This window comes from Lactobacillus taiwanensis DSM 21401, from assembly GCF_001436695.1.
Classification (GTDB): Bacteria; Bacillota; Bacilli; order Lactobacillales; family Lactobacillaceae; genus Lactobacillus; species Lactobacillus taiwanensis.
This window is the reverse complement of record NZ_AYZG01000051.1, coordinates 312,387-370,057: the sequence shown is the minus strand read 5'-3', so window position 1 is coordinate 370,057 and position 57,671 is coordinate 312,387. Positions and strand designations below refer to the sequence as shown.

At 32.6% G+C, this 57,671-nt stretch carries 56 protein-coding genes and 2 pseudogenes (1 of these 58 only partly in view); 54 read left to right on the top strand and 4 right to left on the bottom strand.

The features are described from left to right. The 5 genes in view from coaD to holA are tightly spaced (at most 56 nt apart) and all read left to right on the top strand, a layout consistent with a single transcriptional unit that may run on beyond the window. On the top strand, positions 1-109 hold the final stretch of the coding sequence (gene coaD, locus FD18_RS08015; protein WP_057719395.1) for a pantetheine-phosphate adenylyltransferase. It extends 389 nt beyond the left edge of the window; only the last 109 of its 498 coding nucleotides appear in the window; its start codon lies beyond the left edge, outside the window; its stop codon occupies positions 107-109. Next, positions 96-1,109: a SepM family pheromone-processing serine protease gene (locus FD18_RS08010; protein WP_057719394.1), complete on the top strand. Its 1,014-nt coding sequence runs from the start codon at positions 96-98 to the stop codon at positions 1,107-1,109. Before coaD ends, FD18_RS08010 begins: the two co-directional genes overlap by 14 nt. A gap of 56 nt (positions 1,110-1,165) precedes the next feature. Then, positions 1,166-1,858 carry a helix-hairpin-helix domain-containing protein gene (locus tag FD18_RS08005; RefSeq protein ID WP_057719393.1) on the top strand — a complete coding sequence of 231 codons (693 nt, stop codon included), beginning with the start codon at positions 1,166-1,168 and terminating at the stop codon, positions 1,856-1,858. Next, positions 1,812-4,097 (top strand): DNA internalization-related competence protein ComEC/Rec2, encoded by a 2,286-nt coding sequence (locus FD18_RS08000; RefSeq protein WP_057719392.1) that lies wholly within the window; start codon positions 1,812-1,814, stop codon positions 4,095-4,097. Before FD18_RS08005 ends, FD18_RS08000 begins: the two co-directional genes overlap by 47 nt. After that, the gene (holA, locus tag FD18_RS07995; protein ID WP_057719391.1) at positions 4,094-5,083 is read left to right on the top strand and encodes a DNA polymerase III subunit delta; all 990 of its coding nucleotides are present in this window, start codon (positions 4,094-4,096) and stop codon (positions 5,081-5,083) included. The genes FD18_RS08000 and holA overlap by 4 nt, the downstream gene beginning before the upstream one ends. 68 nt (positions 5,084-5,151) lie before the next feature. On the opposite strand, the gene rpsT is transcribed toward holA, so the two are convergent. Further along, on the bottom strand, positions 5,152-5,409 hold the full coding sequence (gene rpsT / locus FD18_RS07990) for a 30S ribosomal protein S20 (protein ID WP_011161866.1): 258 nt from the start codon (positions 5,407-5,409) through the stop codon (positions 5,152-5,154). Between the two features lie 194 nt (positions 5,410-5,603). Here rpsT and rpsO point away from each other — a divergent pair, with 194 nt between their 5' ends. From rpsO to FD18_RS10485, 35 genes are all read left to right on the top strand, one after another. Continuing rightward, on the top strand, positions 5,604-5,873 hold the full coding sequence (gene rpsO / locus FD18_RS07985; protein ID WP_004894315.1) for a 30S ribosomal protein S15: 270 nt from the start codon (positions 5,604-5,606) through the stop codon (positions 5,871-5,873). A gap of 164 nt (positions 5,874-6,037) precedes the next feature. Next, the gene (locus tag FD18_RS07980) at positions 6,038-7,822 is read left to right on the top strand and encodes a ribonuclease J (RefSeq protein WP_057719390.1); all 1,785 of its coding nucleotides are present in this window, start codon (positions 6,038-6,040) and stop codon (positions 7,820-7,822) included. Beyond that, positions 7,822-8,679: a hypothetical protein gene (locus tag FD18_RS07975; RefSeq protein ID WP_057719389.1), complete on the top strand. Its 858-nt coding sequence runs from the start codon at positions 7,822-7,824 to the stop codon at positions 8,677-8,679. Before FD18_RS07980 ends, FD18_RS07975 begins: the two co-directional genes overlap by 1 nt. Before the next feature lie 177 nt (positions 8,680-8,856). Continuing rightward, positions 8,857-10,047: an elongation factor Tu gene (gene tuf / locus FD18_RS07970; RefSeq protein ID WP_057719388.1), complete on the top strand. Its 1,191-nt coding sequence runs from the start codon at positions 8,857-8,859 to the stop codon at positions 10,045-10,047. Between the two features lie 157 nt (positions 10,048-10,204). Beyond that, positions 10,205-11,554, top strand: a complete 1,350-nt coding sequence (gene tig, locus FD18_RS07965; protein WP_057719387.1) for a trigger factor — start codon at positions 10,205-10,207, stop codon at positions 11,552-11,554. Positions 11,555-11,700: 146 nt separating this feature from the next. Then, positions 11,701-12,966, top strand: coding sequence for an ATP-dependent Clp protease ATP-binding subunit ClpX (clpX, locus tag FD18_RS07960; RefSeq protein WP_057719386.1), 1,266 nt, complete (start codon positions 11,701-11,703; stop codon positions 12,964-12,966). Beyond that, complete coding sequence (gene yihA, locus FD18_RS07955) at positions 12,966-13,550, top strand: ribosome biogenesis GTP-binding protein YihA/YsxC (protein ID WP_057719385.1); 585 nt, start codon at positions 12,966-12,968, stop codon at positions 13,548-13,550. Before clpX ends, yihA begins: the two co-directional genes overlap by 1 nt. A 211-nt stretch (positions 13,551-13,761) precedes the next feature. Then, complete coding sequence (locus tag FD18_RS07950; RefSeq protein ID WP_057719384.1) at positions 13,762-14,238, top strand: low molecular weight protein-tyrosine-phosphatase; 477 nt, start codon at positions 13,762-13,764, stop codon at positions 14,236-14,238. Continuing rightward, positions 14,238-14,753: an SA1002 family membrane protein gene (locus FD18_RS07945; protein ID WP_057719383.1), complete on the top strand. Its 516-nt coding sequence runs from the start codon at positions 14,238-14,240 to the stop codon at positions 14,751-14,753. The genes FD18_RS07950 and FD18_RS07945 overlap by 1 nt, the downstream gene beginning before the upstream one ends. Positions 14,754-14,875: 122 nt before the next feature. Further along, positions 14,876-15,046 (top strand): hypothetical protein, encoded by a 171-nt coding sequence (locus FD18_RS09875; RefSeq protein ID WP_164477441.1) that lies wholly within the window; start codon positions 14,876-14,878, stop codon positions 15,044-15,046. A gap of 18 nt (positions 15,047-15,064) precedes the next feature. Further along, entirely contained in the window at positions 15,065-15,703 is a 639-nt protein-coding gene (locus FD18_RS07940; RefSeq protein ID WP_057719382.1) for a DsbA family oxidoreductase, read from the top strand. Positions 15,704-15,844: 141 nt separating this feature from the next. Then, on the top strand, positions 15,845-16,378 hold the full coding sequence (locus tag FD18_RS07935) for a DUF4767 domain-containing protein (RefSeq protein ID WP_057719381.1): 534 nt from the start codon (positions 15,845-15,847) through the stop codon (positions 16,376-16,378). Between the two features lie 95 nt (positions 16,379-16,473). After that, positions 16,474-17,742, top strand: coding sequence for a hypothetical protein (locus tag FD18_RS07930; RefSeq protein WP_057719380.1), 1,269 nt, complete (start codon positions 16,474-16,476; stop codon positions 17,740-17,742). A gap of 66 nt (positions 17,743-17,808) precedes the next feature. Continuing rightward, on the top strand, positions 17,809-18,474 hold the full coding sequence (locus FD18_RS07925) for a DsbA family oxidoreductase (RefSeq protein ID WP_057719379.1): 666 nt from the start codon (positions 17,809-17,811) through the stop codon (positions 18,472-18,474). Positions 18,475-18,592: 118 nt separating this feature from the next. After that, entirely contained in the window at positions 18,593-19,447 is an 855-nt protein-coding gene (locus FD18_RS07920; protein WP_057719378.1) for a hypothetical protein, read from the top strand. A 210-nt stretch (positions 19,448-19,657) separates the two neighbouring features. Next, complete coding sequence (locus FD18_RS07915) at positions 19,658-20,140, top strand: hypothetical protein (RefSeq protein ID WP_057719377.1); 483 nt, start codon at positions 19,658-19,660, stop codon at positions 20,138-20,140. 230 nt (positions 20,141-20,370) lie between these two features. Then, entirely contained in the window at positions 20,371-21,375 is a 1,005-nt protein-coding gene (locus FD18_RS07910; protein ID WP_057719376.1) for an LCP family protein, read from the top strand. A 6-nt stretch (positions 21,376-21,381) separates the two neighbouring features. Next, entirely contained in the window at positions 21,382-22,242 is an 861-nt protein-coding gene (locus FD18_RS07905) for a YveK family protein (RefSeq protein WP_057719375.1), read from the top strand. Positions 22,243-22,252: 10 nt separating this feature from the next. Continuing rightward, positions 22,253-23,020: a CpsD/CapB family tyrosine-protein kinase gene (locus FD18_RS07900; RefSeq protein ID WP_057719374.1), complete on the top strand. Its 768-nt coding sequence runs from the start codon at positions 22,253-22,255 to the stop codon at positions 23,018-23,020. Positions 23,021-23,026: 6 nt separating this feature from the next. Further along, positions 23,027-23,797 carry a tyrosine-protein phosphatase gene (locus FD18_RS07895; protein WP_057719373.1) on the top strand — a complete coding sequence of 257 codons (771 nt, stop codon included), beginning with the start codon at positions 23,027-23,029 and terminating at the stop codon, positions 23,795-23,797. 24 nt (positions 23,798-23,821) lie between these two features. Beyond that, entirely contained in the window at positions 23,822-24,481 is a 660-nt protein-coding gene (locus FD18_RS07890; RefSeq protein ID WP_057719372.1) for a sugar transferase, read from the top strand. Between the two features lie 10 nt (positions 24,482-24,491). Further along, the gene (locus tag FD18_RS07885; RefSeq protein ID WP_057719371.1) at positions 24,492-25,268 is read left to right on the top strand and encodes a DUF4422 domain-containing protein; all 777 of its coding nucleotides are present in this window, start codon (positions 24,492-24,494) and stop codon (positions 25,266-25,268) included. 26 nt (positions 25,269-25,294) lie between these two features. After that, on the top strand, positions 25,295-26,395 hold the full coding sequence (locus tag FD18_RS07880) for a glycosyltransferase family 1 protein (RefSeq protein WP_057719370.1): 1,101 nt from the start codon (positions 25,295-25,297) through the stop codon (positions 26,393-26,395). Further along, a complete protein-coding gene (locus FD18_RS07875) occupies positions 26,392-27,513 on the top strand; it encodes a glycosyltransferase (RefSeq protein ID WP_057719369.1) in 1,122 nt (373 codons plus the stop codon). The genes FD18_RS07880 and FD18_RS07875 overlap by 4 nt, the downstream gene beginning before the upstream one ends. Before the next feature lie 6 nt (positions 27,514-27,519). Next, positions 27,520-28,614 carry a glycosyltransferase gene (locus FD18_RS07870; RefSeq protein ID WP_057719368.1) on the top strand — a complete coding sequence of 365 codons (1,095 nt, stop codon included), beginning with the start codon at positions 27,520-27,522 and terminating at the stop codon, positions 28,612-28,614. A 17-nt stretch (positions 28,615-28,631) separates the two neighbouring features. Beyond that, positions 28,632-29,540 (top strand): glycosyltransferase family 2 protein, encoded by a 909-nt coding sequence (locus FD18_RS07865; protein WP_057719367.1) that lies wholly within the window; start codon positions 28,632-28,634, stop codon positions 29,538-29,540. After that, a complete protein-coding gene (locus FD18_RS07860) occupies positions 29,540-30,832 on the top strand; it encodes an O-antigen polymerase (RefSeq protein ID WP_057719366.1) in 1,293 nt (430 codons plus the stop codon). The genes FD18_RS07865 and FD18_RS07860 overlap by 1 nt, the downstream gene beginning before the upstream one ends. Then, positions 30,829-31,941 (top strand): UDP-galactopyranose mutase, encoded by a 1,113-nt coding sequence (gene glf, locus FD18_RS07855; protein WP_057719365.1) that lies wholly within the window; start codon positions 30,829-30,831, stop codon positions 31,939-31,941. Before FD18_RS07860 ends, glf begins: the two co-directional genes overlap by 4 nt. Beyond that, positions 31,931-32,833, top strand: coding sequence for a beta-1,6-N-acetylglucosaminyltransferase (locus tag FD18_RS07850; protein WP_083486777.1), 903 nt, complete (start codon positions 31,931-31,933; stop codon positions 32,831-32,833). Before glf ends, FD18_RS07850 begins: the two co-directional genes overlap by 11 nt. A 1-nt stretch (position 32,834) precedes the next feature. Continuing rightward, complete coding sequence (locus FD18_RS07845) at positions 32,835-34,262, top strand: flippase (RefSeq protein WP_057719364.1); 1,428 nt, start codon at positions 32,835-32,837, stop codon at positions 34,260-34,262. 1 nt (position 34,263) lies between these two features. Beyond that, a complete protein-coding gene (locus FD18_RS07840) occupies positions 34,264-35,283 on the top strand; it encodes an acyltransferase (RefSeq protein ID WP_057719363.1) in 1,020 nt (339 codons plus the stop codon). Between the two features lie 276 nt (positions 35,284-35,559). Beyond that, the gene (locus FD18_RS07835) at positions 35,560-36,321 is read left to right on the top strand and encodes a hypothetical protein (RefSeq protein WP_057719362.1); all 762 of its coding nucleotides are present in this window, start codon (positions 35,560-35,562) and stop codon (positions 36,319-36,321) included. Positions 36,322-36,878: 557 nt separating this feature from the next. Next, positions 36,879-37,841, top strand: a complete 963-nt coding sequence (locus FD18_RS07830; protein WP_057719361.1) for a hypothetical protein — start codon at positions 36,879-36,881, stop codon at positions 37,839-37,841. A 193-nt stretch (positions 37,842-38,034) separates the two neighbouring features. Then, entirely contained in the window at positions 38,035-39,201 is a 1,167-nt protein-coding gene (locus FD18_RS07825; protein ID WP_057719360.1) for an ImmA/IrrE family metallo-endopeptidase, read from the top strand. Further along, positions 39,198-39,509, top strand: coding sequence for a PIN domain-containing protein (locus FD18_RS10485; protein ID WP_479680692.1), 312 nt, complete (start codon positions 39,198-39,200; stop codon positions 39,507-39,509). The genes FD18_RS07825 and FD18_RS10485 overlap by 4 nt, the downstream gene beginning before the upstream one ends. 306 nt (positions 39,510-39,815) lie before the next feature. Here FD18_RS10485 and FD18_RS07815 read toward each other — a convergent pair. The 3 genes and pseudogenes from FD18_RS07815 to FD18_RS10285 form a co-directional block, all read right to left on the bottom strand. Continuing rightward, positions 39,816-41,111: pseudogene (locus FD18_RS07815) on the bottom strand (ISL3 family transposase). A 540-nt stretch (positions 41,112-41,651) separates the two neighbouring features. Further along, the gene (locus tag FD18_RS10290) at positions 41,652-42,128 is read right to left on the bottom strand and encodes a hypothetical protein (RefSeq protein WP_235499913.1); all 477 of its coding nucleotides are present in this window, start codon (positions 42,126-42,128) and stop codon (positions 41,652-41,654) included. Positions 42,129-42,298: 170 nt separating this feature from the next. Further along, positions 42,299-42,496, bottom strand: coding sequence for a hypothetical protein (locus FD18_RS10285; RefSeq protein ID WP_235499921.1), 198 nt, complete (start codon positions 42,494-42,496; stop codon positions 42,299-42,301). A 375-nt stretch (positions 42,497-42,871) separates the two neighbouring features. Between FD18_RS10285 and FD18_RS07805 the strand changes: the two genes are divergently transcribed. The 14 genes and pseudogenes from FD18_RS07805 to FD18_RS10280 all read left to right on the top strand — a co-directional run. Then, a complete protein-coding gene (locus tag FD18_RS07805; protein ID WP_057719359.1) occupies positions 42,872-43,825 on the top strand; it encodes a hypothetical protein in 954 nt (317 codons plus the stop codon). Between the two features lie 416 nt (positions 43,826-44,241). Further along, positions 44,242-45,567, top strand: a complete 1,326-nt coding sequence (locus FD18_RS07800; RefSeq protein WP_057719358.1) for a reverse transcriptase domain-containing protein — start codon at positions 44,242-44,244, stop codon at positions 45,565-45,567. Positions 45,568-45,820: 253 nt separating this feature from the next. Beyond that, positions 45,821-47,515 (top strand): hypothetical protein, encoded by a 1,695-nt coding sequence (locus FD18_RS07795; RefSeq protein WP_057719357.1) that lies wholly within the window; start codon positions 45,821-45,823, stop codon positions 47,513-47,515. Positions 47,516-47,517: 2 nt separating this feature from the next. Then, the gene (locus FD18_RS07790) at positions 47,518-47,709 is read left to right on the top strand and encodes a hypothetical protein (RefSeq protein ID WP_057719356.1); all 192 of its coding nucleotides are present in this window, start codon (positions 47,518-47,520) and stop codon (positions 47,707-47,709) included. Further along, the gene (locus FD18_RS07785; RefSeq protein ID WP_057719355.1) at positions 47,699-48,175 is read left to right on the top strand and encodes a hypothetical protein; all 477 of its coding nucleotides are present in this window, start codon (positions 47,699-47,701) and stop codon (positions 48,173-48,175) included. Before FD18_RS07790 ends, FD18_RS07785 begins: the two co-directional genes overlap by 11 nt. Next, on the top strand, positions 48,168-49,739 hold the full coding sequence (locus FD18_RS07780; protein ID WP_057719354.1) for an AAA family ATPase: 1,572 nt from the start codon (positions 48,168-48,170) through the stop codon (positions 49,737-49,739). Before FD18_RS07785 ends, FD18_RS07780 begins: the two co-directional genes overlap by 8 nt. Beyond that, positions 49,739-50,221: a hypothetical protein gene (locus tag FD18_RS07775; RefSeq protein ID WP_057719353.1), complete on the top strand. Its 483-nt coding sequence runs from the start codon at positions 49,739-49,741 to the stop codon at positions 50,219-50,221. Before FD18_RS07780 ends, FD18_RS07775 begins: the two co-directional genes overlap by 1 nt. Before the next feature lie 951 nt (positions 50,222-51,172). Continuing rightward, on the top strand, positions 51,173-51,994 hold the full coding sequence (locus FD18_RS07770) for a hypothetical protein (RefSeq protein WP_057719352.1): 822 nt from the start codon (positions 51,173-51,175) through the stop codon (positions 51,992-51,994). 107 nt (positions 51,995-52,101) lie between these two features. Beyond that, on the top strand, positions 52,102-53,277 hold the full coding sequence (locus FD18_RS07765) for a MerR family transcriptional regulator (protein WP_057719351.1): 1,176 nt from the start codon (positions 52,102-52,104) through the stop codon (positions 53,275-53,277). A 78-nt stretch (positions 53,278-53,355) separates the two neighbouring features. Continuing rightward, a complete protein-coding gene (gene rfbB, locus FD18_RS07760) occupies positions 53,356-54,393 on the top strand; it encodes a dTDP-glucose 4,6-dehydratase (RefSeq protein ID WP_057719350.1) in 1,038 nt (345 codons plus the stop codon). A 6-nt stretch (positions 54,394-54,399) separates the two neighbouring features. After that, entirely contained in the window at positions 54,400-55,284 is an 885-nt protein-coding gene (rfbA, locus tag FD18_RS07755) for a glucose-1-phosphate thymidylyltransferase RfbA (RefSeq protein WP_057719349.1), read from the top strand. A gap of 29 nt (positions 55,285-55,313) precedes the next feature. Next, positions 55,314-55,922, top strand: coding sequence for a dTDP-4-dehydrorhamnose 3,5-epimerase (rfbC, locus tag FD18_RS07750; protein ID WP_057719348.1), 609 nt, complete (start codon positions 55,314-55,316; stop codon positions 55,920-55,922). A gap of 16 nt (positions 55,923-55,938) precedes the next feature. Next, positions 55,939-56,925: a dTDP-4-dehydrorhamnose reductase gene (gene rfbD / locus FD18_RS07745; protein WP_057719347.1), complete on the top strand. Its 987-nt coding sequence runs from the start codon at positions 55,939-55,941 to the stop codon at positions 56,923-56,925. Positions 56,926-57,148: 223 nt separating this feature from the next. Further along, positions 57,149-57,671 (top strand): annotated as a pseudogene (locus tag FD18_RS10280) (transposase); the annotation flags it as partial.

Genomic DNA, 57,671 nt, shown 5'->3' with positions numbered 1-57,671 from the left:
TATGATTAAAGAAACAGTATTTTTCGGTGGAGATGTTTCTAAGCTGGTGCCAAAGCCAGTGGCAGCTGCTTTAGAAGAAAAATTGAGGAATAGAAATGAAGAAAAATAAAAAGATAAAGTTTTGGCTGCTAGGAATAGCAGCATTTTTAATAGCTATTGTTTTTTGTTTATGGCCAACGCAGTACTATATTGAGTCTCCTGGAGAGGCTTTTCAAATAAGTAAATATGTCAAAAGTGATAGAAAGGCTAATCCTAATTTCTATTTAGTAACGGTTAGTGAACGACCAGCAGCGATGATTGATTATTTGACTAGTTTTTTCAGGCCAGCAGATACCCGTTACTCAAGAAATGAATTAATGGGGACTTCAACTAGCGATGAATATAACAAAATGCAGCAATACTATATGGAAACTAGTCAAAATAATGCTATTTACTACGCTGCTAAAAAGGCTAATGTACCACACCGACAAGAATTTTTAGGCGTTTATGTGATGGAAATAATGAAGAATTCAACTTTTAAGAATAAATTGAAAGTTGGAGATATTTTAATTAGTGTAAACGATAAAAAATTCGCTTCTAGTCAAGAGTTAATTAAATACGTTTCAACGCTAAAAAAGAAAAACGTCAAAATAGAAGTTATCCGAGGAAATAAGCATTTGAGTTTTTCTGGAAAAACAGTTAAATTGGCCGGAACAAATCGCTATGGCATTGGTATTCAATTAGTGGATCATACGCGCGTAGTTACAAAACCAGAAGTTAAGATTAATTCTGGAGATATTGGCGGACCGTCTGCCGGGCTAATGTTTACTCTTGAATGCTATCAATTATTTACAAGAAAAAATCTTAGTCCTAATCAAAAGATTGCTGGGACTGGAACAATTGATAGTAATGGTAAAGTAGGTATGATTGGTGGAATTGATAAAAAAGTAATTGCTGCTAGTCGGCAGGGAATGAAAGTGTTTTTTGCGCCAACTGATCGTCCATCAGGAGTTAAAAAGGGTGAGACAAATTATGCAGAAGCAGTCAGGACTGCCAAAAAAATTCATACTAGAATGAAGATTGTTCCTGTAGCTCGATTTGAAGATGCACTAAATTATTTAGAAAAATAAATTAAAAGCAGCAAAAAATGCTGCTTTTTTTCGTAATAAATAATGAGGTGATAAAAGTGGATTTTGAAAAACTTAAAGAATTCATAATTGAAAAGAAATTTTATGTAGTTGGAATTATTATTTTACTTTTTGTTGGAGGATATATCATGCAGAAAAATAATCAGCCTGTAGTGAATAACCAACAAGTTTTAAGTGAAAATAAAACGCAATCTACCTCTTTTCCTAAAAGTGATAGTAAGAGCATGCAGTCGACTACAGGTTTCAAGGGCTCATCTAAGCAGGATACAGTGACGGTTGATATTACAGGGGCAGTTAAGCATAGTGGTGTGTATACCTTAAAAAATGGTGCACGCCTGAATGATTTGTTAAAATTATGTGGTGGATTGACTGATAAAGCAGAAACGCGTGCAATTAATCGAGCAGCACTGTTGAAAGATCAAGATCAAATTTATGTTCCTCATATTGGAGAAAAGATAGAAGATATTCCTGCTACCAAGTCTGCAACTAGTAGTTCTTCTGATTCATCTAGTTCAAATTCGACTTCAAGCACAAATACAGAACAGGTTCATCTGAATTCGGCAACCGTTCAAGACTTACAAAAGTTAAATGGCGTTGGTCAGAAAAAGGCAGAACAAATTATTGAGTATCGTGATCAAAATGGTGGTTTCAAACAAATTGAAGATCTGACTAAAGTAACAGGAATTGGTGAAAAGACTTTTGAAAAACTCAAAGATCAATTGGCGCTCTAGCTTTTATGCATCTGGTTTTTATTTGTTACTTAGTTTGGGATGCATTTCAGTTACATTTATAATTTTACAAACGACCACATTTTCTCAAGTAATCGTTGGAATAATATTTTTAAGCTTTTTCTTTCTATTGTTAGTCTATAAGTTTTCTGAATATCGACCATTAATATTTTTATTTTTGGGACTAGTGGGAATTGTAAGTTTTGTTCATCAAAAACCTAAAGAATTAAATTTAGAAGGTCCAATTCAGATTTATAGTGATCAAATTCAAATTAAAGATAATTTCTTTTATGGTGAAGGTAAGTTAGGTAAAAATAAGGTTTTAATTAGTGGAAGCATAGATAATTCTTTTGAAAAGAAACTGAACAAGTACCATACTTGCTACTTGGTGGACTATCGGGCAAAGATAGAGCAAATTATGCCTGCAACTAATTCAGGTGAATTTGACTATCAAAAATATTATCGGAGCAAAAAAATAAGAGAAAGAGTAAAACTTGAAAACTATCAAATTTATCCTAAAAAAATAACTATTTTTGATTACATTCATGTTTTGCGAAAAAATTTAATGAATTATTTTGAAAAGATGCCATCTTTAACGAAATTTTTTGCTAGTGAAATGGTTTTAGCGCAAAATCCTAGTCCTGATAATAAGGTTTTACTAAACAGTTATCGAGACTTAGGAATTATTCATTTGCTAAGTATTTCTGGGTTACATGTAAGTCTTTATATTTTAGGGATTATGTGGCTTGGAACGATCTTAAAGCGAACTGAAGAAGAGGTAACAATCTTTTGTATTGCATTTTTAACTATTGAAATTTTATTGGCCAACTTTCAAGCGGGCTTTGTACGTGCTAGCTTAAGTTATTTTTGGAGTATTTTCTTTAAAAGAAAAAAGATGAGGGTTAGTAGCGGAGATAAGTTAGGAATTGTTGTATTAACACATCTCCTCTTTAACCCTTTATTATTTCTAAATAGTGGGGCTATTTTAAGTTATTTGTTAGTATTTGGGTTAGAAATTACGCGGAATTTTAAAAATATTAAACAAAATTTAGCTCTTAATTTATTAATCACACCAATTTTGCTACATAGTTTTTATAGAATTAATATTTTAACAATTATCTATAACTTTTTAATTGTGCCCATTTTTAACTTTGTTTTATTGCCATTGACCTTTATTGTGATTTTTTTATTTTGGCTTTTACCAGCAATTGGTAAAGTAAGTGAACCAATTTTTAAAGTAGTAGCCGATATAACGAATTTTATTGCTGACAAACAATTAGGCTTAGTGACTTTTGGTCAAATAAATTGGTTTCAGACGATATTTTTGCTAGTGATAACTATAACTTTAATTATTTTGCCAAAAATTAAAATTAAGAAGTTAAAGTTGAGGTTTTTCTTAGTTGGGACCTATGTTAGTCTTTTTTGCTTAATTCATTTTCCGTTTAAAGGACAAGTCTCTTTTATTGATGTGGGGCAAGGAGATAGTATTTTAATTACTACACCTTTCAATAGAAAGACGTATTTAATTGATACGGGCGGAAAACTAAATTTTGGCAAAAGAAAAAGTCAACCACAGTTAAACAGAATTACTATTCCATATTTATATTCGCAAGGAATTAATCATTTAGATGGAGTTTTTCTAAGCCATCAGGATGCAGACCATATTGGTGATTTAACAGCATTGCTGGATCAAATTTCAGTAGATAAGCTATATTTTGCAAAGGGATTAACTGAAAACCAATCTTTTATGAAGAGGATTAATAACCATGTAAATGATGTTCAACTAGTACCGTTGCTTGCAGGTGATGAGGTTAAAACAAAGAATATAAATTTTGAAGTGGTTTATCCTTTTGAGCCAGGGCTAGGTAAAAATGAAGATTCATTGTCTTTGACTTTTAAATTAGCTAATAAGCGCTGGCTTTTCACTGGAGATTTGGGAAGGGATGGAGAAAAAGAAATTCTTAGTCACTATAATCTTCATGTAGACTATTTTAAGTTAGGGCATCATGGTAGTAAGACATCGAGTGATCCAGAGTTTTTAAAACAACTGGATCCGCATCTTGTTTTTATATCTTCTGGAAGAAATAATCGTTTTGGTCATCCTCATCAAGAAACCTTAAAAACCTTGAAAGACTTAAGCATCCCATACTTAAATACACAAGATAGTGGTACAATTACTTGGACTTATTCACCATTTCAAGGTGAAGCAATTACGACTTTTTATAAAGGAAATGCAAAATGACATTAATATCTCTTTTTAAACAAACTAATCCTAAAAATGCCAACCTGCTGATTCAAGGATCAGATTCTTTCTTTAATGATTATTTAGTCCGTGATTATCTTAATCAAAAAAAATTTGCTGACTTTGATCAAGTAATTGTCGACTGTCTTGAAGATGGTCTTGATGAATTAATGGCTACTTTGACAGAATCGTCGCTTTTTACAGCTCAAAAAATTGTCGTAGTTAAGAATCCTTTCTTTTTAATGGCTAAAGTTCCACAAAAATTTAAAAAGCAAATTGAAAAATTAACAAAAATAATTGAGCATTTGGGTGATTTAGAAGATATTGTGGTCTTTGTAGCTAACTATGAAAAAATTGATCGTCGAAAAAAGATCAGTAAATTTTTACTTGAACATGTCAATGTAGTTGAAACTTCGCTCAAACCTTATGAAGTGAGTGGGATAATTAAAGCAATTAGTAAAGAAGAAGGCTATCAAATTACAAATATGGCTCTTCAAGTTTTGATGCAGAGAAGTGATCAAGTTCTTGATGTTTCTTTGAGTAATTACTTAAAGCTTAAAAATATAGTTGGTGAAGATAAGAAAATTACTGAAAGCCTGATTAATGAAAATATTGATCGATCTTTATCAGAAAATATCTTTGAAATCTTAACAGCTGCTTTTAATAAAAATTATCAAGAAGCAACTCAACGTTTAGAGGATCATTTAAGAGAAGGAGCAAGTGCTATTCAGCTTCTGGCGATTTTTGAATCACAAATAGAGTTTTTAACTTGTGTTAAAGTATTGCAAAATAGACGCTGGAGTAAAGATCAAATTACCAAAGAGCTAAAAGTAAATCCATATCGAGTTAAATTAGCACTCGAAAATAAAGTTTCACTTGCTAAATTAACGACTTTGCTAAAACAAGCAATCGAGCTGGATTATGGCTACAAGAATGGAACTTACCGCGGAGATGAGTTCTTAAAACTTTTCTTATTAAAAATTTAGACGACAAAAAAGCCCGGAGAAAAATCTCCGAGCTTTTATTTTGCTAATATAAAGTGTCAAGCAATCGATTACTTGTTAGCAGCCTTTTTAGATAAACGTGACTTATCACGGTTAGCCTTGTTCTTAGAAATAAGACCTTTAGAAGCAGCCTTATCTAAAGCACGTGCAGCTTTAACTTCTAAATCGAGGACATCTTTTGCGTCATTTTCAACAGCTTCGTTGAATTTTCTTACAGCAGTTCTCAATTTACTTAATTCAGCAGCGTTGCGCTTGTTAGCAGTAGCATTAGTCTTAACACGTTTAATTGCTGATTTAATTTGTGGCATCAAAATCACCTCGATAAAATAGATTTACTCGTTAATTATACTTAATACGAGCACTTGGTGCAAGGTAATTTGGACTTGCTTTTTTAAAAACTTCCATGTAATATTAATATTTGTTGGAACCATTGACGCTGTTTTCCCGCCGCCGACGGTTAACGTTGTTAATGGCAATTATTTAAAAGAGAGGTATTTTTCTAATGGCTATTTCAAAAGAAAAGAAAGATGAATTAATTAAAGAATACGCACGTCACGATGGCGATACTGGTTCTCCAGAAGTTCAAATTGCACTTTTAACTAGTGATATTAACAACTTGAACGACCACTTAAAGGCTAACAAGCAAGACCACCACTCATACGTTGGTTTGCTTAAAAAGATTGGTCACCGTCGTAATTTACTTCGTTACTTGAAGAACAAGGATATTCAACGTTACCGTGAATTAATTAACAAGTTAGGTTTACGTCGTTAATCTTAAAATTTATCAGCCTCAGCTACTCTTCGTCATGAAGGGTAGCTTTTTTTGTTTCTTTCAAATTCACACTATTATATGGTAAAATTAATTAGATTAACTTCGTTTTGATCATCAAGATCCATAAAATTAATTAAATTTAATAAATAGAAAGAAGCAAAAATATGTCACAAAAGATTAAGATAATGATCTTGGGTGGCGCACGTGAAAATGGTAAAAACATGTACGCTGTTCAAGTTGAAGATGAAATTTTTATTATGGATGCAGGTTTAAAGTATCCTGATTCATCTTTATTAGGAATTGATGTAGTTATCCCTGATTTACAATTTTTCCGTGACTACGGAGATAAGATTGCGGGTATCTTTTTAACTCACGGGCATGCAGATTCAATTGGTGCATTGCCATACATTTTGAGAGATTATGATATTCCAGTCTTTGGTTCAAAATTGACAATTGAATTAGCTAAGATTGCGGTTCAACGCGAAAATAGACATCGTAAGAATGATCTTTTTCATGTAATTGACGCTGATACTGAAATTGAATTTAAAAATGCAAATGTCTCTTTCTTTAAGACTACTCATTCAATTCCAGATTCTCTAGGTATTGATATCTCTACTAAAGAAGGCGAAATTGTCTACACTGGTGACTTTAAGTTTGATCCATCAGCTAAAAAGGGCTATCGAACTGACCTTGTTCGCTTATCTGAGATTGCCCAAAAGGGCGTACTCGCACTTCTGAGTGATTCAACTAATGCTGAAGCAAACTTTCCAAATGATCGTCAAACTAATATTGAAAAATATATTTATAACATTTTTGAAAACTATGATGGTCGCATCATTGCTGCAGCAAAAGCATCAAATATCGTCCGTGTTCAAGAAATTTTCCAAGCAGCGGCTGCAACTGGAAGACATGTTTTCTTGACAGGTAGAGATGCTGGTAAAATTGTCTATACAGCAATGAAATTGGGTTACTTAAATGTGCCTAAGGGATTACTTGTTCACAGTAAGGACTTAAAGAAGATTCCTGACAATGAATTAGTAATTTTAGAAACTGGTCGTATGGGTGAACCACTTAAGTCCCTTCAAAAGATGGCAACTAACCGTCACCGAATGATTAAGATTAAGGATGGCGACTTAGTCTTCATTGCTACTACCCCTTCACATTCAGTTGAAACAATGGTAGCTCAAACTAGCGATATGATTTACCGTGCTGGTGGAACTGTTAAGGAACTTGGAAGAGACAGACACACTAGTGGTCACGCAACTGGTCGGGATTTACAATTGTTGGTCGATACGCTTAAACCTAAGTTTTTAATTCCTGTAATTGGTGAATATCGTTTACTGGAAATTCATAAAGATCTAGCTGTTGAAGCTGGTATGAATAAGAAGGATATTTTCTTACCACATAATGGGGATGCTTTTGCACTAGAAAAGGGACGTTTCTACCGTACAGATGCTGTACCAGGCGAAGATATTATGATTGATGGTTCAGGTGTGGGTGACGTTGGTAACATTGTGTTAAGAGATCGTGAAGTTTTATCTGATGATGGTGTCTTCATTGCCGCTGTAACTATTGATAGAAAGAAAAAGAAAATCATCTCTGAACCACGTGTTTCAACTAGAGGTTTTGTTTACATTAAGGCAAATCATGCTTTGATGAATGGTGCAGCTGACGTAATTAAAGAGGCTGTAAACAACAACTTTGAACATAAGAAATTTGATTGGACTGAATTAAAGCAAGATGTTCGAAATGATGTTGAAAAATATCTTTATAAGCAAACTGGTCGTCGCCCAGTTGTTTTACCAGTTGTGATGGAAGTTAACCAAAATAGACATCGTGTAATGGCTAGAAGAAATAATCAAAACAACCAAGAAAACAACTCGGAAAAGCGTCCAAATAGAAGAAACTATCATAAAAAAGATTCAGAACAAAAGAAGGCAAAAGCTTAATGACACATGCGAGTCAAGATAATTTGCTTCTGTTAGCTAAAGAAGCAAAAGATCATAATGACTTGCCGCAAGCTAAGCAGTACTTGCTAGAAGCTTTGCGGTTAGGTCACGATTCAAATATTGTTTGTGAGTTATGTGAAATTTACTTAAGCCAAGAAAAGGGGGATCAGGCATATTCTTTGATTAAAGAGGAGCCTGACCTTTTTTCTAATAAAAGGGTATTTGACACTTATCTCAAAATTTTGGCTTTTCAGCATTATGCAATTGAAGCAAGCCAATTGGAATATTTATTAGATGAAAAATTACCGCTGAAGATTGAACCAGTTAGTCAAATTAAGCAATTAGAAATAATGCGGAATTTTAAAAAATTAAAATATATTCAAGAAAGAGATTACTTACTCTTATATTGCTTAAGTACAGAAAATTTCATTAATTTAGCGAAGAGTATGTTGATAGATCCATCTCCTAATTTTGCCTTACGCCTATCATTGTGTGAGGATTTAGTAAAACTAGGTTATAGCGAGAAAATTCAAGTTTATATTTTGGGAGAATTAAAGGACTTTATTCCTAAAGAAACAGACTTACTTGAAAAAAATCCTATTTATCGAGAAGTTTGTGTTAGTTTAGCTGATTATTTTAGACAGGATCCAAGTAAATTACCTTTAATGATTGGTGAAATGAATGTTTGTTTAGGGATGCTTTATCCGCGCTTAAGAGATTATATTAGAGATCCAGATCAATTTGCTCATGATTTTAGAAAATACCTTGAAAAAAAGGAAGGCGGAGCAAATCAGAAGCTTTTAAACAAGATATATGAATATTTGGCATATGAAAAAGCAACAAATTCTGATTTTTAGTTCCGATATTGAGCAAAAAAGGTTTACATTTTCTGTGGATCTAGTATAATCAATAGAGGATATTTTCAAAGGGGTACGAGCTAGGCTTTTACCTTTGAAAGTAGTATAATAATCAACAGAGAATTATCCGTTACTTACTCAACGGACTTCTTGCAAATTTACAGGAGGGTCATATTAATGGCAGAAAAAGAACATTACGAAAGAACTAAGCCGCACGTTAACATTGGTACTATCGGCCACGTTGACCATGGTAAGACCACTTTAACTGCAGCTATTACTACTGTTTTGGCAGAAGACGGTTTGGCACAAGCTGAAGATTACTCACAAATCGATGCTGCTCCAGAAGAAAAGGAACGTGGTATTACTATTAATACCGCTCACGTAGAATACGAAACTAAGAATCGTCACTACGCTCACATGGATGCTCCAGGTCACGCTGACTACATCAAGAACATGATTACTGGTGCTGCACAAATGGATGGTGCTATCTTGGTTGTTGCTGCAACTGATGGTCCTATGCCACAAACTCGTGAACACATCTTACTTGCTCGTCAAGTTGGTGTTAAGTACATCGTTGTATTCTTAAACAAGGTTGACTTAGTTGACGATCCAGAATTGATTGACTTAGTTGAAATGGAAGTACGTGACTTGTTAAGTGAATACGATTACCCTGGTGACGATGTTCCTGTTATCCGTGGTTCAGCTTTGAAGGCACTTCAAGGTGACCCAGAACAACAAGACGTTATCAGAAAATTAATGGAAACTGTTGACGAATACATCCCAACTCCAGAACGTGATACTGACAAGCCATTCTTAATGCCAGTTGAAGACGTATTTACTATCACTGGTCGTGGTACTGTTGCTTCTGGCCGTATTGATCGTGGTACTGTTAAGGTCGGCGATGAAGTTGAAATCGTTGGTTTAACTGACAAGGTTGAAAAATCAACTGTTACTGGTTTGGAAATGTTCCACAAGACTCTTGATCTTGGTGAAGCCGGCGATAACGTTGGTGTATTGCTTCGTGGTATCGACCGTGACCAAGTTGAACGTGGTCAAGTTTTAGCTGCACCTGGCTCAATCCAAACTCACAAGAACTTCAAGGGTCAAGTTTATATCTTGAACAAAGATGAAGGTGGTCGTCACACTCCATTCTTCTCAGATTACCGTCCACAATTCTACTTCCACACTACTGATGTAACTGGTAAGATTGAATTACCAGAAGGTACTGAAATGGTTATGCCTGGTGATAACGTTGAATTCACTGTTGAATTGATCAAGCCAGTTGCCATTGAAAAGGGTACTAAATTTACTATCCGTGAAGGTGGTAAGACTGTTGGTGCTGGTCAAGTTACTGAAATTCTTGACTAATTCCAATCTATCTAAAAAAGATGTATCTTCGGATGCATCTTTTTTTTATCCAAAATTTTAAAATCTTCTCCCTATATTTGTGTTTTATCAGCGTTTAGGGTAAGATAGTTAAGTGTGCAATAGCAAACCCAAATTTGACATCGGAGGTATTTAATTAATGTCTGTAAAATGGGAAAAGACCGGTAAAACATCCGGTGAATTAACTTTTGAAATCTCACAAGAAGAAGTAAAAAAAGGCTTGGATCAAGCTTTCAAGCGTATTAAGAAGAACTTACGTGTACCAGGTTTCCGTAAAGGCCACGTATCACGTGTTGTTTTCGATCAATTCTACGGTGAAGAAGCTCTTTATGAAGATGCTTTGAACATCGTTTTACCAGAAGCTTACACTGCTGCAGTTAAGGAAGCTGGTATTGATCCAGTTGGTCAACCACAAATTACTCCTGTTTCAATGGATAAGAACAAGTCTTGGGAAATGAAGGCTACTGTTTCTGTTAAGCCAGAAGTTAAGTTAGGTGACTACAAGGGTATCGAAGTTCCTAAGCAAAGCACTCGCGTTTTAGTTAAAGACGTAGACGCAGAATTAAACAAGCGCCGTGAACAAAATGCTGAATTAGTATTAAAGGACGGTAAGGCTGCTAAGGGCGATACGGTTACTATCGACTACACTGGTACTATTGATGGTAAGCCATTTGATGGTGGTAGTGCTCAAAACTACTCATTAGAATTAGGTTCAGGTACTTTTATTCCTGGTTTTGAAGATCAACTTATCGGTCACAAGGCTGGCGATGATGTAGATGTTGTTGTAACCTTCCCAGAAGATTACGGTGCAAAAGACTTAGCTGGTAAAGAAGCACACTTTGCTACTAAGATTCATGAAGTGAAATCTAAAGAATTACCTAAGTTAGATGACGAGTTTGCTAAAGACGTTGATGATTCAGTAGAATCACTTGATGAATTAAAAGATAAGATCAAGAAAGACTTGAAGAAGCACAAGGAAGACGACGCAAAGGACGCTATCCAAGATGCAGCAATTAAAGGTGCAGTTGAAAATGCAACTATTGATGAAATTCCTCAAGCAATGATCGATGAAGATGTTCAAAACCAATTGAACCAATACTTAGGCAACATGCAACGTCAAGGTATTGACCCACAAACTTACTTCAAGTTAACTGGTACAACTGAAGCTCAATTGCGTGAACAATTAGCTAAAGGTGCTGCAGAACGTGTTAAGACTAACCTTGTTTTGGAAGCAATCGTTGCAGAAGAAAAACTTGATGCAACTGATGACGAAATCAAGCAAGAAATTAAGGACTTAGCACACGACTACAACATGGATGAAAAAGTTGTTCGTCGTAGCTTGAGTGATGATATGCTTAAGCATGATATTGCTATTAGAAAAGCTATTGATTTAGTAGCTGACAAGGCAAAGCAAGTTGCTAAGAAAGCTACTAAGAAATCAACTGCTAAGAAGTCAACCAAAGATGACGAAGAAAAGGCTGATAAATAATAGTTGATAACTAGTTTAAGAAAAGGGCGGCTATGACAGTCGCTTTTTTCTTTACTATTAATTAATAAGACAATTTTCTTTACTCTGTCAAAGTGAACTGCTAAGCTTATTTTTGACATAAAGTAAGTGAAAAGGAGGATGGGCTCATGGCTAACGAAATTACTGAACAAGAAGAAGTAAAATGTTCTTTTTGTGGTAAACCACAGTCACAAGTTAAAAAAATTGTGGCCGGAAATGGAGTCTACATTTGTAATGAATGTATTGATCTTTCCAAGAAAATTATAGATGATGAATTAAAAGCAGATTCCATCAAAGGAACAAAAGACTTGCCTAAGCCAATGGAAATTAAAAAGCAATTGGACGAATACGTAATTGGCCAAGACCGGGCTAAAAAGGTTCTTTCAGTTGCCGTTTATAACCACTATAAGCGTATTAGTCAAATGGATATTGATAGTACTGGAACTGAGTTGCAAAAATCAAACATTGCTTTGATTGGACCAACTGGTTCAGGTAAGACTTATTTGGCTCAAACTTTGGCTAGAATTTTAAATGTTCCATTCGCTATTGCTGATGCTACTACATTAACTGAAGCTGGTTATGTTGGTGAAGATGTAGAAAATATCTTACTTAAGTTATTACAAAATGCTGACTATGACTTAGAGCGCGCACAACGAGGCATTATTTATATCGATGAAATTGATAAGATTTCTAAGAAAGCAGAAAATGTATCAATTACGCGTGATGTTTCTGGGGAAGGTGTTCAACAATCACTTCTTAAGATTTTGGAAGGTACTATTGCTTCTGTTCCACCTCAGGGTGGACGTAAGCATCCGCAACAACAGATGATTAAGATTGATACTACTAATATTCTGTTTATCGTTGGTGGTGCTTTTGATGGCATTGAAAACATCGTTAAGAACCGTTTAGGTAAAAAGACAATTGGTTTTGGTGCCGAAGCCGGACTGAATCAAGTAGATGCAGATGACTGGCAAAAGAATCTTACTACCGGTGACTTAGTTAAGTTTGGTTTGATTCCTGAATTTATCGGACGTATTCCAATTATCACGACGCTTGATAAGTTGAGTACTGATGATTTAATTAGAATCTTGACTGAACCAAAGAACGCTCTTGTAAAACAATACAAGAAATTACTTTCTCTTGACGATGTTGATCTTGAATTTACCGATGGTGCTCTTAAGGCGATTGCAGATATGGCAATTAGCCGTCATATGGGAGCACGTGGCTTACGTTCAATCGTTGAAAATTCATTGATGGACGTTATGTACCGCACACCTAGTGAAGATAACATTAAGAAAGTCGAAATCACTAAGGATGTAATTACTAAGCATGCTGAACCAAAGATCACTTATAAGGATGAAAAAGCTAAAAAGACGAGTGAGGCGACTAAATAATGAAAGTCGTAGATGCAGAGTTCGTAATTAGTGCTGTTTCTGAAAAACAATATCCTAAAGATGATTTGCCAGAATTTGCATTAGCTGGACGTTCAAATGTTGGAAAATCTAGCTTGATTAATACGATTGTCAACCGACGTAAGCTTGCTCGTACGTCGCAGCAACCAGGTAAAACTCAAACCCTTAATTTTTATAAGGTAAATAATGAACTATATCTGGTTGATGTTCCTGGCTATGGTTACGCTAAGGTTTCTAAGAAGCAGAGAGCTGCTTTTGGAGAAATGATTCAAGACTACCTTGAGACACGTGCAGATCTAAAGGGATTAGTCTTATTAGTTGATGCACGTCATAATCCAACTTCGGATGACATTAATATGTTTAATTATGCTCTTTATCTTGATGTACCAATTTTAGTGGTTGCAACTAAGATGGATAAACTTAAAAAGATGGAAGCTAGTCAAATTAGGCAAAAGATTGGTAAGAGCTTAGACTTAACTCAAAAGAATGTTTCTTTCTTACCATTTTCTAGCGTTACTAAATTAAACGTTGATAAGTTTTGGAATTGGATTGAAGATAAGATGTAATTTAAAAAATTGCATAATTTACTGATTAAATCCGCTTAACTTTGCTATAATAAAATACGTTGAATTCATTGAATTAATGATATTTCAACAACCTTTGAAAAAGAGAAATACCGATTGGAGCTGATAAGCTTTAGTCGGTATTTTTTCTTGCTTAAATAAATGACTTAGCTTTAGAATTAAATTATATATTTTAAAGAAATAAGGGATAAAAATGACTAAGAAAATCTTATTTGTTTGCCATGGTAATATTTGTCGATCTCCAATGGCTGAATTTGTTACTAAAAAGATTGTTAAGAACCTTGGAAAAGAAAGCGAGTATGAAATTGCATCTGCAGCTACTACTGAGGATGCAATTATTGGCGGGATTGGACGAGATATTGACGTTCGTTCACAAAGAGTTATGAATGAACACGGAATTCCTTTTACTCATCGCCAGGCTAAAAAGATGGTTAAGAGCGACTACGCGAAATATGATTATATTGTGGGAATGGATGAAGAGAATTTCTTTGATATGAATCATATTTCGGCAGGAGACCCAGAAAGGAAAGAATACAAGCTGCTGTCTTTTACTGGTTCAATGATGGATGTTGATGATCCATGGTATACTGGTGACTTTGAAGCTGCTTATCAAGACATTTGTCGTGGCTGTGAGGCTTTAATTAATAAGATTGAGAAGTCTGAAGCATAATGCAAGTTCTACCACTCTTCCTAATTGTTTTAGCCGTAGTTGTTACTGGCTATATCTTTACTTCTAAGAATCGCTTTTATTTTTTGAAAGCAATTATTCTCTTCTTGGTATTGTTAGTTTTAAGCACGATTAACTTTCTCATCTTCTTTGGAACTGCAGCTTTATTTATTAATAAAGTGCATGATATGAAGCTAGGTAACCTGTTCTTACTATTAGCTGCTCTAGTAGTCTTATCTGGGCTCTTCTTATATGAAGGGCTTAAGAAGGTTAACAAGTATCATCAGATTTCAGAAATAACTTTAACTTTGATTGAATACTGCATTCAGTGGTCTTTGATCTATGTAACTGTTTATCAATCAATCTTTAATAATATTGCGAAGATTCATACGATTACTAAAATGATAAAAACAGTTCACATTCTTAATCCAGATTTATTAGTAGTAATTATTTTACCTTCATTTATTTCAATTTGGATTGCAGTTGTTCTCTTGAAAAAGTATCAACATGATTTATAAAAGATAGTCTTATAGATGGACTACCTTTTTATTATGCCAAGATCAAATTTTTGTCATTAGTGTCCTAAGCTCATACAATTAAAAATGAAAGCGGATGATATATTTGAAAGAAGGTTATAAATATGACAGTTCCAACATTTGATCGTGAAAGAGAAGAAATTATTAAAGATGTACGTGAAATGATCCATCGTGATCGTAACAATGGCTTCATTTTGGAAGAATTACAAAGTAAATATGGTAAAGATTTTTCTGATGCTGATTTGAGAGCTTTAATTAAAAAGGCTAGTGAATAGCAAGGAAGTAGGCATACAATGAGAATTAATTTTTGGATGGATTATGCATCTCCATTTTGTTATATTGCTTTTCATAGGTTAAATGAAGCGATGAAGACAGTAGGTATTGATCAAAATAAGTTAGAGTATAACTTTTGCACTTTTCAAATTGCTCCAACTGCTACTGAAAATCCACGCCTAACACGTGGAGAGATGTTAACGCTAACCAAACAGCAACTTTATGAAAGATTTCAAAATATTACTGAACAAGCTAGGGATGCAGGTTTAACTATTGATTATGCAGATACGCTTCCAATTAATACGATGAAGGCTTTGCGTTTAACTAAATGGTCTAATGATACGCAAGTAAACCAAAAAACAGCTAAGTTAATTGATGAGATTTTTGTAGCTTATTTTGTTGAAAGCCAAAATATCGCTAGTGATAATGTTTTATTAAAAATAGTCAACGACGCTGGATTGGATGCTTCATCTGCTAAAAAGATTCTTACTAGTGAAGAATATAGAGATGTAGTTATTGAAGATGAAAATAACTTAGCTAACCGAAATGTGGATGCTGTACCATACTTTGAAATTGGTCGTTATCATTATGAAGGTGTGCCTACGAAAGAAGATTTAATTGAAGCAATCAATAATTTGATATATCAGAAGGCAAACTAGCCTCTTAATACTAATTTTCTTTTATTTAAAGTGTAATTTTGCTCAAAAAGTGAAATTACACTTTTTTATGCGAGATTAAATTGCGCCGAAAGTGTAAATTTAATGGTAGGATAAGAATAAAAGAAAAGAGGAATTATACAAATGAAGAAGATATTACTAATTAGCGCGGTAGTGCTTAGCTTAGTAGGAGCTAGCGGCTGTTCTACCAATTCTGCTTCGACTAGCGATAATAGTACTAAGAGTTCTAAGACAGTACAAAAGAAGCATTGGGATAAGAAAAAAGACCAAAAACTTGCCCAAGAAATGAAAGACTACGGCAAAAAGAATAACCAAACTTATACTAAGTATGATGGTAAGACTAAACTTACTAATTCAGCTAACCGAATTTACCCAGATGCGTTTAAGAAAGATACTTTTAAGCTAAATGGTAAAAAGATTAGTATTGGTTGGAGTCCTCAAGGCGAACACCATTATGACTACGATGTCTTAGCTATTTATAACCATGACTTAACTAAAGATGGTCAACACAAGACTTTCCTATTTTGCTGGCACAAACAAAAGCCAATTGTCTTAGTCGATGAGGCTGGCAAAGGCAATGTAGTTGACTTACATGTAAGCAACGATAAGTCATTAAATGGGAGTTTTTCAAATATTATGTACGGCGAAAACATTTAACTTAAAGTCTGCTATTCTAGCAGACTTTTTGTCTATCGAGGGGAAGATCCGTATAATGGTAGCAAGTGAGATGATTTGAATAGGCAGGGATAGAAATGTTAAGTAAGAGAATGCGAGAATTACTGGATAAGGTATACGAGACACCAAATACTTTTGATGTAGCAATTATTGTACAAACGTCAGATTTTGAAGAAACTTATATTAGTGATAACTTACGGCGTTCTTATCAACCAGCTAGGGCTGAAGGTTTAATTTTTAGGTTAATTGCTAGCTTTGTGCAGCGACTTGATTTAGACTATCAGGAATTTATTGATGTCTTAAAGGGTGATTTAGAAGATGAGTTGTTTAATGTAAAAGCAATGCGAAAAATAAAGCGTCCTCGTCATGATCTGCCTGAAGAAAAGTTAAGCAAAGCTGAGCAGCGAGTAGGAGAAATAGTAGATTTTGCTGAAGACTTAGTCAAAGAAGACGCAATTGGGGATTACGTCTTAGTAGCTAACTATACGAATAAGTTAGGAGAGGTCTATTTCCAAGATAGTAGCGATCAGAATATGTCGACCTACCATGATATTCAAGTAATGCTGATGGAATATGCTAACCGTAATATTCTTAATCCTCAGGCAGTTTTAAAGGATTTAGAAAATAAAAAGCCGAATCCAGCTAAATTGCTTAATAAGGAAGCTTTTGAAGATCGAGCAATTAATGGCTTTAAGGTCGAAGACTTTTGGCAGGTTTATCGAGTTCCTTATCAAGGCGGACAGTTTGAAATTCAGACTCCTGAAGGTGATCGCCTAGAGCAAGAGATAATTGGTTTTAGTAAAAAGTTGCAGCAGCTAGACCTAACCTATTACATTTTATTTATTAGGACTGAACGCTATATTTATGTCCTAACACCTTCATTTAAGACTGAAGATGACCTAGTTAAGGCGTTACCCGGTTATTTAACAGGTTTAGAAGCTAATATGGATTTCACTGATGAAAAATTTAAAGAAATTAGCGATATGATGCTTGAAGAAAAGTCATACTTAAGTTTAGTTCATGGTGGCGACTCTGCATATGCAATTGATTTACCAGTTAAAAAGGAAATTACAGATGAGCAGGAAATACGGTTAGATATTCATGACATCTATAGTGAGCTTTTAACTTATCAAAAAATGGGATTAGTGCGTGATTTCTACTTATTTTCAAATATGAAAGATAATACTTTTACTGGTGGAAAGATGGAAAGCGAAGACTTAACGAATTATCTCTTGAATTTCGTTGAATTATTAGGTTACTTAACGCATATGTATCCTAATTTATCGCCGCAAAAGATTATTGACTTAGTAGCTATTAAGGATAAGTTAAAGCGCAAGCGAAAATAGTTGCTTTCTGTTCATAAAGTTCCTATTGTAGAGGGGAGAGTATAATAACAGAAAGAAGAGTTGAAAATGAAAATTTCAATTTGGGGCGATTATGCATGTCCTTACTGCTACATTGGTGAAACTAACTTACAAAAAGCAATTAAAGAATTAGGCGTTCAGGATAAGATAGACTATGACTTAAATGCCTTTCAAATTGACTTAGATGCTCCTAAGTCAACTAAGCAAACTAATGCAGTCCTCTTAGCCTATGAGAAGGCAATTCCATTAGCTAAAGCAAACGCAGCCTATGATCATGCTAAGGCAATGGGTAAGGCAGTTGGTTTAACAATTAATGAAGCAACTGCTTATAATACAAATACCATGGATGCTCATCGGATGGTTCAATGGGCTAAGGCAACTTATCACGATTCTAAGCTAATTGAAAATCTAGCTGATGATTTATTCTATGCTTACTTTACTGAAAATAAGGAGTTAGCAGACCATAAAGTATTATTAGATGTGGCAAAAAAGAATAAGTTAGATCCTAGCGAAGTTAAAAAGATTTTGGATTCAAATGCATATCAAGATGTAGTTATGCAAGAAGAAGCTGACTTAGAAAGTCGCGGTATTGAATCAGTACCTTACTTTATTATTAATGGTCAACAATTTGACGGTGTTCAAGATGTTTCAACCTTCAAAACTGTCATTGGAGCAGGTTTTGGGATGAAACCAGATGAATTTTTAAACTTTTAAAAGTTATTTAATTAGGCTTCTACACATTTTGTGTAGGGGTCTTTTTTATATGCTTGTTTTTTGATATGATTATATTCCTTGATAAAATGTGTTATTTTATAGAAGAAAAGGAGTGAATATGAACAGAGAACTTAATAAGTTTAGCGTTAATCTGCCAGCAGGTAGGGCCTTAAATACTTGGTCCAAAGAATTAGTTAAGACTAGAGTAACAGACTCAATCTGTACTTCTGCATTTAGACCATTTGTCCACGAGAATAATCTATATCAATTAAATGAAAATATGATTGCCTTATATGATTTTCATAAAAATCCGCTTGAAGGAAAATACCAGTCAGTTATCTTAGATAAAAAAGAGGGTATTATTTTATGTCAAAAAAATAGTCGACAATTAGTTAATTATTTTTTGAAGCACCGTTTAATTTTAGGAGCAGTATTGCAAAAGAAATTACAGAAAGAACTAGGCTTTTATTATCGCCATGCGATTTCTTTAGGAGAGATTGCCTATTTTTCGTTAAGAGCTCATTCAGAAAGACATACTTGCTGGATTGGCCTACATCATATGCAAACAGTACAACAAGTAGAAGATAAAGTAATCTTCTCTTATCGAGATAATGGCTGCACTTATAATTTTGAATTCGATGATTATGCACCGAACTTACATAAACGGCTAGCAGAGGCAATTACGCATAACCATGTTTTTGGTCAAATGTTAGTTAAGTATGCGAATTCTCATGGCTTTCATTTGAAATTGTGTAAGTGCAGAAAGAAAAACTTAGTAGCAGATCAAGAATACTTTTATTTAACTAAGATTCAGAATGCCTTAAATTTAAAGGATCTTGCGGAAGCTGCAATTGAAGAATTTCATCAAAATTATGGTCGGCAATGCGCTGAATTTTTTGACATTAAAGATTGGAAAATTCATGATCATAATTTGTTTTATCGACTGTCTAGAAGAATTAAATCAATTTTGTAAACACGCTTGAAAAAGCGTGTTTTTTATTTACCAGAAAGGATAGCGATTAAAGACGAGTAAAAAGGAAAAGCCGAGCAAATGTAAAAATAAAAAGTGCGTAGTAGCAAGCTTTTGAAGATATTAGGTCTTGGATTTTAGTAAAATTTTGCTTTTGATAATCTATTTTCTGCACAAGCGCTTGTGACATTTTGATTAAGGAATGATCAAAATATGGTTACAGAAAGAAATTTTATTAAAGCTTGGGAAAATCGGCGTTTAGTTGCTGGAGCAATTAAGGCAGCTGGAGTTAGGGCAGATTATCAAGATTATGCAGACTTATTGCAGGCTGGAGTCTTGATTTATGCGGGGATGCTAGAAGAAAGTTCAGGAGAAGATATTGATAAGCTAGCCTTTAAGAAGATTTTTTGGCATACCTTAGATGAACTGAGAAAGATTCAACGCAGAAGCGAAAGAAATGAAGAGATAAATAATGGGACGGAATTAGGAACGACAGAAGTTGATTGGGATAACTTAGTAGTTTTGAAAGATGAAGTTAAGAAGTTAAAAGAGACTGAGCGGTTATTATTTTTTGAGCATTTATTGGGGCAGAGGGAGGTTACAGCTTTGGTTGAGCAGGCGGGATGCTCGCGTAGAACCTTGCAGCGAGTGAAGAAAGATTTACTTTTAAAATTAAGAAAAGCGCTAGAAAAATAAGCAAAATCGTCGAAAAAATAAATAACATTTAATGGGTTCATATTGACTTTATGGGGGGGGGTGACAGTACACTTATATGCGTGAAGGTGGTTAGATCGCTATTTAGAGCATGTTTTAATTCAATAAAAGTGTTTTTTTATGCTAATTGTGAATTTTCTATGAATTTTCAAATATTTTTTGTATAATGATTTTTAGTGTTACTAAAAAACGAAAAATAAAAGAGGAATAAAATGGATCATAATAATAGTGATAATGAATTAAGACATCGCTCACATCATCACCGTCATCATCGACGTAAAAAGTTTTGGCGTATCTTTTGGATTGTATTAGGTGTTTTCCTTGTGGTAGACATCATTGCGGTTATTATCGCTTGGCACAATATCCATGTTGCCACTAACAATATGTATAATCCGATGAGTAACGAAATTAGTGATCGAAAGGTTAGCGACACCCTTAAAGACAAAAAGCCAATGAGCTTGCTTTTATTAGGAACAGATACAGGTGAATTTGGTCGTTCTTACAAGGGTAGAACTGATACCATCATGATGATGGTTATTAATCCTAAGACTAATAAGACTACAGTTGTTAGCTTGCCTCGAGACATGAAAGTTAACTTACCGGGCTATCCAGACTATTCACCAGCCAAGATTAATTCAGCTTATACTTATGGTGGTGTAGACGAAACTGTAAAAACGATCAAGAAGTACTTCAATATTCCAACTGACGCTTACGTAATGGTAAACATGGGAGGATTAGAGAAGGCAATTGATCAAGTTGGAGGAGTGACAGTTAAGTCACCATTAACCTTTGATTATGAAGGTTATCATTTTACTAAAGGCGCAACGTATCATATGAATGGGAAGAAAGCTTTGGCATTTAGTAGAATGCGGTATGACGATCCTCGAGGAGATTATGGGCGTCAAGAGAGACAAAGACTTGTAATTATGGCATTATTAAAGAGTTCCATTTCTTACAAGACAGTCGTGAATCAACCATTCTTGAACTCAGTCTCTAAGCAAACCATGACAAATTTAACTTTTGACAATATGGTTGCTTTAGCTCAGAACTATCGTCATGCAACTGATAATGTAACTACTGACTACGCTCATGGACAAGGCGACTGGGAAGGCGGCGTTGCCTATGAATCAGTTAGTCAAGCAGAGTGTCAAAGAATTAGTAATAAGTTACGTGCTGCCTTAGGGCTTAAGCCGGAAACCTTGAAGACAGGAGAATAGGAAAAAGTGGAAAACAGTACAAAAACTGAAAATACAATCGATTTACGTAGATTATGGATGCTCCTTCGAGCACATATCTGGTCTATTATTTTATGGGTAATTGGATTAGGCGCAGTTGGGTTTATCTTAGCTGCTTTTGTGGTTGAACCTAAATATACTTCAACTACTCAAATCTTAGTTAACCAGAAGCGTAATGAAAATGATGCAAATCAAGCATTTAATGCACAACAAGCTGATGTTCAGGTAATTAATACTTATAAGGATATTGTTACTAGTCCAGTTATCTTAAAAGATGCTTCTAAGTGGATTAAGAATCCTACTGAAGTGGTAAAACCTGCTAAGAAGGCTAAATATAAGACTTTAGCTGATGGAACTAAGAAGTTAGTTAGTCCAGCAGAACTAGCAGTAGTTAGAAGAGCGGGTCGTGGATATAATGTTAGTGCTAAAGAAATGCAAAAGTCTGTTTCTGTAAGTACACAACAACAATCACAAGTCTTCACTATTAGTGCTAAAAGTAATGATCCTGAGAAGGCTCAAGCTATTGCTAATGCAGTAGCTCAAACATTTAAGAGCAAGATTAAAAGCATCATGAATGTTAACAATGTAACTATTGTTTCACCAGCTGCGCGTGGTATTAAAACTTTTCCAAAGACTACACTCTTTACTTTAGCAGGAATTGTACTTGGCTTAATTATTAGTGTTGCGTTAATTGTTTTACGTGATTCATTTAATACTACAGTAAGAGATGATGATTACTTGACTAAGGAATTAGGCTTAACTAATTTAGGTCATGTATCACACTTCCACTTATCTAATAAGTTTAGTATTAATAACGATAATAATTCTGGTAAGAAGAAACGAGTATAGGAGCGTATAAATGGGATTGTTTAATAGACGTAAAAAACGTGGTACTGATGAAACCATGCAATATGGTGCTAAGTTAATCACTGTGGCAAAACCTCAAAACCCAGTTAGTGAACAGTTTAGAACTGTAAAGACAAATATCGATTTTACAAGTGTCGATCATCAGATTAAGGCCTTAGCCTTTACTTCTGCCAATATTAGTGAAGGTAAGTCGACAGTGACAGTTAATACAGCTGTAACTATGGCTCAATCAGGAAAAAAAGTCTTATTAATTGATGCTGATCTTCATAGACCTACTCTACATCAAACCTTTGATATTCCGAATAGAGTAGGATTGACAACAATTTTGACTTCACATTCTAATGAAGTAGACATGGCAGCTATTGTAAAAGAAGATATTATTCCTAATCTTTCTGTTATGCCAGCTGGTCCTATTCCACCTAACCCAGCACAATTATTAGGTTCTAACAGAATGCGAGCATTCTTAAATATGGTTAAAGAACACTATGATTTAGTCATCTTAGACCTTGCTCCAGTTCTTGAAGTTTCTGATACCCAAATTTTAGCTGGTGAAATGGATGGTGTAGTGTTAGTTGTACGTCAAGGCATTACCCAAAAAGCTGGTGTTGAACGAGCAATTGAAATGCTTAACTTAACTAAGACACATGTTTTGGGTTATGTAATGAATGATGTAAAAACTGGCCCAAATGGCTACGGCTATGGCTACGGTTATGGTTATGGTTATGGCTATGGCCAAGAGAAAGATACAGAAGCGAAGTAATAAATAATGGTATTAGTTGATATTCACTCACATATATTACCGGGGATCGATGATGGTTCTCCTGATTTAGATTCGTCGTTAGGATTAGCTGAGGCAGCAGTAGCAGATGGAATTACTCATGCGTTAATGACGCCTCATACTTTAAATGGAAAATATCTAAATCATAAAAAAGATATCATAAAAGAAACTGCTGATTTTCAGAAAGCGTTAGAAGAAAATCATATTCCTTTAACAGTCTTTCCTAGTCAAGAAGTTCGTTTAAATGGTAATTTACCTCAAGCTTTAGATGATGATGATATCCTCTTTTGTGATGAAGATGGCAGATATATGTTATTGGAATTTCCAAGTGAAGATGTACCAACTTATGCCAAAGATATGACCTTTAAGTTGCTTGGCCGCGGTATTACGCCAATCATTGTTCATCCTGAAAGAAATTCAGGGATCTTAGCCCATCCTGAAAAGTTGCAAGAATTTCTCGAACAAGGATGTTTAACACAAATTACAGCTAGTTCGTATGTGGGAGTATTCGGTAAAGAAATTGAAAAATTAGCTGACAGATTTGTAGAGGCTGGACAAGTAGCAACTTTTGCTTCGGATGCCCATACATTGCCAAAACGTGAAAGTCGAATGCATGACGCTTATGAGAAGTTGGAAAAGACGCAAGGATTGGATGTAGCTAATAGTTTTAAGCAGAATGCGCGAAATATTATTAATTCTGATAATGTTAACTTAAATTGGAGACCATTAAAGAAAAAGAAGAGATTTTGGTTATTTTAAATTTATTGGGGGATAGAGTTTTAAATGATGGCACAAGAGGTTAAAAAGGTAGAACTAGATCCGTCAAAAGTTAAAGGACGTTTAGTATATCATACTGTAAAACGTGGATTTGATATCTTAGCTAGCGGGGTTGCTTTGGTTTTATTATCACCATTATTTGGAGTTTTGACTGTAAAAATAAAAAAAGAAGATGGTGGCCCGGCATTTTATTCACAAACAAGAATCGGAAAAAATGGAAAACCGTTTAAAATGTGGAAGTTTCGTTCGATGATTGTGAATGCCGATAAAATGGTAAAACAGTTAGAAGAACAAAATGAAATTGACGGAGCAATGTTTAAGATCAAAGATGATCCTCGAGTAACTAAGATTGGTCATGTAATTAGAAAATATAGTCTTGATGAATTACCTCAGCTTTGGAATGTGTTAAAAGGCGATATGTCTTTAGTAGGTCCACGTCCACCTCTATCAATGGAAGTAGAAGATTATACACCATACGACAAGTTACGATTGACTGTTATACCTGGTTGTACTGGTCTTTGGCAAGTAACTAAGCGTAATGATGCAGACTTTGATGAAATGGTTGAATTAGACCTTGAATATATTAATAACAGTAGTTTATGGTTTGATTTTAAGATTTTACTAAAGACTGTCGGTGTTGTTGTTCATCCGAATAGTGCGTATTAATGGAGTTAGAATGAAGATAAAAATTTTAATTGCTGCTCATAAAAAATTTCCAATGCCTGAAGTAGAAGGTTATTTACCAGTATTAGTTGGTGCAAAAAAGAATTATAAACCAGATATTCCTTATCAAAGAGATGATGAAGGAGATAATATATCTGAAAAAAATCCTAATTATAATGAGTTAACAGCTATTTATTGGGCTTGGAAAAATTTAAAAGATGTCGATGCTGTAGGCTTAGTTCACTATCGACGTCTTTTTTTCGATAAAAAACCATATAATTTAGAGAACGTTATAAATATTGAAAAAGTAGAACAACTCTTACAAAAATATGATGTACTTTTACCTAAAAAGAGAAATTACTATATTGAGACAAACTATTCTCATTACATTCATGCACATCATAAAGAACCTTTAGATAAAACACGCGAAATAATTGAAAAGTCATATCCAGCATATTTAACAGCTTTTGATAAAGTGATGAAAAGCCGAAAAGCACACATGTTTAATATGTTTATTATGAAAGCTGATGCATTTGATTCATACTGCAATTTTATGTTTGGGGTTCTAGAGAAGCTTGAAAATGAAATTGATATTTCAGATTATTCTGTTCAAGAAGCGAGAGTATTTGGATATATTTCAGAGCTTTTAATGGATGTTTGGTTATATACCACTAATGAAAGCTATAAAGAAATTCCATGGGGACAAATTGGCCCTAAACAATTAGTGAAAAAGGCTATTAGTTTTATCAATAGAAAATTTGGAATTGGTAAAAAACAAACTCATTTTTAGCATGATTTATACAGTAGGTGGAAAATTTGAAAAAAATTCTTCAAATTGGAATGACGTCTAACTATGGTGGAATTGAATCTTTTATTATGAATGTATATAGAAATATTGATCGTAATAAATTTCAATTTGATTTTGTAAACATGGAAACTGGTGGAAAAGCTCTAGCTTATTCGGACGAAATAAAAAGTCTAGGTGGAAAGATTTATAACATACCAGGAAGACGAGAAAATTTAAAAGCAAATAGAAATCAATTAAAGAAGATAATCGAAGAAAATAATTATGACTTTGTCCATAATAACGTTTTAACGTGGAGTTATTCTGATGGTATTACATTGCCATTAAAGTATTCTAACTCTAAAGTAATTGTGCATTCTCATAATTCATATATGAATCCAGGAATGTATGCACGCAGAGTTTTAAACTTTGTCAATAGAAGACTTAATTATAGAAATGATATAATCCGTCTTTCTTGTAGTGAAGGTGCTACTAGATGGCTATTTAGAAATCGGTCTGCGGTAGTAATTCCTAATGGGATTAAGACGAAAGACTATAGTTTTAACCCTCTAATTAGAGATGAATATAGAAGAAAGTTCAATGTAGAGAATAAAAACGTTTTTTTACATGTAGGAAGATTATCTCATCAAAAAAATCATGACTTTTTATTTAGATGGTTCAAAGAAATTCTAAAAAAAGATTCGAATTCAATTTTATTTTTGGTAGGAGATGGTGAACTAAGAGAAAAGCTACAGCAAAAAGCAAAAGAATTAGATATTTCATCACATGTTAAATTCTTAGGAATAAGAAATGACGTTAAAAATTTAATGTTTATGAGTGATGCATTTCTATTTCCATCGCATTATGAGGGGTTGGGAATTGTTCTTATTGAAGCTCAAGCAACGGGTTTACAATGTATAGCAAGTAATAATATTGAGCCAGAGGCAAAAGTAACTAGTCAAATTAAAACCATTGATATTACTGCTTCACCTGAGAAATATGTTGATTTAGCGTTAAAAAGTGTTGAAGAATCACGTGAATCTAACCGTATAAAGTCATATAAGGAAGTTCAAAAAGCTGGCTATGACATTAGTAATACTGTAGAAATATTAGAGGGGATTTATTCAAAGTGACCGCGAAGAAACTATTAATTGTTGGGGACTTTATTAGTGGAAGTGGCTTGACTCAGTTTATATTCAATATGTTTCCTCATTTTGATGTTAATAAATATAATATTCAATGTGTAGGATATGGAATTGATTCAAAACAAGAAACAAATAAAACATGTGATGACTTAGGGTGGCGATTAGAAAGGGTAGTACCTATAACAAAACGGCCATTGGCACATGTGAAATGGTGGAAAAACTTTCTAAAAAATAATGATTTTGACATTATATATTTTAATTATTCGTCTTCTTGGAATTATTTTCCTGTAAAATATGCAAAACGCTATACAAATGCACAAATAGTTTGTCATTCTCATAATGCATATTATAGTCATGTTTTTAAAAATAAAATTTTAATGTATTTTCTGAATGTAATGAATAATAGAGGGAAAAAAATTCTTAATAATATGGCCGATGTGAAATTAGCTACTTCTAAAGATTCTGCATTATGGATGTTTAATACATTAAAAGATGTAACTGTTATAGATAATGGAATTGAATTAGATAATTTTAAATTTGATGCGAAAGCACGTAAAGAACTTAGAGCTGAATTAAATATATCTTTAAATGAAAGATTAATTGGATTTGCCGGTGTTTTACAAGAAAGAAAGAATCCTATTTTTGCTTTACAAGTTTTTTCAGAATATCTTAAGAGCAATCCTAATAGTACATTCTTAATGATCGGTAATGGCCCGATGAAGAGTGAAATTGTGAGAATAGCCGATGAATTAGGAATTAAGAAAAAAGTTAAATTTATAACTTACACTAATAAATTAAATAAATGGTATTCGGCCATGGACATACTTTTATTTCCAAGTTTATATGAAGGATTTGGTCTTGTTCCATTAGAGGCACAGGTAAGTGCTTTGCCCGTCCTTGCTTCTAGTAATGTAGCACCACAAGTGTTTGTAACACAAAATATTAAACGAATTACTGGGTATGACAAAGATAATTGGGTTAAGAAGTTAAGTACTATAAAGTTTAAAACAAATGAGGAAAGATCATCACTTGATTCGTCTTTAAATAAATTTGATGTGAAGAAACAAGCAAATCAAATATCTAGTTTGCTAGAAAGTGAAAAGTGATAATTAATGAAAGTTATGCATTTTACGGCTGGTTTTGTTAATGGTGGAGTAGAGCAAGTTTTATTAAATTATACTGGTAAGTTAAATAAAGATTATGATGTAAAGGAATCAATAGTTTATCTACATACTGCAGATTCAGCAAAAAAGAAAATGTCGGAACAATTAGGAAATAAAATGTATCAAATTCCGGCTCGAAGAGAAAGTCTGTGGGGAAATATAAAATCAACTTACCAACTTATAAAAAAAGAAAAACCTGACGTTGTACATAGTCATATGAGCCTGATGAATTTCTTTCCACTAACTATTGCAAAAATTTTGGGTGTTCCAGTTCGTGTGTCCCATTCTCATTTAGCCCTAAATGATAGTGATTCTGTTAAAGATAGGATCTATAAGAAATTAACTAGTTGGTCAGCCAACGAATTAGTAGCGTGTGGTGAAGAGGCTGGAAAATATCTCTACGGAAATCAAAAATTTAATATCTTGTTTAATGCAATTGATCAGAGTAAATATCAATTTAATCAATCTGCAAGAGAAGAAATAAGAAAAAAGTATCATATTCCAGAGAAATCATTTTTAATTGGAAACATTGGACGAGTGGTTGAACAAAAAAATCAAAAATTTCTTGTTGAAATATTTGATAAATTTTATGATGAGTATCCCAAGAGTTACTTAATGATTATTGGAAAGGGCGAGAAGAATCAGCCTGATGAACAAGAATTAGAAAAGTACATTAAATCAAAGAAAAGTGCAGCTCATATCATTAGAGTACGTGGTGTAAAAAGTACTGAAAAGTTTTATTCTGCATTTGATGTATTTGCTATGCCTTCTCTTTATGAAGGCTTGCCAGTAGTAGCAATAGAAGCTCAAGCATCTGGTATACCAACAATACTATCTAAAAACATAGATCCTTCAGTTATATATTCTGATAAAGTAAAACTTCTCTCAATAGATGGGGGAGTAAATCCATGGATTAATGAATTTCAATCTTGGAAAAAACAGGATTTTGATCGTAGTTTTAGAGGAAACGATAATTATAATATTAATGTTCAAAATAAAAAACTATATGACTGGTATTATTCATGGATAAACAAATATAAGTAAAGATGAGTAGGAGTAATATGAAAAATAAAAAAAGCGTTGATTGTGTAGTTGTAACCTTTAATAGATTAGATTTATTAAAGGAATGTGTTGAAGCCATTGAGAGTCAAACCTATCCAATAGAACATTTTTTTATTATAGATAATTGTTCTACTGATAATACTTGGGAATATTTACAATCTATTAAAAGTGAAAAAATAGTTCCTATACATCTAGAAAAAAATCTAGGAGGAGCTGGTGGTTTTAACGCCGGTTTAAAAACTTTTATTAATAAAAGTAACGCAGACTATGTTTGGATTATGGATGATGATACTATTCCAACCTCAACTGCTTTAGAAAAATTAATTGATAAATCAAATATTTCTTCTCATCTTGGATTTTTATGTAGTAATGTACGTTGGCAAGACAATAGTGTAGCTGTCATGAATATTCCAAGTCCAGATAAAGAATGGAATAAATATAGTGATCAAGGTGTAACGAAAGTTAAATCAGCATCTTTTGTATCCATTATGTTTCCTAGAAATGTAGTAAAAAAGGTAGGATACCCAATTACTGATTTCTTTATTTGGGGCGATGATGTTGAATATACTCTTAGAATTACGCATGATTATCATTTAGATGGATTGATGGTTAATGACTCTTTAGTAGAGCATAAAATAAAGCAAAATATTGCTACGGATTTGGTTAAAGAAGAGAGCTTGGGTCGTGTAAAACGTTACTATTTGGCACAGCGTAATACAATTTTTTATCTTAAGAAACATAGTACAAAAAAAGAAGTATTTAAAGCAACCGTACGTCAAGGGGTAAAGGTACCAATTAAAGCTTTAATCAAGTCTAAAGACCATAGATTTTATAGAGCTTGGGTATCAGTAAAAGGTACAGCAGCGGGATTATTTTTTAATCCAAAAATAGAAAAGGTAGAAAAATAATGATATTTTTAACTTTATCGTTAGTATTATTAACTTTATTAGCCTACTATCTAAATAATCGATCATTAGTTTCACCATCAATTCTTTTTTGTGGCGGCATGACTATAGCGTCTTTTATTGCTTGGATTAATCAAATAGCTTGGAATCTTGAGTTGGATATAAGAACGTTCTTAGTTATTACCTTAGGTGCGTTAGAATTTATAATAGTAGGATACATTGTAAATTTTATTTTCAACACTATATCAAGTGGGACTAGAGCAAAAAAAATAGCCCCTTATAAAGTAATTCCCGAATATGTTGATAAAAGATTTACAAGTATCCTTTTTATACAATTAGTAATATTATGTTTAGCAGTATTTACAATCAGGCGAGCTACAGGTATCTCAAATTTAATGACTGCTATCAATTATATTAACTATGTTCAGAATGGATTTATAAAAGGACAAATAAATTTACCAGGTTATTTTGGGCTTATTCTTCTTTTTAATAGTTCGGCTGGAATGATGGCTGGATATGTTTTTCTGGAAAATATAATAGTAAAGCGAAAATTTAATTTAATTTTGTTTTTTAATTTACTTTTGGGTCTCGCAACTCCACTATTAACAGGTGCTCGAGGCGATAGTATTGTATTTTTAATTGCTTTGACTATTTTAGGATACTTTATAGTTAAAGAACAACATAACTGGAATTCAGCAAATACGAAATATGTTGTTTTAGGTATTATAGGGGCAATTTTGTTTGTTTTTGTCTTTGAATGGTCCGCTAGCTTAGTGGGAAGAAATATGGAGAATAGTAATCTAGGAGAATATATTTCTACCTATATGGGAGCAGAAATTGCTAATTTAAATGAATTTATAAAAAATCGTTCATTTCCAATAAAGGGGGAAATTTTTGGACAACAGACTTTTGTAACAATTTTGCCAACTTTATCACGAGTATTTCGATTTGCTTTGCCAGATTATAAATTGGATATACCGTTTCAAATTTTAAATGGTCATAATACTGGTAACGTAGCAACTATGTTTTATTCTTGGCTATATGATTTTGGATATATGGGAATAGGAATTCTAACTATTGTAGTTAGTGGTGTTGGGGAAGTATGTTATAAGTTTGCAAAGCAAAGCAATGGTTTTGGAATTATGAAATTAGTTTATAGTTATATAGGTGCCTTAATTGCTTTGTCTTTCTTCTCTAATAGATTTTTTGAAAACCTAAACGTAAATTTTTTGTATATGATAATCTCATGGATAGTATTAAAATATATTTTATTTAGACGGGGGAAAAACGAATGAATTATTTAGTTGTAGGATCAGGCTTATTTGGTGCAGTATTTGCTCATGAAGCAGCAAAACGTGGTAATAAAGTTACTGTAATTGAACAACGGGATCACTTGGCAGGAAACATTTACACTAAAGAAGTTGATGGGATTCAAGTTCATCAATATGGAGCACATATTTTTCATACCTCAAATAAAGAGGTTTGGGATTATGTACAACAATTTGCTGAATTTAATCGTTATACTAACAGTCCTGTAGCAAATTATTATGGTAAGATGTACAACTTGCCATTTAATATGAATACTTTTAGTGAAATGTGGGGAGTAAGAACTCCACAAGAAGCTATGGATAAAATTAACGATCAACGTCAAGAAATGGCTGGTAAAGAACCACAAAATCTTGAAGAACAAGCAATTTCCCTAATTGGTCGTGATATTTACGAAAAATTAATTAAAGGATATACAGAAAAGCAATGGGGCAGAAAAGCTACAGAATTGCCAGCATTTATTATTAAAAGACTTCCAGTTCGTTTAACTTATGATAACAATTACTTTAATGATGATTATCAGGGAATTCCTAAAGGTGGTTACACCCAAATAGTAGAAAAAATGCTTGATAATGAAAATATTGAAGTTAAGTTAAATACTGATTTCTTTGATAAAAAGGATGAATATTTAAAGAACTTTGATAAGATTGTCTACACTGGCATGATTGATAAGTTCTTTGATTATAAGTTAGGCGAACTTGAATATCGTTCTCTTCGTTTTGAGACTGAAGAAAAAGATGTAGATAATTATCAAGGTAATGCAGTAATAAACTATACTGATGCAGAAACCCCTTATACTCGTGTAATTGAACACAAACATTTTGAGTTTGGTAAAGGTGATAAGGATAAAACAATTATCACACGTGAATATCCAGCTGATTGGAAACGTGGAGATGAACCATATTATCCAGTTAACAATGAAAGAAATAACGAATTATACAAGCAATACAGAGAATTAGCTGAAAAAGAAAATGATAAAGTTATTTTTGGTGGTCGCTTAGGTCAATACAAGTATTACAATATGGATCAAGTAATTTCAGCTGCTTTAGAGTCTGTAAAAGGTGAATTTGAAAAATAAAATGGGAAAACATGCGTATCTAATAATTGCTAATCGAAATCCTAACCAGTTAGCTACGTTAATAGCAACCTTAGATGATTCTAGAAATGATATTTTTATTTTATTAGATAAGAAATCTACAAATATCTTTCCAGCAGTCTATAAAGCAACCTATGCTACTGTAACGATGATTGATCCAATAAATATATTTTGGGGAGATTATTCTCAAATTGAAGCAGAGCTAGCACTTTTTAAAGCTGCAAATAATGGCCATTATGATTATTATCATTTACTTTCCGGTCTTGATTTACCATTAGCTAATCAAGATCAAATACATGATTTTTTTGATAAAAATCTAAATAAAGAGTTTATTACATACAGTGGAGCTTTAAATCCAAAAGAGTTATCAGTGAGACTTCATAATTATCATTTCCCTAATACTTTTAGAACCGATAATAAATTTAAAGGTCTCTATCATAGAATAGAAACAAAACTATACTCTAAAATGCCACAGCGAAGAATTAATATTGATAAAATTAGTTTTGGCTCAAATTGGGTATCACTAGATAATGAGCTTGTCTCAGACTTAGTAGATAATGAAGATTTAATTTATCACTTATTCCATAATGGATTTTTAGTGGATGAATTATTTATTCCAATATTTATTAATCTATTTCCAAAATATAAAAAACGAGTATATGACTCAACTAAAGTTAGTGATAAACCAGATGAGTTTCAAGGAAATTTACGTTATATAAACTGGTGGGATGGTAGTCCCTATACTTGGCGATTGAAAGACTATGATATGCTTCAACAAGCTAAGAAAAAAGGGCATCTTTTTTCTCGCAAATTTGATGAAAATATTGATAGCGATATTATAAAAAAGGTAGTAAACAATAATTTAAGCAGTTAATATGAAGGTTATAAAAAATTATCTATATAATGTAGGATATCAAGTTCTTGCAATTATTGTTCCACTAATAACTTCTGCTTATGTAAGTAGAGTCTTACGACCAGAAGGTGTAGGGGCAAATTCATTTACAAATTCCATTATTCAGTATTTTATTTTAATCGCAAATATGGGAATTGGTTTTTATGGAAACCGACAAATAGCTTATGTACGTGAAAATAGAGCTCAAATGTCACAAACCTTTTGGGAAATTCAAATTGTAAAAACAATAATGACTCTATATGCATTCGTAGCATTTGAAGTATTTATGATTTTTTATACTCGTCAACCTGAGTATATGTGGGCACAATCTATTAACTTAATTGCGGTGGCCTTAGATATTTCATGGTTTTATGAAGGTATAGAAGATTTTAAGGTTACTGTGTTGAAAAACTCCTTTGTAAAAATAATTTCGATGATTGCTATTTTTATTTTTATTAAGGGGCCTGATGATGTAACCCTCTATATCATTGTCTTGGCGCTATCTACTTTGCTAGGTAACTTGACATTGTGGCCTAATATTCGACGTGACTTAAGTAGAACAGATTGGAAAATGTTAAACCCATGGCAACATTTTTTACCAATGTTGGAACTATTTATTCCCCAAATTGCAACTCAAGTTTATGTTCAACTCAATAAAACAATGCTCGGAGTTATGGTAAATGAAACAGCATCAGGATATTATCAGTATTCCGATAATTTAGTAAAGTTAATTTTGGCACTTGTAACTGCCACGGGGACTGTAATGTTGCCTCATGTGGCGAATGCAGTTTCTCATGGAAATATGGAAAAAGTAAATAAGATGCTTTATAAGTCTTTCAATTTTGTTTCTGCTATTTCATACCCTATGATGTTTGGATTAGCTGCTATTTCCTTGACATTAGCTCCAAAATATTATGGTCCAGGATATGGTCCAGTTGGACCAGCAATGATGATTGAATCTATTGTGATTTTAATCATTGCATGGAGTAATGTAATTGGAGTTCAATATTTGCTTCCTATCCATAGACAAAAGCAATTTACATGGTCTGTCACCTTAGGAGCGATTGTAAATCTAATCTTAAATGTACCTCTTATTAAAATGTGGGGGCTAAATGGGGCTATGTGGTCAACAGTCATATCAGAAATAGCTGTAACATTCTATCAAATGTGGGCTGTTAGAGATCTTCTAAATTTTAAAGAGCTATTTTTAGACTCTTGGAAGTATTGTGTAGCAGGAATATTAATGTTTATTCCAGTCTTTTGGATGAATTTACATTTGCCTCAATCATGGTTAATGCTAGGTATTGAAGTTCTTATTGGAATTTTGATTTATGGAGTAGCTATTTGGATATTGAAAGCTTCAATACTTAACGAAGGTAGACAGGTAATAAAGGAAAAGATACATAAATAAGATGAAAAAAAGACAATCAAATTTTGAACTGTTACGTATAATATGCATGTTTTTAATCGTTGCTGGTCATGTTACATGGCAAACTAAGTTTTCTTATGATGAATTAAATTTGGTTCATCGAGTATCTATTCAAAGTTTATGGATGGGTGGAGAACTAGGTGTATGGGGGTTTACCCTGATTTCAGCTTATTTTTTAAGTGGATCACATTTTAAAATAAAATCTCTGAAAAAAATCTGGGGAATTACCTTATTTTATTCAATATCTATTTACTTATTATTAGTGATTTTCCATGTTATTCCAATCAATCCTAAAGATGCACTTAAATCCTTTCTACCAGTTTTAACAGGAAATTATTGGTATGTTTCTGCTTATATTGGTATGTATATTTTAGTGCCATATATGAATATTGTAATTGAACATTTGGAGAAAAAAGAATATCAAAAGCTTCTTTTACTTCTATTTATTATGTTTTCTTTACTTCCTTATTTAAAGAATATTACGGTAGTAACGAATAATAATTCTGTAATTAATTTAGTTTATATTTATTTTGTAGGAGGATATCTAAGAAAATATTCTTCCGATTTTACAAAAGAAAATCAAAAATATTATATTTTAATATTTTTAGGGTCACTAATTTTAATGGTAAGCTCTATAGTTGTACTAGATTTGATTAGACCTAAGTCATGGTTTGCATTTTTGACTACATCAAGTCCTTTAGAAGCTATAGCTGGTGTATCGCTCTTTTTGATTGTTAAAAACACCTCTATTTCTTATAACGAAATAATAAATAAAATCGCTGCATCTACGTTTGCTGTATATTTAATTCACTGTCAAGCTATTTTTCTACCAATTTTATGGGATAAGATTGTTCATGCACAGCAATGGCAAACGATTCCATATACGGCAGGATATGAATTGCTAGTTGCTTGTGTGATTTATTGTAGCGCTACATTAATTGACTTTATAAGAATATATATATTAAAAACATATCTAAAATTTAAAGTAAGATTTATAGACTAATGATAGTAGTTTAAATTACATATAAAAGTTATAATTTAATAATACCGAATCAAATAGGGGATTTTAATCAGAAGTAGATCTGGTTGAATCCTTTTTATTTTGAAATCAAAAAAAGACTAGTTTTGATAACTAGTCAGAGGAGATGGAAAGCTTAAAATTGTAATTTTATTTTCTCCTCATGTATAGTATTGTATCATTATTTTGATATGTTTATGAACTGAAGCTGAAGATACTAATTATTGATATTGAAATTGAATTTAAAGGAATGATTGAATAATGAAAAAATTTTATAGTCTTATTAATTTAGAAAATATTTGCATAATTGCTATTTTAATCTATATAATAGCTTGTCCAATCTATCCTAAACTTTTTAAATATTTGGGAATAAGTATAGAAATAGTATCGGTTTTATTAATTGTGATTATTGTCTATATTGAAAGAAATAGAGGGGAGATAGAAACTTTTAAAAGTAAAGTAGAAAATTATCGCATTTTAATAGCTAGTATTTTTCTTTGGCTTGTAGGTTTTCTGATTGTATTGCCACATCAATATTCTGTTGACATAAAAAATTGGATTGGTATTAGTTCGATTATAAGTATAGGTGCCTTTTTGTTTGCTTATAAGCCTCGAATAATTGAAGTGATTTTAGATGGAAATTATGTAATTGAACAAGAAGATTCAGTAAAATATTATAAATTTGATTCAAAAATTTTAACTATTTATGCTATTAATAGACTTAATAAAGATATAAAACTATCTTATAAGGGAATATGTACTGAAGAAGACTGGAAAAAGCTAAACAGTGATGAAATTACTGAAAGTCAAGTTTTGTTTTGGAATGATAATAAAGAAACAAATAATATACTACAAAAGAAAGATTACACGAAAATTGGTAAGAATGAGGAAAGTGAATTTTATAGAGTAGATGTTAAAAGATTAAGAGCAGCATATTTAAATAATTTAGTAAAACAAAAAAATCTAGTAGTTGTATTTAAAGATATTGGAGGGAATTATTGGACTAAAAAATTTAAAATTTAAATTAAAAAATCTAGTAAGCATTTGAACCAATAGTTAATATATTTAAGCTTAAAGCGACTGCTAAGTATTTTTATAACTCGATGTGGATTGTCACGACCTAAGCAAATAGAGTACATTTTTTGTCAATTCAATTAAAATTATCAAAAGCTTTAGGGATATGATAAAAGTTATAGTAGAACTTCAAAAAGCAGATACTAAGATAGTATAAGAAAAAATTCATGTTAACCACAAAATAGTCGTTTTTAGTGGGAGAATAGGAAACTACATTTATGAGGATTGAAATAAAGCTCTCTTTATTAACAACAATAGAGTGCCTCCTTGTTATCATGATTAAGGTATTCTTTGTTTTCTAGATTTCATAATAATATGTTTTTTAGTATGAGAAGGAATGAAGTACAAACTCTCATGAGAGATATAGTACAAGTGTAGTTAGAACTAATAGCCTGTAGAAAGGTAAGGATTCAGATTTTGCTTAATTTGTTGAAAGAAGTATTTATTTAATTTGTTCTCTTATCCTTCATTATCTTGTGATAAAGATCTCTTGGAAGATTGTTGGAATGTACGAAAAAATGGAAAAATATTTTGATCAATATAAAATTTTAGATAAGTTTTTAATTGTTACAATTAAAAACTGGATAATAAAAAATAAAAGCTTGATAGTGAGTACAAATTTTTGGAATAGAACATTTGATTTTGTTGTTTCTATATATTTAGGAGTAATTGCATTATATTTTTTAATTATTATAATTATAAAAAATTATCAACGTACAAGTCTTAAAAATAGGCAATTACTAGATACATATACTTATCCAATATTGGGTGGATTAATCTTTTTTAGTATTCTTATAGCCGCAGTAAGTTACCTATGGATTTTACCTAAAAGTAGAAAATGGATAGATTTTAAATTTACGCTTCCTAGAAAAAAACACTCAGTTCAATTTTTTGTTGTAGTAGGGCTAATATTACCTTTTATTATGTGTATGGTGGGTTGGCCTTATTTATTAAGTGAACTATATAAATATAATTCAACATTTTATTGGGAAATTTCAGAATATAATGTACCCTCTTTTTTATTTCCCCTTTTTACTGGAAGTATTGCAATAGTAACATATTTTAATTCAAAACATCCTAATTTATCTATTATTGTAAATAGTCCTACATCAATGCTTCATTCTAATTATGTAAGTGTAATTGTAGAAAAAAGAATCGTTTTAGAGATATGGTGTAATAATACTGGAGGAAGAGCTGGAACATTTAAATTTGTTGGCATTGTATCTAGTGCTACTCTTAGAAAGATTAATAAAGAACATAGAGTAAATAATAAACCTATTTTATTAGGAGATTATCTTCGTATAGATAACAGTTGGAAAAAATTAGATTCTGGAGAAAAAGGATTTAGCAATTTGGTAAGTATAGATGAAAATAATTTAAATATAATAAATCAATTTATTTATGTACTATATGTAGATTCAGAACAAGTTCCGTATTTTTATGGAATATATCTAGATGGTGATTCATGATACAATTTAATTATTAAAAATAAAGTTATTAAAAATAATGACTATTGCATTCTTAATAGCTGAGGAATTTGAAAGGTGATAAAATATTTATAATGTTAAGATATTCATGAATGATATAATATATAATTAATGGAAATTCGATGTATAATTTTCGGATAAATCTATACATTTAAAGGTAAAGAAGGTGGGAGTAATGGTAACTGCAACATTTAAAGTCAATAACAAAATTTTAAAATGGGTTTTACAGATTGCTGATGATAAACTAGGTGTTGATTGGATTGATAAGATTAAAGTGTGGATGAAAGGAGAAAAAACTCCCACTATTCATCAGTTACAAGTTCTCAGTAAAAAGTCTCAAATTCCTTTTGGAAATTTCTTTTTGTCAGATCCTCCTATGGAAGAGATTCCATTACTTAAGTTTCGAACTATTAATAATGACGAAGTAACAAAAGTTAGTAGTGAATTGTTAAAAATGATTGATTCTATGGAGATGAGATCAGATTGGCTTGAAGATTATAGAATAAGAGAGGGATATTCTCCAATTTTGTTTGTAGGAATGGGAGAGCATAATAGTCAACACTCTTCGGAAGAAATCGCCAAACAAATTTTGAAATTTTTTAATCTAAAAGAAGATTGGAATATTCAACTTAAATCTAATCAAAATGCATTCAATTATCTTAGAACTATAATTACTAGTCATGGGATAGTAGTAGAGACGAGTAGTTTTGTTGGAAATAATACAAGAGATGGCTTAAATATTAATGAATTTAGAGCATTTGTATTAATTAAAAGATACGCTCCTTTAATTTTTATCAATACAAAAGATAGCCAAAATGCGAGATTATTTTCTTTAGTTCATGAATTAGTACATCTGTGGTATGGCAAAACTGAATTATTTAATTATAATTTTCAAACTGACCCAAAATATCTAAATAAAAAATTTGAACAGCGAGTAAATAAAATAGCTGAATCCATTATATTTAATAAAAAATATTTTATTAGATACTGGAATAGTATTAAAAACTCAGATTTTGAAAAAATTTATAAAATAGCTAAAAAATTCAAAGCAAGTCCTATGGCAACGGCAATAACAGCTAAAAATTATGAATTGATTTCTCAAGAATTAGTTAATGAAATTAAAAAAGAAACTTCACAATTTATAGTTAAGTCATCTCATACTGGAGGGCCTAATTTCTATGACACGTTGGCGTATAAATTAGACCATAATTTTGCGTCTGCTGTGATTAATAGTACGGATCAGGGAGACACAACCTATTTAGATGCATTTAATTTGTTAAATGTGAAGAATATGCACGCTTACAACAAATTAAAGGCTAGAGTGGAGGAGAAAAATAAATGACCAAGTATCTCTTAGATAGTAATTGTTTTATTGAGCCAATGAAGCGATATTATGGTTTTAAAATTTTTCCCTCTTTTTGGGAGTGGTTTGGAAAGGAAATAAATAAAACCAATAGTTTATTAATTGTACCCAAATGTGTAAGTAATGAAATTAATGTAGATCCGAATTTAGCTCAATGGTCACAGAAAAATTTAGTTTCAGTAATTTATGATGAAAATCAAGACCCTTTAATTTGGGCTGAATATGGGAATGTTATTAAATACATTCAAGATTGTGGTGCATATAAATCAAGTAGTATAAATGAATAGAAAAAAATAGGTAAAGCTGATCCTCTGTTAATAGCAATTGCTATTAAATATAATTATCAAATCGTAACATTTGAAAAGGGAAGTGGTCAATTTGCCTATGATAAAAATAATAAATGGAATTGGAAAGGAAATGGAGGGCCGATGGGCCATGAGCCTAAGATTCCAGATATTGCTCGTCATTTTGGTATCACTTGTATCTCCCTTTTTGAACTAGAAAAAAAGTTGAATTTAACTATTTAATCTTAATTTTCATTCATATAAATGGCTGTTTGTCAAATTCTGTAGATGAATAGTTTATAAAGAGAGCTAAGCAACTAGAAAATAGTTGTTTGGCTCTTTTTCTTTTACAATATTTTCTTCAAGTCTAATTAAAAGATGACTAAAGTTTCTATAGCCATAAACAGTACGCTCAATCTGCTTAATCTTGGGATTGACACCTTCAAGACAACCATTAGAGTAGTTAGAAGATATACCGTTTAGGACACCAGTATAATTCTGCTTAAAGGTCAGTAGTGTTTGATGCATTTCCTTGCCTATAGTTTGCTTTGAGTTAAGTAAGTGAATAATCTGTTTTTCATCTTTATTTTGAATAGCAGTCATAAAGTCTTGCATAATCCAATAAGTATTTTCTAAGGTTTGGTCACAATCTAAACCATCTAAGACAACATGTTCTTGAGTGAGAGAGTCTTTAAAGTGCGAATCGTAGTAGGAAGTAGTCTTATTAAGTTTGTCATATTTCATGAGATAAAGCTTCCAAGGGGACTTTAAAAGCTTATATTCACGGCTTCTTTTATTAAATTGCTTCATGATTTGAACTCTGAAAATATTAAAAGATCTAGTAAGCATTTGAACCATATGAAAACGGTCAATAACTATCTGAGCATTTGGAAATAATTCTCTGGCCACGATTGGATAATAGCAGTTAAGATCCATGGTCACTGTCTTAACCATTGAGCGAGCTTTAGGAGTAAACTTGTAAAAATATCGCAAAATATTAGACTTAAAACGAGTTCTAAGAATTTAAACAACTTTGTGAGTATCACCATCTAGACAAATAAAGTGAAGCTTCTTGCCTACACCTTTGAATTCATCAAAGGCTAAGTGTTCGGGCAGATGATCAAAATCATCATAGAACTTAGAAGAGCAGGATTCTAATACTCTTTGAACCGTGTTGACAGATACAGTATGTTCTCTAGCAATACTAGTCATTGAACGATCTTCAGTAAGAGCAGAAAGTATTTTTCGCTTAGACGTGTTAGAGATATAGCAGCCTTTATTAATAAGATTAGATTGAGCCAGTGATCCTTTAAAGCAAACATTGCATAAAACGCGCTGCTTTTTAAGTCTGATAATAACTGGATGGCTAGCATCAGCAGTAATAAAGCGTACGTTAGAAGTATAATGACCATTATGCTTAAGGTTAGAGGAAAGACAGTAAGGACAATGTAGCTGAATAAGTTCAGCTACATAGAGATTATAATATTTGCCGTTAATATATTTTTTAAAATAATCAGAAAAAATAATATTAGAGTCTTCAATATTGAGATGAAATTTAATACAATCATTAAGGAGGACATAGCAGAATCTCCTAGTAAACTTAATTGAATTGGTCGAAGAAGGATTTTAAGTTAAGAGAGGCTATGGCCTCTTTCTTTATGCAATAAAAAATCCTGTCGATAGAATATCATAGATATTCATCAACAGGAAAAAGTATAGAGCCGAATTTTTCTTCGCTTTTTATGTATATTGATGATATTTATGAGCTTCTGCTTGTTGCCTTAAAAATGATTCACGTTTTCACGGATGTGACATTGGTGGAATATATTTTTTCTAGCTCTTTTCTTTTTAGGCTCTTGATCTATTTCTGGAGATATTTTTGCATTTTTAGGAAAATAAACATGATCATCTACTGTAGTCAGTAACTGTCCATTTAGGACCTCAATTATGCCTTTCATGAAACAAATTAGCTTGCCATATTCATTTACAGCTTGATAGAGCTTGTTCTTAAAAGAAATAGCTGCTTTGCTATCAAATACTCTGCTACTGAAAACAGCAAACGTGTAATTAATTTTGCGCTCACTAGAAGCAATTTTGAAAATAGACCACCCTTTGCGAGTTTTATTGCCAAATTTCTTGTTAAAATTAGGGATAAACTGTTCTGTCAGATACTTGTTTGGTCTTTACACTTGCCAATCTTAACTCAGGTTTAAGACGGCTTTGAACAGTTTGATTAGCTCTTTCAACCATACCTTTAGCTTGTGAGACGCTAGTAGTTTTAAGATCTACGCCTAAAGTTTTGCAGGCATAGCCAAACTGCGTGAGGACATCCTTATGAGCAGATTTAGTCTTAGCAGTTTTGTAGTTAAATACAGTGCGGTTATCTGTTTTAAAACAGAGTGGAATACCGTAGTTTTGAAGAATTTGTTTGAAGACATGATAATAGCCCTTTAAGGTTTCTTGCCAGTCAAAATAAGCTCCAACAGTAATGCCAGTAGTGTTATCAATTGCTAGATGCAAATAGGCTTTTTGAGTACCAAACCAAACTAAGACTGAGGAATCTATTTGAATTTCTTCGCCGAAATATTTGCAGCGTTCATGACGAGGATGGGTAGCTGCCACAGCTAGCTGATGATTGACTGCAACTTTAACTTCTTCTTTTGTTTGCTTAGAATGTTGGGTATGCCATCTTTTTTCACTAAAGCACGCTTAGTCTTTTTCCATGGCTTAGGAGATAGAATATCTTACTTTTTAAGGAGAGTATAGACCTTAGTGTAAGAGACGTGAATATCTTATAAATTTTCTAGCAGCTCAACAAAATGTTTTAGATTACAATCTTGATATTTAGAGCGATATAAGGTTACAATTTGATTGTTAATTTCTGTGGTGAGACAATTAACAAGTTTGCGGTCTTTGTTCCCATGAACGAAGGCCGCCTTTCCTTTGTCTTGATATTGTTTAATTCTTCTATTTACTTGTCTAACAGAAATACCAAGCTTTTTAGCAGCTCTATGCGTATTCCATTATGATCTAGAAGTTCTTTAATGAGTCTGTACTGTTCTTCATATTTCATAGTTAAATAAATCCTTTTCACTTGTTCCATAACTTCTAATAAAAGAGATTATGACATACTTAATATTTTATTAGGACATTTTCCTAAGTTGACAATTAAGACATTATCGCTTGTTAATCACAAAATTATGTAGTATGTATTTTTTTATCTTGAAAAAATTTTTTGAAATGGTAAAATGAGCTATAGCTCATAAACTATACACGTATTGACTACACAATTGAGATTGCATATAATAAACGGCAGATTTACGTAATTCTGTCGTTTTTTATTATAAAAATTTTAGAGGTTAAAGATGAGTAATAAAATTCAAAAGAATAAAATAAAAGATTTTTTTAATAAGTTAAAGTTTAGAAAAATTGATCAGTATGCTGTGGTAGAACAAAGCATACCTGTTTTTTATTTCGTGATGATGGCCATTTTTATAGAAACTAGATGGGCCAGTAATTTGATAGGATTTATTTCTTATATAATTTGTAGTGTAGTCATTATAGTAGGGTATGTTTGTGTAGGAGTAAAATTACTTAAATTTTTAGATAATAAATATAAAAAATGGCCATTTCTTATACCGTATCTTTGTGGTGGATTTAGTATGATTTTAGGAGGTATAGCTTTCATTATAGCTAAGTATGGATTGAAAGAATTGGCGTTAATATTTATTTATGGATATATGTATACATTTTTAATAGATTTGATTTTGTATTTATTTCCCGGATGTCTATTAGGAACTTACACTTCATATTTTAAAGAAAAAAAGATAAGTAATTTTTATACATTATTTTCAAGAAATCCTATATATTTTAATGAAGATATGTTGGCTAGTATATTAACTGATCAAGTAAAAACGGATATTTTTTTGAAACAATCTGATGATAAAAATGAAAAAATAGGAAAAAATATTATTTCTAATTTAAGGACTTTAAGAAATATAGATATAGATAACTTTATTAATTTAAAGTCAGAAATTATAGCTAGAGCCAATACAAATATATTTTCTATGATTTCATTATTTATTAGTGTGGTTAGTTTATTTGTATTTAGATATTACAGTAATATTATTTCTGTTTTTACGAAATTACTAATTGGTAAAAAAGTTGAGTTATGGAAAAGTTTGATATCTGGTTTTGGCTTAGGATTTATGTGTTTAGTTGTTATTGGCGCCTTAGTTGCTTTTAATAAAGAATCAGAAAAGAAAAAATTTAAAAAAATGGAAGAATATATTAAATATGCAGAAAAAGATAAAATATAAGCTTGAATACTAATAAATTTATTTGATAAATCTATTTTTTATTTATATTATTATATATGCGTTATGATGAAATTAGGCATAACGGAAAAGGATTGTTGTCAAGATCTCGGTCCAGAATTTATTAATAATATTAGTAATAAATTCAGTTCCAAGATCGGCTACTAGAGAATATGTTTCTTGATCTAGGGTAATCCAGAAGACTCCCACAATTAACAGGAGAATTCGTGTCCTAGGAGAGAGATTCATATTGGGTCCTTTCGTCTTTATGGTACCATGAAGATACATGACATTACTGAGTAGTTATAATTCATCTCACTGTTTACTCTGTTATGAATTATAAGTCTGATTTTTTGTACCCACTGGTTAGGAACGCTATTCTCCGTTGCCAGTGGGTATCGTCATTTATTGGGGTAATTATGAATATTAATGAATGGTTTAAAGATCCAAAAGTATTAGAAAAGAGTAAAAGAGGATATGCTCATTTTGATCTTCGAACCGATTTAACTAAATGCAAGAACTATATTACTAATTCTAAAAATATTGAGCGACATGGTTTTTATCCGTTTATAAAATATGATCTTGAATATCACAAATATAATAAAGCGGAAGGAAGAAAACTTAAGGAGCGCACTATTTGCTATGCATCTCATATTGATAGTTGTATTTTTCAATATTATAGTTTTTTAATTAATAAAAAATATAATGCACGTCTAAAACAAGATGGCATTTACGAAGTGCCAATAGCATATCGAACAGATCTACATACAGATACTATTGCTGAATTTAGAAAAATGCACCAGTTTATGATTCAGCATCCTTCTTCTTATGTTATGATTGGCGATTTTACAAGCTTTTTTGACAAAATTGACCATCAATATTTAAAAGAGCGATTATGTGATTTATTACAAGTCGATAGGCTTAAGTCCGATTATTATGCGATATTTAAACGAATTACCAAATATGATTATTGGGATTTAACAGATCTCTATCGATTAAATAATCTTACTCCAAAGAAGAGAAAAGATAAGATTAAGATGAATTCTAAACCAAGAATTCTCTCTCAAAGTGATTATAAGAAATATCGATCACACATTAGGCGACATCAGGACAATAAAGGAATTCCACAAGGCTCATCAATTAGTGCATGTCTAGCAAATGTTTATATGCAAGAAATTGATAAGATGATAAATGAATTTGTAGTTGCATGTGGCGGTATTTATAGAAGATACAGTGACGATTTTATAATTATCTTACCTATGGATACTAGTTCAACTGATGATATTGAAAAAATAATTCTAAAATTTGAAGCATTTAAAGATAAAGGTATTTTGGAATTACAACCAGAAAAAACGCAAGTTTATAAATTACAAAGTCATTCTATTGTTAATATTGGGCATCTTTTTACTCCGAGCCTAAATGAAAAGCATAAAACAATTAATTTTATTGGCTTTACTTTTGATGGTAATGCAGTAAAAATACGCGAAAAAACGACAAGTAAATATTATTATCGAATGCATCATAAAGCTAAAGGTGTTGCTCATCAATATTATCGTAATAAGTATTACAAGGGTGCAGATAAGTTATATCAACTGTATTCTCCAAATGGACGATATGGAAGAGGTAATTATTTTACTTATTTAAGTAGAGTTCAGGAAGCCTTTCCGAAACATTCGATTATGATCCCTGAGGGTCGAATTATGACGAAGATTAGGCTAACTTTGAGGAAGAATCGGTGGGGATAGGGAGTTAAGGATAGATATAATTTATTCACTTAAGTGATCGATATAGGTGAATTTAAAATGGAGCTCACAACCTAATAGGAGATAACTTGTAGCATGATGATGTTATAAGCTATCTCCTATTCTTTATGCAATAAAAATTCTGTCGATAGAATATCATATAATTCCATCAATCTATAGTCTATAAAATCGCTTTATCAGTATATTGGATATTGCTATAATAGCATTCGTAATTAATAAAATTGGAGGAATAAGTATGGCGGATGTAATCGATCTTTCTGGAGTAGAGAAAGCAATTGCAAGTTTAGATAGATCAATTTCTGTAATTGATCAAAGAGTTGATAATGTAGATAAAAATGTAGTCGTTGTTTCACAACAAGTTCAAGCTCTAGAGCAAGAATTAAATAATTTTATTGCTGAGCAGAAGAAAACTAATAATATTAGTTTGGCTGAACAAAGAATTGTTAAGATAAATCAAAATATTGAAAAGAAGTATGGACATTATAAAGAAATTCGTAGATCTTTACGTGGAATCGTTGAAGCTACGGATTTAAATATTATAAAGAAAACTTCTATTTCAACAGCAACTGATGAATTGTTTATTAAGACTCCAACATATTGGCTGGCACCTGCCTTAGTAGCAATTTCTGCATGGATTAATGATGAAGAAGATTTAGCGAATAGAGCATTAAAAGAAGCTATGCATAGGAATAGTAAAAAAACGGCTATATTATTTGCCTTGATTTGTCGACGTGCTAATCGATTGGATGCTAGTCGAAGATGGGTTTTACAATTTTTAAATACACAAAGTGCTACCGAGATTGATCAAGAGAGTATTGTCTTAATTGACGCTTATGCAAATGGCTTATTAGGAATTGATAGTAAACACCAGATCGGCCAGAAAATTACTGTTTGGATGGATCAGTTATCTAAGCAGCCCGGCTTTGAAGCCAGTGTAGTAGCAAGATGGAAGCAAGCACTAGCTCTTTTAATCCCGGAAAAACAGTATGGATATTCACAGTTAGCAAAATATAGTAACAACGCTAATGAAATACTGGCAAGTTTAAATCAAGCGTATTTACATCAAGAAGTTATGAAGTATTTTAAGAATATTTATGAAACGCCTAATGATGCCTCTGCTGTGAAGAAACAATTAGATAATATTTTAATGCATTTAGTTACTGATTATGACCAAGAAGAGCAAGGTCTTCAACGTGAAAAAGAATTAAATGAATTAATTGTAAAAAATAATGGGGATACAGTTAAAGCAAATGCCGAAATGTCTGTAAAAAAACATAGTTATGATCAGAGCAAGGATTTTGCGCAAGTGTTAACTGATACAGCTATGGAAATGGATCCTGAAAAGAGAAATATAGCTATTCAAAAACTAGCAATTGCTTTATCTAAAGAATGGATACAGCAAGCATATAATGATCTTGTTGCTACTCACCGAGCAAATGTACCAAATGAAATAAGTTTTACAATAAATAGCTATCACGGAAAAACTGCCGATGGTGCAAATGAATTAGAATTATTAGCTGATTATAAAAAGCATATGCAAAAAGAATGTGAAGATAAAGTTAAAGTAATGCAGGAAAAGAAATATGTAGGACCAATTATTGCAGGAATTATTAGTGTGCTCCTTTTTGCAGCTTCTCCTATTTTGGGAGTAATTGGGCTAGTTGTTGCTGGGTTATGGGTATTTAACGTTAAGTCTAATAATGAAAAAATACGTAATAGTAGAACGAATTTAAAGAAAAAATATACAGGAACAATAAATAGTGGACAGGAAGTTATAAGGGCACTTATGGCTGAAGTGGTTGATTTTAGACGCGAACTTGGTGCGGTAGATTCTCAAAGTGAAAATGTTAATAATTTTTTAGACAAATTAGAACCAGCAAGTTATGTATCTTCCTTAAATAATGTAAGAGAAGTTAAGGTAGGGGAATAAAGATGGATATGAATGAAACACCTTTTGCAGATATTAAAATTGAAGTTGAATCAAATAAAGCTCAGGCTATTGACTTTAACCATGAAACTGTTAATTCCTCAAGTCAAAAAGAAATTTTTGCCGATGGATTACCAAAGTGGGATCTGGTACCACCGATAGAAACAGTAAGGAGAAATCATAATAATGAAAGATAAGGCAGTCGTTGCACCAAATATTTACAAGACATGGGTGGATGTGCTGGATAAATTTGCAGCTGGTGATGATACAGTTGTTGATGAAATGAAAAAAGGAACATTACATTGGAATCAAGAAGTAGGAACTAGATTTGTTGACGTACTTTTTCAAACAATTCAAGCAAGAATAGATTTGATTAGTACAGGTATAAATAAAGGTTTTAAAACTGCACATTCTGTTGATGATATTATTCAAACATTATTAAATGCTAGAAAAAAATATGATTTCTTGTTGAATGCAGTTATATTGCCATGTTTACCAAATGAAGTACAAGAAAATGTGAAGAACGCTGTAACTTCTAATATGCGAGAAGTACAAGAATCTTTAGAAAAAAGTGCAATTAAAAATGATCATTCCGTAAATCAAGAACTGGTTAGTGTCATTAGAAATAACCCAGTATATAAGGAGTTAGATCCAAATGAGTAATTTAAAAGAATCGGAAAATTTGTTGAAGCGCTTTGCTAAAGCACGAATTCCGTTCATTGTAATTGACACAATTGAACACGCACGTGCGTTAAGTATAATTAAAAATGTTAGTCAGGAAGTAAATACGCCCTTTTTAGTTCATACCTTGTCAAAAGGATTATACAATCTACAAGATGGCAGTAATGTAAATGATGATAACTCAATTTATTCAGCTTTAGATTTTGTAAGTGAACAAATGAAAAATGGAGTTCAAAATCTAACCCTAGTTTTAACAGAAATAAGTAATATATCGACTGATACTGATACAGCTAAGAAATTACTTGATTTAGTTAATTTGGCTGTTGAAGTAGGTGGTTCAGTCATAACCATTAGCAATAATAGTGTTTGGAGTCAACTACAGCGTCAAGGCATGTCTATTAAATTGGATTTACCTAATGAAAATGAAATGACTGAAATAATTAATAATCAGCTTCAGCCGTACAAATCCCAAATTCAAATTGATTGGGATGAAAATAGTATTCAACAGGCTTCTTCTTATTTATCTGGAACAACTCAAATAGAGGCGGAAAATATTATTGCGTCCTTAATTGCAAATGGTCGTATTACAAATGAAGATTTAAAAGAAGTTCAGACGGCTAAAGATCGATTATTTAATGATATTTCTGGATTAGAAAGAATTGAAATCGATGATAATATTCAACAAGTTGGCGGTTTGAGTGGATTGAAAAAATGGCTTACTTCTAAAAGAAAACTATTAACTCCCGAAAAGCGTGCTGAATTAAAAAATAGAGGCTTAAGACCACCACGAGGAGTATTATTAGTAGGAGTACCTGGATGTGGAAAGTCTTTATCTGCTAAAGCAATTGCAGCCAACTGGAATTTACCTTTGTATAGGTTAGATTTTGCTACAGTTCAGGGCAGTTATGTGGGACAAACTGAACAACAATTGCGGGATGCCTTAAATACTGCCGATCAAGTATCTCCTTGTGTTTTATGGATAGATGAAATTGAAAAAGGACTTTCGGGAGCAAGTAGTGCAAATGATGGTGGAGTGTCTACACGTATGGTGGGGCAGTTCCTTTTTTGGTTACAAGAAAGTAGAAAGCAAGTTTTTGTTGTTGCTACTGCAAATGATGTAAGTAAATTACCTGCTGAATTATTGAGACGAGGAAGATTTGATGAATTATTTTTTGTAGATCTTCCTACAGCTGATGAACGAAGAGAAATTCTATCTTTATATATGGCAAAATATCTTAATAAAAACTTTGTAGGAGAATTTGCTGATAAAATAGTAGAAATGTCTGAAGGCTTTTCAGGTGCTGATTTAGAATCTGCTATTAGAGATCTTGCATATGGTGTTATGTCAGGTGAATCTAATCTTTCAGCACAAGATATTGTTGATGAATTCAATAATGTAGTGCCATTATCACAGACTAGTCCAGAAAAAATCTCAGCAATACGTGAATGGGGAAAGTCCCGAGCAGTCCCCGCCTCTGGTCATCCTATCGGAGAACAAGCTGTAAGCAAAACGAGTGAAGCAAGAACACGGAGAGTTCTTTTATAATGCCTAGACCAATAATTAATTTTGAAAGAGAAAATAATAATTTAAATATTAGTTCGAAAAATCAATCTAATTTTGCTTCCTTTAATTTAAGCGATACAAGAATTGAAAAAATACTTAGAAAAAAACGCCCAAGAGCTTTACTAGATGCCATAGTTAGTTTAGATGCAGGAAATCAGAAGATTACTCAAAATCAGATTGATAAAATTAAAGAGATATTTAAAGCTGAGTTTCCTGAAGTTGATCTAACTGGTATTTTATTAGGAATAGCAGGTAAATGTTATTTAGGCGAAGAATATGAAGTTCATACTTTGACTGATAACTTGCAAATTATAAATCATTATAAGACTGGTGAAAAGATGACCCCTGAAATGGAAGTAAGCCGTTCTCTAGCTAATAATCAACATTATGCCTATATTGAAGTTTATACCAATTGTATGCGTGCAGTTGATAAGAATGGAAATGTAGCTGTTATAAAGTTGTAGAATAGCACTCGGGACAAGCTGAGTGATAAGGCAGAATTTATAAAACTTATCATGTGATAACTTTTTAAAGGTAAATCAAAAAAATAATACTAGGATTTCGATATTGAAATAAAATTTTATTGGATATCATGGAGCCAGCTTCTAGTAAATTTAATTGAATTGGTAGAAAAAATATTTTGGTTTATTAATTGCTATATAATCTTAAAGATAGGCTATGTCTTATGGCATAGCCTATTTTTGTATACAGGAGAATTGAAAAATAAAAGATACAAAATCTGAAGTGACCCCCCCGAAATTCGGACACGGATTTCGGGAGTTTACTATGTCTAAATTAATTAAAAAAGATAAATTGAATATGTATAGAGAATAGGCTATTGAACATAAAGGATCGACATATTTAAGTAAAAAGTATGCAATAAGATCAGCTAATATTAATTACTTAGATTCACTCATTTATAGGCATGGAATGAAGATCTTGGATAAACCCCATACTTATTATTCAGCTGAATTTAAGCTAGAAGCTATCAATTGAGTTTTAGTCATGCTTATTCTGTATCTTTAAAATCGCGCCTGAAAAGCCAAGGCACGCTTACTAATTGGATTCGCTCTTAAAGAAAACGAAGAATTGCGTCGCCAGATACTAACGAATCAAATGTTGAAACTGATAGTATAAAAAATTGCCGAAGAGCAAAACATAGCACCCGGAATAGTTGTTAGTAGATTACAAAAAGAAAAACATATCCAGTACAATATGCATCATAATTTAAAAATAAAGTATAAATTTAAGTTTGATTAAAAACGTTCAATAGTTTTAAATAGAAAAATCAATCTGAGGTATTATAAATATTAGCACATTATATAGTTATCTATTATTTTATATCAACTTGAAGGTCTATTATTGTGTTGCAATATATATGTAGAAAAAGCTAGTTTAAGGAGATATTATCTATCATGACTAAATATTCTAATTTCTTTTATAGTAAAAATGGTGGAAAAACTGGAAGAGATGTAGATTTAGAAGATGCATTATCAAGCTCAAATAATGACGATGTCGAGTTTAAGAAAAAATATAATGATATGATGTATTGTCCAGAATGTCATAAAGCTATTCTTTTCTTGACAATACATACTAAAAAACATCCGTTTTTAAGGAAAAAGCCAACATCTGAACATAAAAGAGGTTGCTCTAAAATTTATAGAGCTGGTAGTTTGCAGGAGACTTCAGAATATATAGATCATTTAACAAATGATCAAATTGAGAATAAAGTTAATTCAATGTTTGCCAATTTATTTGGTCAAAAAAATACCGGTAATAGTGAATCAGATAATACAGGCCCTAAGTCAGAAAAAGAAAGTCCGTTTTCATTTGAAATTTCAACTGGTAAGATTCGTAGATCTTTAAGAGTTAGATCTCTTAAGTCTTATATTGACCAGGAGGAGGATAAAGATAAAGTTTATTTAGTTTATGGCAACGCAAAACTATCTGTAATTACTAAAACTGCGAAAGAATCGAACTATAAGTATGATATTTTAGAGGTCGACCCACAAGATAAATACCACCATGTGTATCGTATTTATTTGGGAAGACATAATGAAAAAAATATAGATCCTAATAGTGAATATAAAGTATTATTTATTGGTAAATATAACTTTGAGTTTAAATCTTATAAAGAAATTTTGGAAAATGGGGAGAAAAAAAGAATTAGAGTTTGGTATTTTAATTTAATTAATAATAATTTACAGGCTATAAAATATGAAAAATGTACAGACTGATGAAAAAGGTTTTTATTAAACTAATCTAAAGAAGATGATGATAGTCTAACATATATTCTTTTTTAATTAAATCAAGGTTGAAGTCGGCCATAGAAAAGATGATGTAATTGACCACATACTACACAAGCGGTGAATTTGCGAAAAAAGCCCATGTGTCAATTCGTACAATTCGCTATTATGACCAAAAAAATTTATTAAAACCATCCACGCATACTACAAGTGGTGCTAGACGGTATACTGATGCAGATTTTGCAAAGCTACAACAAATTCTTCTATTAAAATACCTAGGATTTTCTCTAAGTGATATTCGAGAGATGACTTTGGGTTCAGGAGACAGACAGCTGCTGCTTGATTCACTGCAAATTCAAAAAAGATTAGTAGAAGAGCGACTTAAAGAAATGCAGAATGTGGCAACTGCTATTGATTCTACGAGTAGCACATTGAAGGCTGGTCAAGAAGTTGACTGGAGCAAAATGTTAAATTTAATTCATTTAACTTCAATGAATCAATCTTTAAGTACGCAATATCAGAACGCCTCAAATATTTCTGCCCGAATTAGGCTGCATCGAGATTATTCTCTCAATAAAGAGGGATGGTTCCATTGGCTGTTTAAGCAGCTTGACTTAAAGCCGGGGATGAAGATTCTTGAATTGGGCGCTGGCAATGGTGCTTTATGGTCTCAGAATTTAGATAAACTGTCAAAAGGTTTAACAATAGTTTTATCTGATATTTCAGAAGGAATCTTAGCCGATGCTAAGAATGAAATTGGTGATAATTCTGAATTTCAATATGCGGTTTTTGATGCTCAAAAGATTCCTTTTGCGGATAATACTTTTGACTTGGTAATTGCTAACCACATGCTCTTTTATTGTGACGATATCCCAAAGACTTTAAAAGAAGTTCGCCGGGTAATGAAAAAGGGTGCATCTTTTGCCTGTGCAACTTATTCAAAGCGCCATATGCATGAAATCACTGATTTAGTTCAAGAATTTAATCCTGAAATAGTTTTATCTTCTACCAATCTATATGATCGTTTTGGTCTCGATAATGGTGCGGAAATTTTAAGTAAAGACTTTATAGACGTTTCTTGTCATAAATATCAAGACGCAATTGAGCTATCTGAATCTACACCTGTAATTTCTTACATTTTATCCTGTCATGGTAATCAGAATGAATTACTAATTGATCGTTATGGTGAATTTAAAGACTATGTTACCAATAAAGTGAAGAATGGCTTCTATATTACTAAGGATGCCGGCTACTTTTATTGTAAGAAAACATAGTTTTTTATTTTCAAGCTTGAAGGTGACGTAACGTAATGTTATATGATAAGTAATAAATAAAGAAAGGCAGATTTAATTATGAAAGTCATTGTTACTGGTGGTGCCGGTTTTATCGGTTCAAACTTTGTTTTTTACATGTTAAAGAAGCATCCTGATTACGAAATTATCTGTTTGGATAGTTTAACTTATGCAGGTAACTTATCTACTTTGAAGGATGTCATGGATAACCCTAACTTCAAGTTTGTTAAGTTAGACATTCGTGACCGCGAAGGTGTTTACAAATTATTCGAAGAAGAAAAGCCTGATGTAGTAGTTAACTTTGCTGCTGAAAGTCACGTTGATCGTTCTATTGAAAATCCAGAAATTTTCTTGGAAACTAACATTATCGGTACTTCTGTCTTAATGGATGCTTGCCGTAAATACGGTATCAAGCGCTTCCACCAAGTTTCAACTGACGAAGTTTACGGTGATTTACCATTAGATCGTCCAGATCTTTTCTTCCACGAAGATACTCCACTTCATACTTCAAGTCCTTACTCATCAAGTAAGGCTAGTGCAGACTTGTTGGTTGGTGCATACGGCAGAACCTTCAACTTGCCAGTAACCATTTCACGTTGTTCTAACAACTATGGTCCATATCAATTCCCAGAAAAACTGATTCCATTGATGATCCAAAGAGCATTAAACAATGAAAAATTACCAGTTTACGGTGATGGTAAGAACGTTCGTGACTGGCTCTACGTTGAAGATCACTGCAAGGTAATTGACCTTATCTTAGAAAATGGTAAGCCTGGTGAAGTTTACAACATTGGTGGTCACAACGAAATGGCTAATATTGATATTGTTAAACTTATCTGTGATTACTTAGACAAGCCATACTCATTAATTGAACACGTTACTGACCGTAAGGGTCATGACCGTCGTTACGCTATTAATCCAGAAAAGATTCACAACGAATTAGGCTGGCTTCCAGAAACTATGTTCAAAGATGGTATCAAGAAGACTATCCAATGGTACCTTGACAACAAAGACTGGTGGGAAAACATCATTTCTGGTGACTACCAAAACTATTACGACGAAATGTACGGTAAGAAGCAAGTTTTAGATGAGGACTAATTCAGTATGAAGGGAATTATTTTAGCAGGCGGTTCAGGTACTCGTTTATATCCATTGACTTTAGTAACTAGTAAGCAATTATTGCCAGTTTACGACAAACCAATGATTTATTACCCATTATCTACTTTGATGTTAGCTGGTATTAAAGATATTTTAGTTATTTCTACTCCAGCTGATACTCCACGTTTTAAGGAACTATTAGGTGATGGTTCACAATTTGGTGTTAACCTTTCTTACAAGGTTCAACCAAGTCCAGATGGTTTGGCTCAAGCATTTACATTAGGTGAAGATTTCATTAATGGTGAAGCATGTGCCATGGTTTTAGGTGATAACATTTTCTACGGTAATGGTTTTACTGATTTACTTAAGAATGCTGCAGAAGATGCTCAAAAGGGTAAGGCCACTGTTTTTGGTTACTACGTAAATGATCCAGAACGTTTTGGTGTTATTGGTTTTGATGAAAATGATAATGTTGTCTCTATCGAAGAAAAGCCAGAGCAACCTAAGAGTAACTATGCTGTTACTGGCCTTTACTTCTACCCGGCTGGTGTAAGTGAAAAGGCTGCTCAAGTGAAGCCAAGTGCACGTGGTGAAGTAGAAATTACTAGCTTAAACGATATGTACTTACGAGATGATAACTTAGGAGTACAACTTTTAGGTCGTGGATATGCATGGCTTGATACTGGTACAATGCAAAGTTTAGTCGACGCTTCAAACTACGTAAAAATGATTGAAGAACGTCAAGGTGTTTCAGTATCTGCACCTGAAGAAATTGCCTATGTTCATGGCTGGATTGACAAGGATCAATTACTTGAAGCAGCTAAGCATTATGGCAAGAGCCCATATGGTAAACACCTAAAATCAGTTGCTGAAGGTAAGGTTCGTTACTAAAATTTTTAATTAAGAAAGAAGCTTTTTAAATGGGACAAATTAGAGTTGAAAAAAATGTTGGTGGAATTGAAGGTTTAGCAGTTATCATCCCAACTGTTCACAGTGATGATCGTGGTTACTTCATGGAAACTTTTAACCAAAGAGATATGATGGATGCTGGCTTCAGCATTAACTTCGTTCAAGATAACCAATCAAGCTCAACTAAGGGTGTACTTCGTGGTTTACATTTCCAAAAGAAATACCCACAAATTAAGTTGGTTCGTGCTGTTCGTGGTTCAGTATTCGATGTTGCAGTTGATCTTCGTAGCGACTCAAAGACTTACGGTAAGTGGTACGGTGTTGAATTGACTGCTGAAAACAAGAAGCAATTCTTAATTCCACAAGGTTTTGCTCATGGTTTCCTTGTTTTAAGTGATGAAGCAGAATTCTGCTACAAGGTTAATGACTTCTGGCACCCAAACGATGAAGGCGGTATGGCTTGGAACGATCCTGAAATTGGTATTGAATGGCCACATCTTAAGGGGAATTACCCAGGCAGTCCAGATGCTAGTGGTTACACTCTTGATGATGGCACTAAGCTTACTTTATCTGACCGTGATCAAGAATGGAAAGGCTTAAAGGATACTTTTAAGTTTTAATTAGTGAGGTAAATTAATGAAAGTTTTTGTAACTGGCGTTAATGGTCAGCTTGGCCATGACGTAATGAATGAACTTGCTAAACGTGGCTATGAAGGTGTGGGATCAGACCTAGCACCTGAATATGCTGGTGTAGCTGACGGCACAGCTGTAACTAAGGCTCCATACGTTTCTTTAGATATTACCGATGCAGCTGCAGTAGACAAAGTTATTTCTGAAGTAAGTCCAGATGTTATTGTTCACTGTGCTGCTTGGACTGCAGTTGACATGGCTGAAGATGATGACAAAGTTGCAGCTGTTCGCAAAGTTAACGTTGATGGAACTCAAAACATCGCTAATGTTGCTAAAAAGCTAGATGCCTCAATGGTTTACTTATCAACTGACTACGTCTTTGATGGTCAAGGAACTACTCCTTGGGAACCTGACTTCAAAGGTTATAAGCCATTAAATGTTTACGGTGAAACCAAGCTTGGCGGAGAAGAAGCTGTTGCTAATACCTTGGACAAGTACTTCATCGTTCGTATTGCTTGGGTATTTGGTGTAAATGGTTCTAACTTCATTAAGACAATGCTTAAAGTTGGTTCAAACCATGATGAAGTTAAAGTTGTTAGCGACCAAGTAGGTACACCAACTTATACTTTTGATTTAGCTCGTTTATTAGTAGACATGATTGAAACTGATAAGTACGGCTACTACCATGCAACTAACGCTGAGTTGCCAGCAAGTGAAGGCGACCATGACGAAAATGGCCCTAAGACCGGCTATATTTCTTGGTATGATTTCACTAAAGAAATCTACCGTCAAGCAGGCTACAAGACTAAGGTAACTCCTGTAACTACTGAAGAATATGGTTTATCAAAGGCTGTTCGTCCATTTAACTCTCGCTTAGACAAGAGTAAGTTAGAAGAAAAAGGCTTTAAGCCACTTCCAACTTGGCCAGACGCTATCAGTCGCTACTTAGATGTTTTAAAAGCTGACGGCTTCTTTGATGAGTTGGGGAAGTAAAGTTTTTAACTAAATAATACCGAATGTGAGATCAAGCAATTTTTGCTTGGTCTTTTTTGATGGGGAGAAGAAAAAATGTAATCTTAAACATAAATATTTGCTTGATAAAATTATTTTTCGCTGATTGTAAAATTAAATTGAACACTTGATAAAAAATAAAAAGTCCATTCGGACCTGTTTGATAGAATGTAGTTACCACACAACATTTAGAAACGAGGTCAAAATGGACTCTTTACATTCTACCATGAATCAGCACATTAAAGGCAAGCATTTATCATTCGAGGAAAGAGTTATTATTCAATTGCGTTTGAAAGATGGCTATTCTTTGCGTGCCATCGCCCGTGAATTAAACTGTTCTCCTTCTACTATCAGCTATGAGGTTAAGCGCGGTACTGTAAAACTGTAATCATGGCAAAGTCAAAAGATATAAGGCCTCTCAAGGACATGATGCATATCAAGCTCATCGTAAAAATTGTGGGCGCAAATCAGACTTTCTCAGGAAAACTCAATTCATGCGCTATGTCCACAAGCATTTTTTTAAAGATGGTTAGTCGCTTGATGTGTGCAGTAATCGTGCCACTGCTGCTAGCGAATTCGCTAGCAGCGATGTTGTCTGCACCAAAACCCTTTATAATTACGTTGATCAAGGCTTATTAGGAATCTATAATTACGACTTGCCTGAGATACCAAACTTCATCGTATTCGCAAAAATAAGAAAAAACTTGGCAGAAGCATTGAAAAACGTC

Bases quoted from the DNA above. Each gene is read 5' to 3' on its own strand.
- FD18_RS07900 (WP_057719374.1), top strand. From the start codon at position 22,253: ATGGGATTGTTTAATAGACGTAAAAAACGTGGTACTGATGAAACCATG.
- FD18_RS07925 (WP_057719379.1), top strand. From the start codon at position 17,809: ATGAAAATTTCAATTTGGGGCGATTATGCATGTCCTTACTGCTACATT.
- FD18_RS07860 (WP_057719366.1), top strand. From the start codon at position 29,540: ATGATATTTTTAACTTTATCGTTAGTATTATTAACTTTATTAGCCTAC.
- FD18_RS07950 (WP_057719384.1), top strand. From the start codon at position 13,762: ATGACTAAGAAAATCTTATTTGTTTGCCATGGTAATATTTGTCGATCT.
- rpsO (WP_004894315.1), top strand. From the start codon at position 5,604: ATGGCTATTTCAAAAGAAAAGAAAGATGAATTAATTAAAGAATACGCA.
- FD18_RS07775 (WP_057719353.1), top strand. From the start codon at position 49,739: ATGCCTAGACCAATAATTAATTTTGAAAGAGAAAATAATAATTTAAAT.
- FD18_RS07845 (WP_057719364.1), top strand. From the start codon at position 32,835: ATGAAGGTTATAAAAAATTATCTATATAATGTAGGATATCAAGTTCTT.
- FD18_RS07870 (WP_057719368.1), top strand. From the start codon at position 27,520: ATGAAAGTTATGCATTTTACGGCTGGTTTTGTTAATGGTGGAGTAGAG.
- FD18_RS07835 (WP_057719362.1), top strand. From the start codon at position 35,560: ATGAAAAAATTTTATAGTCTTATTAATTTAGAAAATATTTGCATAATT.
- FD18_RS07825 (WP_057719360.1), top strand. From the start codon at position 38,035: ATGGTAACTGCAACATTTAAAGTCAATAACAAAATTTTAAAATGGGTT.
- FD18_RS07805 (WP_057719359.1), top strand. From the start codon at position 42,872: ATGAGTAATAAAATTCAAAAGAATAAAATAAAAGATTTTTTTAATAAG.
- glf (WP_057719365.1), top strand. From the start codon at position 30,829: ATGAATTATTTAGTTGTAGGATCAGGCTTATTTGGTGCAGTATTTGCT.
- rfbC (WP_057719348.1), top strand. From the start codon at position 55,314: ATGGGACAAATTAGAGTTGAAAAAAATGTTGGTGGAATTGAAGGTTTA.
- FD18_RS07830 (WP_057719361.1), top strand. From the start codon at position 36,879: ATGTACGAAAAAATGGAAAAATATTTTGATCAATATAAAATTTTAGAT.
- FD18_RS07895 (WP_057719373.1), top strand. From the start codon at position 23,027: ATGGTATTAGTTGATATTCACTCACATATATTACCGGGGATCGATGAT.
- FD18_RS07770 (WP_057719352.1), top strand. From the start codon at position 51,173: ATGACTAAATATTCTAATTTCTTTTATAGTAAAAATGGTGGAAAAACT.
- rfbA (WP_057719349.1), top strand. From the start codon at position 54,400: ATGAAGGGAATTATTTTAGCAGGCGGTTCAGGTACTCGTTTATATCCA.
- FD18_RS07865 (WP_057719367.1), top strand. From the start codon at position 28,632: ATGAAAAATAAAAAAAGCGTTGATTGTGTAGTTGTAACCTTTAATAGA.
- FD18_RS07890 (WP_057719372.1), top strand. From the start codon at position 23,822: ATGATGGCACAAGAGGTTAAAAAGGTAGAACTAGATCCGTCAAAAGTT.
- FD18_RS07940 (WP_057719382.1), top strand. From the start codon at position 15,065: ATGAGAATTAATTTTTGGATGGATTATGCATCTCCATTTTGTTATATT.
- yihA (WP_057719385.1), top strand. From the start codon at position 12,966: ATGAAAGTCGTAGATGCAGAGTTCGTAATTAGTGCTGTTTCTGAAAAA.
- FD18_RS07780 (WP_057719354.1), top strand. From the start codon at position 48,168: ATGAGTAATTTAAAAGAATCGGAAAATTTGTTGAAGCGCTTTGCTAAA.
- FD18_RS07790 (WP_057719356.1), top strand. From the start codon at position 47,518: ATGGATATGAATGAAACACCTTTTGCAGATATTAAAATTGAAGTTGAA.
- rfbD (WP_057719347.1), top strand. From the start codon at position 55,939: ATGAAAGTTTTTGTAACTGGCGTTAATGGTCAGCTTGGCCATGACGTA.
- FD18_RS07930 (WP_057719380.1), top strand. From the start codon at position 16,474: ATGTTAAGTAAGAGAATGCGAGAATTACTGGATAAGGTATACGAGACA.
- FD18_RS08010 (WP_057719394.1), top strand. From the start codon at position 96: ATGAAGAAAAATAAAAAGATAAAGTTTTGGCTGCTAGGAATAGCAGCA.
- FD18_RS07945 (WP_057719383.1), top strand. From the start codon at position 14,238: ATGCAAGTTCTACCACTCTTCCTAATTGTTTTAGCCGTAGTTGTTACT.
- FD18_RS07800 (WP_057719358.1), top strand. From the start codon at position 44,242: ATGAATATTAATGAATGGTTTAAAGATCCAAAAGTATTAGAAAAGAGT.
- FD18_RS07975 (WP_057719389.1), top strand. From the start codon at position 7,822: ATGACACATGCGAGTCAAGATAATTTGCTTCTGTTAGCTAAAGAAGCA.
- FD18_RS07980 (WP_057719390.1), top strand. From the start codon at position 6,038: ATGTCACAAAAGATTAAGATAATGATCTTGGGTGGCGCACGTGAAAAT.
- FD18_RS09875 (WP_164477441.1), top strand. From the start codon at position 14,876: ATGACAGTTCCAACATTTGATCGTGAAAGAGAAGAAATTATTAAAGAT.
- FD18_RS10485 (WP_479680692.1), top strand. From the start codon at position 39,198: ATGACCAAGTATCTCTTAGATAGTAATTGTTTTATTGAGCCAATGAAG.
- FD18_RS07920 (WP_057719378.1), top strand. From the start codon at position 18,593: ATGAACAGAGAACTTAATAAGTTTAGCGTTAATCTGCCAGCAGGTAGG.
- tuf (WP_057719388.1), top strand. From the start codon at position 8,857: ATGGCAGAAAAAGAACATTACGAAAGAACTAAGCCGCACGTTAACATT.
- FD18_RS07840 (WP_057719363.1), top strand. From the start codon at position 34,264: ATGAAAAAAAGACAATCAAATTTTGAACTGTTACGTATAATATGCATG.
- FD18_RS07915 (WP_057719377.1), top strand. From the start codon at position 19,658: ATGGTTACAGAAAGAAATTTTATTAAAGCTTGGGAAAATCGGCGTTTA.
- FD18_RS07795 (WP_057719357.1), top strand. From the start codon at position 45,821: ATGGCGGATGTAATCGATCTTTCTGGAGTAGAGAAAGCAATTGCAAGT.
- holA (WP_057719391.1), top strand. From the start codon at position 4,094: ATGACATTAATATCTCTTTTTAAACAAACTAATCCTAAAAATGCCAAC.
- rfbB (WP_057719350.1), top strand. From the start codon at position 53,356: ATGAAAGTCATTGTTACTGGTGGTGCCGGTTTTATCGGTTCAAACTTT.
- clpX (WP_057719386.1), top strand. From the start codon at position 11,701: ATGGCTAACGAAATTACTGAACAAGAAGAAGTAAAATGTTCTTTTTGT.
- FD18_RS07785 (WP_057719355.1), top strand. From the start codon at position 47,699: ATGAAAGATAAGGCAGTCGTTGCACCAAATATTTACAAGACATGGGTG.
- FD18_RS07935 (WP_057719381.1), top strand. From the start codon at position 15,845: ATGAAGAAGATATTACTAATTAGCGCGGTAGTGCTTAGCTTAGTAGGA.
- tig (WP_057719387.1), top strand. From the start codon at position 10,205: ATGTCTGTAAAATGGGAAAAGACCGGTAAAACATCCGGTGAATTAACT.
- rpsT (WP_011161866.1), bottom strand. From the start codon at position 5,409: ATGCCACAAATTAAATCAGCAATTAAACGTGTTAAGACTAATGCTACT.
- FD18_RS07910 (WP_057719376.1), top strand. From the start codon at position 20,371: ATGGATCATAATAATAGTGATAATGAATTAAGACATCGCTCACATCAT.
- FD18_RS07885 (WP_057719371.1), top strand. From the start codon at position 24,492: ATGAAGATAAAAATTTTAATTGCTGCTCATAAAAAATTTCCAATGCCT.